General features: G+C 71.6%; 55 protein-coding genes (2 of these 55 cut by a window edge). 28 read left to right on the top strand and 27 right to left on the bottom strand.

What is annotated here, in order from left to right; genetic code table 11:
• The 3 genes from lpxK to groL form a co-directional block, all read left to right on the top strand.
• Positions 1 to 7, top strand: partial view of a tetraacyldisaccharide 4'-kinase gene (lpxK, locus tag GGD88_RS01750; protein ID WP_184431196.1) — the final stretch only. 989 nt of this gene lie to the left of the window's left edge; only the last 7 of its 996 coding nucleotides appear in the window; its start codon lies beyond the left edge, outside the window; the stop codon is at positions 5 to 7.
• A 325-nt stretch (positions 8 to 332) separates the two neighbouring features.
• Positions 333 to 620 (top strand): co-chaperone GroES, encoded by a 288-nt coding sequence (locus GGD88_RS01745; RefSeq protein WP_184431123.1) that lies wholly within the window; start codon positions 333 to 335, stop codon positions 618 to 620.
• A 68-nt stretch (positions 621 to 688) separates the two neighbouring features.
• Positions 689 to 2344: a chaperonin GroEL gene (gene groL / locus GGD88_RS01740; RefSeq protein ID WP_184431122.1), complete on the top strand. Its 1656-nt coding sequence runs from the start codon at positions 689 to 691 to the stop codon at positions 2342 to 2344.
• 373 nt (positions 2345 to 2717) lie between these two features.
• On the opposite strand, the gene dmeF is transcribed toward groL, so the two are convergent.
• Complete coding sequence (gene dmeF / locus GGD88_RS01735) at positions 2718 to 3725, bottom strand: CDF family Co(II)/Ni(II) efflux transporter DmeF (RefSeq protein ID WP_184431121.1); 1008 nt, start codon at positions 3723 to 3725, stop codon at positions 2718 to 2720.
• A gap of 122 nt (positions 3726 to 3847) precedes the next feature.
• On the opposite strand from dmeF, the gene GGD88_RS01730 reads away from it, so the two are divergent.
• On the top strand, positions 3848 to 4540 hold the full coding sequence (locus GGD88_RS01730; RefSeq protein WP_184431120.1) for a GDSL-type esterase/lipase family protein: 693 nt from the start codon (positions 3848 to 3850) through the stop codon (positions 4538 to 4540).
• Positions 4541 to 4555: 15 nt separating this feature from the next.
• Here GGD88_RS01730 and GGD88_RS01725 read toward each other — a convergent pair whose 3' ends face one another.
• Together GGD88_RS01725 and GGD88_RS01720 are read right to left on the bottom strand one after the other, a co-directional pair.
• Positions 4556 to 5266, bottom strand: a complete 711-nt coding sequence (locus GGD88_RS01725) for an orotate phosphoribosyltransferase (RefSeq protein WP_184431119.1) — start codon at positions 5264 to 5266, stop codon at positions 4556 to 4558.
• 91 nt (positions 5267 to 5357) lie between these two features.
• Positions 5358 to 6884 carry a class I SAM-dependent methyltransferase gene (locus GGD88_RS01720; protein ID WP_184431118.1) on the bottom strand — a complete coding sequence of 509 codons (1527 nt, stop codon included), beginning with the start codon at positions 6882 to 6884 and terminating at the stop codon, positions 5358 to 5360.
• Between the two features lie 274 nt (positions 6885 to 7158).
• On the opposite strand from GGD88_RS01720, the gene GGD88_RS01715 reads away from it, so the two are divergent.
• The 3 genes from GGD88_RS01715 to GGD88_RS01705 are packed head-to-tail and all read left to right on the top strand — an operon-like array spanning position 7159 to position 9221.
• Positions 7159 to 7944 (top strand): enoyl-CoA hydratase/isomerase family protein, encoded by a 786-nt coding sequence (locus tag GGD88_RS01715; RefSeq protein ID WP_184431117.1) that lies wholly within the window; start codon positions 7159 to 7161, stop codon positions 7942 to 7944.
• A 16-nt stretch (positions 7945 to 7960) separates the two neighbouring features.
• Positions 7961 to 8599: a class I SAM-dependent methyltransferase gene (locus GGD88_RS01710; protein ID WP_184431116.1), complete on the top strand. Its 639-nt coding sequence runs from the start codon at positions 7961 to 7963 to the stop codon at positions 8597 to 8599.
• The gene (locus GGD88_RS01705; protein WP_184431115.1) at positions 8544 to 9221 is read left to right on the top strand and encodes a YkgJ family cysteine cluster protein; all 678 of its coding nucleotides are present in this window, start codon (positions 8544 to 8546) and stop codon (positions 9219 to 9221) included. The genes GGD88_RS01710 and GGD88_RS01705 overlap by 56 nt, the downstream gene beginning before the upstream one ends.
• 252 nt (positions 9222 to 9473) lie before the next feature.
• Here the strand turns inward: GGD88_RS01705 and GGD88_RS01700 are convergent, their stop codons facing one another.
• The 6 genes from GGD88_RS01700 to dctP all read right to left on the bottom strand — a co-directional run bounded on the left by GGD88_RS01700 (position 9474) and on the right by dctP (position 18505).
• Positions 9474 to 14072, bottom strand: a complete 4599-nt coding sequence (locus tag GGD88_RS01700; protein ID WP_221236946.1) for a 2-oxoacid:acceptor oxidoreductase family protein — start codon at positions 14070 to 14072, stop codon at positions 9474 to 9476.
• 271 nt (positions 14073 to 14343) lie between these two features.
• Positions 14344 to 14835 (bottom strand): Lrp/AsnC family transcriptional regulator, encoded by a 492-nt coding sequence (locus GGD88_RS01695; RefSeq protein ID WP_184431113.1) that lies wholly within the window; start codon positions 14833 to 14835, stop codon positions 14344 to 14346.
• Between the two features lie 132 nt (positions 14836 to 14967).
• Complete coding sequence (locus GGD88_RS01690; protein ID WP_184431112.1) at positions 14968 to 15411, bottom strand: universal stress protein; 444 nt, start codon at positions 15409 to 15411, stop codon at positions 14968 to 14970.
• A 55-nt stretch (positions 15412 to 15466) separates the two neighbouring features.
• Positions 15467 to 16747 (bottom strand): TRAP transporter large permease, encoded by a 1281-nt coding sequence (locus GGD88_RS01685; RefSeq protein WP_184431111.1) that lies wholly within the window; start codon positions 16745 to 16747, stop codon positions 15467 to 15469.
• A gap of 15 nt (positions 16748 to 16762) precedes the next feature.
• Positions 16763 to 17368 carry a TRAP transporter small permease gene (locus GGD88_RS01680; RefSeq protein WP_184431110.1) on the bottom strand — a complete coding sequence of 202 codons (606 nt, stop codon included), beginning with the start codon at positions 17366 to 17368 and terminating at the stop codon, positions 16763 to 16765.
• A 102-nt stretch (positions 17369 to 17470) separates the two neighbouring features.
• The gene (gene dctP / locus GGD88_RS01675) at positions 17471 to 18505 is read right to left on the bottom strand and encodes a TRAP transporter substrate-binding protein DctP (RefSeq protein WP_184431109.1); all 1035 of its coding nucleotides are present in this window, start codon (positions 18503 to 18505) and stop codon (positions 17471 to 17473) included.
• A 574-nt stretch (positions 18506 to 19079) separates the two neighbouring features.
• On the opposite strand from dctP, the gene GGD88_RS01670 reads away from it, so the two are divergent.
• The 10 genes from GGD88_RS01670 to GGD88_RS01625 all read left to right on the top strand — a co-directional run bounded on the left by GGD88_RS01670 (position 19080) and on the right by GGD88_RS01625 (position 29178).
• Positions 19080 to 19880 carry an aspartate racemase/maleate isomerase family protein gene (locus GGD88_RS01670; protein ID WP_184431108.1) on the top strand — a complete coding sequence of 267 codons (801 nt, stop codon included), beginning with the start codon at positions 19080 to 19082 and terminating at the stop codon, positions 19878 to 19880.
• A complete protein-coding gene (gene eutB, locus GGD88_RS01665; protein ID WP_184431107.1) occupies positions 19880 to 20860 on the top strand; it encodes a hydroxyectoine utilization dehydratase EutB in 981 nt (326 codons plus the stop codon). The genes GGD88_RS01670 and eutB overlap by 1 nt, the downstream gene beginning before the upstream one ends.
• 403 nt (positions 20861 to 21263) lie before the next feature.
• Complete coding sequence (locus GGD88_RS01660) at positions 21264 to 21653, top strand: hypothetical protein (protein WP_184431106.1); 390 nt, start codon at positions 21264 to 21266, stop codon at positions 21651 to 21653.
• A 39-nt stretch (positions 21654 to 21692) separates the two neighbouring features.
• Positions 21693 to 22685 carry a cyclodeaminase gene (locus GGD88_RS01655; protein WP_184431105.1) on the top strand — a complete coding sequence of 331 codons (993 nt, stop codon included), beginning with the start codon at positions 21693 to 21695 and terminating at the stop codon, positions 22683 to 22685.
• A gap of 13 nt (positions 22686 to 22698) precedes the next feature.
• Complete coding sequence (gene doeA, locus GGD88_RS01650) at positions 22699 to 23892, top strand: ectoine hydrolase DoeA (protein WP_184431104.1); 1194 nt, start codon at positions 22699 to 22701, stop codon at positions 23890 to 23892.
• 6 nt (positions 23893 to 23898) lie between these two features.
• Complete coding sequence (gene doeB / locus GGD88_RS01645; protein ID WP_184431103.1) at positions 23899 to 24948, top strand: N(2)-acetyl-L-2,4-diaminobutanoate deacetylase DoeB; 1050 nt, start codon at positions 23899 to 23901, stop codon at positions 24946 to 24948.
• Between the two features lie 98 nt (positions 24949 to 25046).
• Entirely contained in the window at positions 25047 to 25475 is a 429-nt protein-coding gene (locus GGD88_RS01640; protein ID WP_184431102.1) for a GFA family protein, read from the top strand.
• A gap of 89 nt (positions 25476 to 25564) precedes the next feature.
• Positions 25565 to 26314, top strand: coding sequence for a Stf0 family sulfotransferase (locus GGD88_RS01635; protein ID WP_184431101.1), 750 nt, complete (start codon positions 25565 to 25567; stop codon positions 26312 to 26314).
• 17 nt (positions 26315 to 26331) lie between these two features.
• A complete protein-coding gene (locus GGD88_RS01630; RefSeq protein ID WP_184431100.1) occupies positions 26332 to 28368 on the top strand; it encodes a glycosyltransferase family 4 protein in 2037 nt (678 codons plus the stop codon).
• 3 nt (positions 28369 to 28371) lie between these two features.
• Positions 28372 to 29178, top strand: coding sequence for a sulfotransferase (locus GGD88_RS01625; protein ID WP_184431099.1), 807 nt, complete (start codon positions 28372 to 28374; stop codon positions 29176 to 29178).
• A 29-nt stretch (positions 29179 to 29207) separates the two neighbouring features.
• Here GGD88_RS01625 and GGD88_RS01620 read toward each other — a convergent pair whose 3' ends face one another.
• Genes GGD88_RS01620 through GGD88_RS01595 form a run of 6 tightly spaced genes read right to left on the bottom strand, consistent with a single transcriptional unit; the run spans position 29208 to position 36135 of the window.
• On the bottom strand, positions 29208 to 30839 hold the full coding sequence (locus GGD88_RS01620; RefSeq protein WP_184431098.1) for a sulfotransferase: 1632 nt from the start codon (positions 30837 to 30839) through the stop codon (positions 29208 to 29210).
• Positions 30836 to 31825: a glycoside hydrolase family protein gene (locus GGD88_RS01615; RefSeq protein ID WP_184431097.1), complete on the bottom strand. Its 990-nt coding sequence runs from the start codon at positions 31823 to 31825 to the stop codon at positions 30836 to 30838. Before GGD88_RS01615 ends, GGD88_RS01620 begins: the two co-directional genes overlap by 4 nt.
• Entirely contained in the window at positions 31825 to 32892 is a 1068-nt protein-coding gene (locus GGD88_RS01610) for a methyltransferase domain-containing protein (protein WP_184431096.1), read from the bottom strand. The genes GGD88_RS01615 and GGD88_RS01610 overlap by 1 nt, the downstream gene beginning before the upstream one ends.
• A 55-nt stretch (positions 32893 to 32947) precedes the next feature.
• On the bottom strand, positions 32948 to 33856 hold the full coding sequence (locus GGD88_RS01605) for a formyltransferase family protein (protein ID WP_221236945.1): 909 nt from the start codon (positions 33854 to 33856) through the stop codon (positions 32948 to 32950).
• Between the two features lie 9 nt (positions 33857 to 33865).
• Positions 33866 to 34537 carry a DapH/DapD/GlmU-related protein gene (locus GGD88_RS01600; protein ID WP_184431094.1) on the bottom strand — a complete coding sequence of 224 codons (672 nt, stop codon included), beginning with the start codon at positions 34535 to 34537 and terminating at the stop codon, positions 33866 to 33868.
• The gene (locus tag GGD88_RS01595; protein ID WP_184431093.1) at positions 34534 to 36135 is read right to left on the bottom strand and encodes an amino acid adenylation domain-containing protein; all 1602 of its coding nucleotides are present in this window, start codon (positions 36133 to 36135) and stop codon (positions 34534 to 34536) included. Before GGD88_RS01595 ends, GGD88_RS01600 begins: the two co-directional genes overlap by 4 nt.
• Positions 36136 to 36338: 203 nt before the next feature.
• On the opposite strand from GGD88_RS01595, the gene GGD88_RS01590 reads away from it, so the two are divergent.
• The 4 genes from GGD88_RS01590 to GGD88_RS01575 are packed head-to-tail and all read left to right on the top strand — an operon-like array spanning position 36339 to position 39173.
• Entirely contained in the window at positions 36339 to 36569 is a 231-nt protein-coding gene (locus tag GGD88_RS01590; protein ID WP_221236944.1) for an acyl carrier protein, read from the top strand.
• Positions 36566 to 37354 carry an SDR family NAD(P)-dependent oxidoreductase gene (locus GGD88_RS01585; RefSeq protein WP_184431092.1) on the top strand — a complete coding sequence of 263 codons (789 nt, stop codon included), beginning with the start codon at positions 36566 to 36568 and terminating at the stop codon, positions 37352 to 37354. The genes GGD88_RS01590 and GGD88_RS01585 overlap by 4 nt, the downstream gene beginning before the upstream one ends.
• Positions 37355 to 37380: 26 nt before the next feature.
• The gene (locus GGD88_RS01580) at positions 37381 to 38490 is read left to right on the top strand and encodes a class I SAM-dependent methyltransferase (RefSeq protein ID WP_184431091.1); all 1110 of its coding nucleotides are present in this window, start codon (positions 37381 to 37383) and stop codon (positions 38488 to 38490) included.
• Positions 38487 to 39173, top strand: a complete 687-nt coding sequence (locus GGD88_RS01575) for a WbqC family protein (RefSeq protein WP_184431090.1) — start codon at positions 38487 to 38489, stop codon at positions 39171 to 39173. The genes GGD88_RS01580 and GGD88_RS01575 overlap by 4 nt, the downstream gene beginning before the upstream one ends.
• An 8-nt stretch (positions 39174 to 39181) precedes the next feature.
• Here the strand turns inward: GGD88_RS01575 and GGD88_RS01570 are convergent, their stop codons facing one another.
• From GGD88_RS01570 to otnI, 7 genes are all read right to left on the bottom strand, one after another.
• Positions 39182 to 39769 carry a GNAT family N-acetyltransferase gene (locus GGD88_RS01570; protein ID WP_184431089.1) on the bottom strand — a complete coding sequence of 196 codons (588 nt, stop codon included), beginning with the start codon at positions 39767 to 39769 and terminating at the stop codon, positions 39182 to 39184.
• 21 nt (positions 39770 to 39790) lie between these two features.
• Positions 39791 to 40498: a YfbR-like 5'-deoxynucleotidase gene (locus GGD88_RS01565; RefSeq protein ID WP_184431088.1), complete on the bottom strand. Its 708-nt coding sequence runs from the start codon at positions 40496 to 40498 to the stop codon at positions 39791 to 39793.
• Between the two features lie 13 nt (positions 40499 to 40511).
• On the bottom strand, positions 40512 to 41846 hold the full coding sequence (locus GGD88_RS01560; protein ID WP_184431087.1) for an MFS transporter: 1335 nt from the start codon (positions 41844 to 41846) through the stop codon (positions 40512 to 40514).
• A 92-nt stretch (positions 41847 to 41938) separates the two neighbouring features.
• Positions 41939 to 42847 carry a type 1 glutamine amidotransferase gene (locus GGD88_RS01555; RefSeq protein ID WP_246423494.1) on the bottom strand — a complete coding sequence of 303 codons (909 nt, stop codon included), beginning with the start codon at positions 42845 to 42847 and terminating at the stop codon, positions 41939 to 41941.
• 91 nt (positions 42848 to 42938) lie between these two features.
• Positions 42939 to 43337 carry a DUF1491 family protein gene (locus GGD88_RS01550; protein ID WP_184431086.1) on the bottom strand — a complete coding sequence of 133 codons (399 nt, stop codon included), beginning with the start codon at positions 43335 to 43337 and terminating at the stop codon, positions 42939 to 42941.
• Between the two features lie 7 nt (positions 43338 to 43344).
• Complete coding sequence (locus tag GGD88_RS01545) at positions 43345 to 44337, bottom strand: Rpn family recombination-promoting nuclease/putative transposase (RefSeq protein WP_184431085.1); 993 nt, start codon at positions 44335 to 44337, stop codon at positions 43345 to 43347.
• Positions 44338 to 44438: 101 nt separating this feature from the next.
• Positions 44439 to 45224, bottom strand: a complete 786-nt coding sequence (otnI, locus tag GGD88_RS01540; RefSeq protein ID WP_184431084.1) for a 2-oxo-tetronate isomerase — start codon at positions 45222 to 45224, stop codon at positions 44439 to 44441.
• Between the two features lie 110 nt (positions 45225 to 45334).
• Between otnI and hemN the strand changes: the two genes are divergently transcribed.
• The 4 genes from hemN to GGD88_RS01520 all read left to right on the top strand — a co-directional run bounded on the left by hemN (position 45335) and on the right by GGD88_RS01520 (position 49779).
• Positions 45335 to 46687, top strand: coding sequence for an oxygen-independent coproporphyrinogen III oxidase (gene hemN, locus GGD88_RS01535; RefSeq protein WP_184431083.1), 1353 nt, complete (start codon positions 45335 to 45337; stop codon positions 46685 to 46687).
• 72 nt (positions 46688 to 46759) lie between these two features.
• Positions 46760 to 47467 carry a formyltransferase family protein gene (locus tag GGD88_RS01530; protein WP_184431082.1) on the top strand — a complete coding sequence of 236 codons (708 nt, stop codon included), beginning with the start codon at positions 46760 to 46762 and terminating at the stop codon, positions 47465 to 47467.
• 81 nt (positions 47468 to 47548) lie between these two features.
• Positions 47549 to 48490, top strand: coding sequence for a site-specific tyrosine recombinase XerD (locus tag GGD88_RS01525; protein WP_184431081.1), 942 nt, complete (start codon positions 47549 to 47551; stop codon positions 48488 to 48490).
• A complete protein-coding gene (locus GGD88_RS01520; protein WP_184431080.1) occupies positions 48487 to 49779 on the top strand; it encodes a serine hydrolase in 1293 nt (430 codons plus the stop codon). The genes GGD88_RS01525 and GGD88_RS01520 overlap by 4 nt, the downstream gene beginning before the upstream one ends.
• 5 nt (positions 49780 to 49784) lie before the next feature.
• On the opposite strand, the gene GGD88_RS01515 is transcribed toward GGD88_RS01520, so the two are convergent.
• Positions 49785 to 50216 (bottom strand): nucleoside deaminase, encoded by a 432-nt coding sequence (locus GGD88_RS01515; protein ID WP_184431190.1) that lies wholly within the window; start codon positions 50214 to 50216, stop codon positions 49785 to 49787.
• Between the two features lie 149 nt (positions 50217 to 50365).
• On the opposite strand from GGD88_RS01515, the gene GGD88_RS01510 reads away from it, so the two are divergent.
• The gene (locus tag GGD88_RS01510) at positions 50366 to 50902 is read left to right on the top strand and encodes a peroxiredoxin (RefSeq protein WP_184431079.1); all 537 of its coding nucleotides are present in this window, start codon (positions 50366 to 50368) and stop codon (positions 50900 to 50902) included.
• Between the two features lie 93 nt (positions 50903 to 50995).
• Here GGD88_RS01510 and GGD88_RS01505 read toward each other — a convergent pair whose 3' ends face one another.
• Positions 50996 to 51394 carry a hypothetical protein gene (locus tag GGD88_RS01505; RefSeq protein WP_184431078.1) on the bottom strand — a complete coding sequence of 133 codons (399 nt, stop codon included), beginning with the start codon at positions 51392 to 51394 and terminating at the stop codon, positions 50996 to 50998.
• A 302-nt stretch (positions 51395 to 51696) separates the two neighbouring features.
• Positions 51697 to 52116 carry an ACT domain-containing protein gene (locus tag GGD88_RS01500; protein ID WP_184431077.1) on the bottom strand — a complete coding sequence of 140 codons (420 nt, stop codon included), beginning with the start codon at positions 52114 to 52116 and terminating at the stop codon, positions 51697 to 51699.
• 426 nt (positions 52117 to 52542) lie between these two features.
• Here GGD88_RS01500 and GGD88_RS01495 point away from each other — a divergent pair, with 426 nt between their 5' ends.
• Both GGD88_RS01495 and GGD88_RS01490 read left to right on the top strand, forming a co-directional pair.
• Positions 52543 to 53856: a DEAD/DEAH box helicase gene (locus GGD88_RS01495; protein WP_184431076.1), complete on the top strand. Its 1314-nt coding sequence runs from the start codon at positions 52543 to 52545 to the stop codon at positions 53854 to 53856.
• A gap of 101 nt (positions 53857 to 53957) precedes the next feature.
• The gene (locus GGD88_RS01490; RefSeq protein ID WP_184431075.1) at positions 53958 to 54167 is read left to right on the top strand and encodes a cold-shock protein; all 210 of its coding nucleotides are present in this window, start codon (positions 53958 to 53960) and stop codon (positions 54165 to 54167) included.
• 167 nt (positions 54168 to 54334) lie between these two features.
• Here GGD88_RS01490 and GGD88_RS01485 read toward each other — a convergent pair whose 3' ends face one another.
• Together GGD88_RS01485 and GGD88_RS01480 are read right to left on the bottom strand one after the other, a co-directional pair.
• The gene (locus GGD88_RS01485; protein ID WP_184431074.1) at positions 54335 to 54790 is read right to left on the bottom strand and encodes a hydrogenase maturation protease; all 456 of its coding nucleotides are present in this window, start codon (positions 54788 to 54790) and stop codon (positions 54335 to 54337) included.
• Positions 54787 to 55001: the end of a Ni/Fe hydrogenase subunit alpha gene (locus GGD88_RS01480; RefSeq protein WP_184431073.1), read on the bottom strand. The gene runs 1117 nt beyond the window's last position; the window shows 215 of its 1332 coding nt (coding positions 1118-1332); its start codon lies beyond the right edge, outside the window; it ends in the stop codon at positions 54787 to 54789. The genes GGD88_RS01485 and GGD88_RS01480 overlap by 4 nt, the downstream gene beginning before the upstream one ends.

The following is a 55001-nucleotide window of genomic DNA, read 5'->3' as shown; positions in this document are numbered from 1 at the left end:
CGGATGACGCCGGTCCCACGCCGGAGCGTGGGACCGAGAGATGGGATCTCGCGCCCACGCGCCCGCGTGGGCGCCGGGGGTCCGGGCAATCTCGCGCCCACGCTCCCGCGTGGGCGCCGGGGGCCCCGTCCCCATTCCCACACTTTCCCGCACGCGATCCGCACGCGGACGCTTGACAGCCTGAAGGCCTCGCCCTATCTCGTTGGCACTCGCCGGGCAAGAGTGCTAACAGCCCTCAGAAACCGGCTCAGATCAACATGTTGGCCGTCCCTCGGGGCGGCCTTTCCATGATCAACCCCGATCAAGACGGCGTCGACCGACGGAGGAAGAGAATGAAGCTGCGTCCGCTGCACGACCGCGTGCTGGTGAAGCGTGTCGAGTCGGAAGAGAAGACCACCGGCGGCATCATCATCCCGGACACCGCCAAGGAAAAGCCCATGCAGGGCGAGGTTCTGGCCGTCGGCCCCGGTGCCCGCGGCGACGACGGCAAGGTCATCACCCCGGACGTGAAGCCGGGCGACCGTGTTCTGTTCGGCAAGTGGTCCGGCACCGAGGTCAAGATCGACGGCGAAGAGCTGCTGATCATGAAGGAAGCCGACATCATGGGCGTTCTGGAGTAGGGCGGCCGCCTGCTCGACCCCTTCCATCGACCCTTCCCGACCCGATTCGTTCGAGAGGATAGACAGACATGGCTGCCAAGGAAGTGCATTTCGGCATCGACGCCCGCAACCGCATGATGCGCGGCGTGGACGTGCTGGCCGACGCCGTCAAGGTGACGCTGGGCCCCAAGGGCCGCAACGTCGTGATCGAGAAGTCGTTCGGCGCCCCGCGCATCACCAAGGACGGTGTGACCGTCGCCAAGGAAATCGAGCTGTCCGACAAGTTCGAGAACATGGGCGCCCAGATGGTCAAGGAGGTCGCCTCCAAGACCGCCGATCTGGCCGGTGACGGCACCACCACCGCGACCGTGCTGGCCCAGGCCATCGTGCGCGAGGGCGCCAAGTCGGTGGCCGCCGGCATGAACCCGATGGACCTGAAGCGCGGCGTCGACACCGCCGTGGCCGCGGTCATCGAGGACATCAAGACCCGCTCCACCAAGCTGAAGAACAGCCAGGAGGTGGCGCAGGTCGGCACCATCTCGGCCAACGGCGAGGCCGAGATCGGCAAGATCATCGCCGACGCCATGGAGAAGGTCGGCAACGAGGGCGTCATCACGGTCGAGGAGGCCAAGGGCCTGGAGACCGAGCTGGACGTCGTCGAGGGCATGCAGTTCGATCGCGGCTACCTGTCGCCGTACTTCGTGACCAACACCGAGAAGATGCTCTGCGAGCTGGAGAACCCCTACATCCTCATCAACGAGGGCAAGCTCTCCAGCCTGCAGCCGCTGCTGCCGGTCCTCGAGGCCGTCGTGCAGTCCGGCAAGCCGCTGCTGATCATCGCCGAGGACGTCGAGGGCGAGGCCCTGGCCACCCTGGTGGTCAACAAGCTGCGCGGCGGCCTGAAGGTCTCCGCCGTCAAGGCGCCCGGCTTCGGTGACCGCCGCAAGGCCATGCTGCAGGACATCGCCATCCTGACCGGCGGCCAGGTGATCTCCGAAGAGGTCGGCATCAAGCTGGAGAACGTCACGATCGACATGCTGGGCACCGCCAAGACGGTGACCCTGACCAAGGAAGAGACCACGATCGTCGACGGCGCCGGCGCCAAGGAAGACATCGAGGCGCGCTGCAACGTCATCCGCAGCCAGATCGAGGAGACCACCAGCGACTACGACCGCGAGAAGCTCCAGGAGCGTCTGGCGAAGCTGGCCGGCGGTGTCGCCGTGATCAAGGTCGGTGGTGCCACCGAGGTCGAGGTGAAGGAGAAGAAGGACCGCGTCGACGACGCCCTGCACGCCACCCGCGCGGCGGTCGAGGAAGGCATCGTGCCGGGCGGCGGCGTCGCCCTGCTGTACGCCTCGCGCGTGCTGGCCGACCTGAAGGGCGCCAACCCGGACCAGCAGGCCGGCATCGACATCGTGCGCCGCGCCCTGCAGTGGCCGGTGCGTCAGATCGCCGAGAACGCCGGTGCCGACGGGGCCGTCGTGGCCGGCAAGCTGATGGAGCAGGACAACCCGCACCAGGGCTTCGATGCCCAGAACGGCGTCTACACCGACATGATCAAGGCCGGCATCATCGACCCGACCAAGGTCGTGCGCGCCGCGCTGCAGGACGCCGCCTCGATCGCGGGCCTGCTGGTGACGACCGAGGCCATGGTCGCCGACGTGCCGGAGAAGAAGGACGGCGGCGCCGGTGGCGGTGCCCCCGACATGGGCGGCATGGGCGGCATGGGCGGCATGGGCTTCTAAGCCCGCCTGCGCAGGCAGCCTGAGTCTCCGACCGAAGGGGCCGCGTCCGCGAGGGCGCGGCCCTTTTCGCGAGGGCGGGTCTCCTTCCAACGGTCGCATCAGCCGGGGCGCCCCTCACCCGCGGGGTCAACCACCGGCCGCTGGAGCGCCCGCCGCGATCCCGACCGATGAATGGGATCACCCTGTGCGTCGACCGGCCGGGCGACGCGGCCCGGTACTGCGTCTTGGTGCTGCCCTTCGACAGGTGGGGCCGGCGTGGAGACGCCGCGGAGGCGATGGAGCAGACGAGTCCGTGTCGCCGCCACCAAGATGGGACGGCGCTCCGGTCTGACGTCGCCGGGACGGTTCAAGGTCCGACCCAATGTCCGACGGATCAGCGGTGCGCGCTGGCTGCGTCCCGATCCCCGAGGTCCAGCGGCAGGCAGGGCGCGCCGGGGCCGGGGTGGACCTCGACGGTCACATGCACCAGGTCGGGCTGGTAGGCCAGCAGCGCCTTGTAGTGGGACGGTGGCCGGGGTGTATGGGTGACCACGGTCGCGATCACCGCCCAGGCGCCCGGCCCGACCGACCAGACGTGCAGTTCGGCGACGCGATTGTCGGCGTCGGCCTCCAGGGCGCTGCGGATGGCGTCAGCGCGTGCCGGGTCGAAGGCCCCGTCGAGCAGCAGTCGCCCGCTGTCGCGCGCCAGCCCCCAGGCCCAGCGGCCGATGACAGCGGCGCCGACCAGCCCCATCAGCGCATCCATCCACACCCAGCCCAGCAGCTTGCCCGCCAGCAGCGCGGCGATGGCCAGAACCGAGGTCAGGGCGTCCGCCAGCACATGGAAATAGGCGGCGCGCAGGTTGTGGTCGTGATGGTGCCCATGGTCGTGATCGTGATCGTGATGATGCGCGTGCGCATGCCCATGGCCGTGCGACACGCCGGCGCCATGCAGCAAGCGGGCGCTGACCAGGTTGACGACCAGGCCGATGACCGCCACCAACATCGCCTGGTCGAAGGCGATGGGCAGCGGGTTGGCGAGGCGGGTGGCCGATTCCCAGGCCATCAGCACCGCCACCAGCCCGAGCGCGATCGCGCTGGTGTAGCCGCCCAGCACCCCCACCTTGCCAGTCCCGAAGGTGAAGCGCGCATCGTCGGCATGGCGGCGCGCGTAGGCGTAGGCCGCCAGGGTGATCCCCAGGGCGCCGACGTGGCTGGCCATGTGCCAGCCGTCGGCCAGCAGGGCCATGGAGTTGAACAGCAGGCCGGCGGTGATCTCGACCACCATGGTGATCGCGGCCAGGACGATGACCCAGCGCGTGCGCTGTTCGCCCGCCCCGGTATCCGCCACTTGCCGCAGCGCAGCGTCCTGGCGGTATTCGTGGAGATGATGGATATGCATGCGCGAATGATAGCCATTCTTGGGACGCGGGACAGAGCAAAACCGACGGCGGGCGGCTGGCCGCCGCACCGGTCGTCGGGCTACCCTGGACATCCCGCCCCTTCCGACCCGGATGGCCCGCCATGCGCACGATCCTCGTCTTCGGTGATTCCAACGCCTGGGGCTGGGTGCCGGCCGACGAACGCCGGCCCCTGGAGCGATTCGCGCCCGGGGTGCCGTGGCCGGAGGCGCTGGCGGCGCGGCTGGGGACGGGAACGCGGGTGCTGGTCGATGCCGTGCCGGCGCGCACGACCGACCTGGACGACGCGGTCTCGGCCGAGGTCTTCGCCCCCCTGGCGCCGCGCGACTTCAACGGCCGCGCCCGGCTGCCGGCGGCGCTGGTCACGGCCGGGCCGGTCGATCTGGTCGTCCTGGCGCTGGGCACCAACGACCTGAAGACACGCTTCGCCCGCACGCCCGAGGCCATCGCCGACGCCGTCGTGGGTCTGGCGGACACCGTGCACGACGCGGCACCGGCGCGCGCCTGGCCGGCCCCGCCCGTGCTGATCCTGGCGCCACCGCCACTGGGCCCCCTCGCACCCTGGACCGCGGACAGCTTCGGCGGCCGCCAGGCGGTCTCCGAGGCCACGGGTCCGGCCGTCGTCGCGTCGGCGGCGGCCCACGGGCTGCCCGTGGTCGAGGCCGGCGCGGTGCTCGGCGCGGCCCACGGCGTCGACGGCGTGCACTACACGGCCGCCGACCACACCGCCCTCGCCGACGCCCTGCACGCGCCGGTGCGCGCGCTGCTGGAACCACCCGGCGGCCGCCCGGCCTGATCCGATCGGGCGGTGTTACGCCTCCGCGCCGCGGCCGCCGTGGGCGGCGGACCAGCCCACCGGATCGTGCAGGAACGCCCGCACCCCCTCGATGGCGGCGGCGGGGAATGCGCCCTGGCGTTCCGCCTCCTCCAGCACGTCCCACCAAGTGGCGAGGAAGTGCAGGGTCAGCCCGGCGTCCTCCAGGGTCTTCAGGGCCCCCGGAAAGACCCCGTAGAAGAACACCACGAAGGCATGCGATACCTCGGTGCCGGCGTCGCGCAGGGCGTTGCAGAACACCAGCTTGGAGCCGCCGTCGGTGGCCAGATCCTCGACCAGCAGCACCCGCGCCCCTTCGGCCACGCTGCCCTCGATCTGGGCCATGCGGCCGAATCCCTTCGGCTTCTTGCGCACGTACAGCATCGGCAGGTCGAGCGCGTCGGCCAGCCAGGCGGCGTAAGGAATGCCGGCGGTCTCGCCGCCGGCGACGGCGTCGAACACCTCGAAACCGGCGTCGCGTTCCAGGGTGTCCTGGGCCAGCGCAATCAGCCGCCGGCGCGCGCGCGGGAAGGCGATCAGCCGCCGGCAGTCGATGTAGACCGGGCTGGCCCAGCCGGCGGTCAGCCGGTAGGGCGCCTCGGGACGGAAGTTGACCGCCCCCAGTTCCAGCAGAATGCGGGCGACCAGCCGGCCGGCGTCCTTGTGGCGAGCCTGGCGGTCGGGGAGGGCGAGGGTGTCGGGGCTCATGGGGCGGCGCACTCCGGAGGGTCGGGATCGGGCGCCCTGTTTACCGGCTCCGGCGGGCCGCCGGCAATGCCCGCCGCCGCCGCCCGGGCCGTCACAGAAGGCCCAGGTGGCGCCACACCGGCGCCTGCTCACCATAGAGGGCGGCCGCCCGCTCCGCCACGTGACGCTCGGCCTCGGCCGGATCGTCGATGGTCTTGCCGTCGTGGACCACCGGGCGGCCCGCGGCCTGCAACCGCGCCCGCAGGCGCCCGGCCAGGTCGCTCGCGTCGGCCACGTCCTCGCGGGAGAGGATATCCAGCGCGGCCAGGTCGAGGTCGCTGGCCGGAAGGCCGGAGCCGATCAGCGGCGCCGCCATGTTGACGATCGGCACCCCGGTCAGGACATGGTCGGCCAGCACGCGGTTCAGGCGCCGGGCCGGGGCCGGGTCGATGCCCGGCACCACCGGCTGGATCCAGTCGCGGCCGACCATGACGGCGCAGGCGGAGACGACCATGCCGAGGCTGATGCCGGTGCGGTCCGCGATCTCGCCCAGGCTGGCCGGTCCGTCGGCGAGCACGTCGGCGATGGGGTCGTAGAGCACGGCGCGCGCGGTGGTGTCCTCGCCGCCTTCGGGCGTCTTGGGTCCGCCCATGGTGGCGCGCGGCACGACGGGCGCGACCTTGAGGGTGCGCAAGGCGCGGTGCTGCGCGGCAGACGTCAACGGCCGCGGCCCCTTGACGTAGATGTCGGCGCGGAAGAAGCGGTCGACCGCGAAGTCGTGCACCAGTTCGCGCAGCACCGGGTCCTCGATGCCGCGCAGGGCGTCGCGGGCGCCCTCGGGCAGGGCCGACTGGGTCACGGTGCGGTCGACGTCGGCGGCGCACAGGTAGCTCAGCTTGGCCCCGGCCAGCGCGTCGGCCACGTCGGTCACATAGACCGGCGCCCACCCGGTGTGCATGTACTCGTGCACCAGATAGCGGATGTTGCGGGTGGCGGCCGTCCGGATGTGCTGGGCCACGCGGGGGTTGCGGGTGAAGTACTCCAGCTTGCGGTCAAGCAGGTCCTCGATGAAGGTCATGGCGCCCAGCACCTGGGTGCCGCTGGCGCCGGGGTGGCGGCGGGCGTGTTCGATCAACAGCCGCTGGAACGGCATGATCGGCGCCCAGCCGGGCAGACAGTTGTAGCTGATGTAGACCAGGCCGCCCGGGTTCAGCCGCCGGTCGATGAAACGGACGATGGCGCGCCGGTTGTCCTCGTTCACCCAGGTGTACACCCCGTGCAGGGCGATGATGTCGAAGCGGGGCACGGCGTCGTCGGGCAGCGCCGCGGCCTGCTCGAAACTGTCCTCGCGGAAGCTGACGTTGGGCAGCCCGGCCTCCTCGGCGAGGGCGCGGGCGCTCGCCACGTGACCGGGCAGGAAGTCGAACCCCATGACCTCGGCATGGGGGTGCGTGGCGGCCAGGATCAGCGGCCCCAGCCCCTGGCCGCAGCCCAGTTCGGCGTAGCGGAAGGGCTTGGCCGGGTCGGGCGCCTGCTGTCTGCGCATCAGGGCCGCGAACGCCATGTGGGCCGGCGCCATCTTGCGAAAGAAGGTGATGGCATAGGTGACGTCGGTCTTGTAGCCGTCCGACCAGTCCATGGGGCCTCCTGCGCGACCGGGGGCGGAGCGGGGCTCGACCCGCTCGGCCCGACCATACACCGTCCATCGGGCGGGCCGCCAGATCGGCCCCAGGGCGCGCCCCCCTGCGGGCGCACCGGCCCGCGTGCCGGATTTCCGCTTCGTCCCCGCGCCTGCGAACGGCTATAAGGAAGCGCCGTCGGGGACCGGCGCCCCGGGCCGTCCGACCGCCCGGCCTGCGGCCCGGACGATCCGGCCAGAACCTTCCATCCAGGACCTGCATAGGGGGAGTCGCATGCAACCGGACGCCATCCTCACCAGCCGGGACGACGCCGGCCTCGTCGCCACCGTGACGCTGAACAAGCCGGACAAGCTGAATGCGCTCGATCTGCCGATGTGGCAGGGGCTGGCGGAGGCGTTCGAGACCCTGGCCGAGGACGATGCCCTGCGCTGCGTGGTGCTGCAGGGGGCCGGCAAGGCGTTCGCCGCCGGGGCCGACATTGGCGAGTTCGACACCGTGCGCGCGACCGCCCAGCAGGCCAAGGACTACGATGTCATCATGCGCCGCGCCCTGCGCGCCGTGCGCGAATGCCCCGCCCCGGTGGTGGCCCGCATCGACGGCGCCTGTGTCGGCGGCGGGCTGGAACTGGCCTGCCAGGCTGACCTGCGGGTGGCGACGACGCGCTCCCGCTTCGGCGTGCCGATCTCGCGCATTTCCGTGGTGATGGCCTATCCGGAGATCGAGGCCATTCAGCGCCTGATCGGCGCCGCCCGCACCGCCGAGATCCTGCTGGAGGGCAAGATCCACGACGCCGCCTGGGCCCATCAGGTGGGCCTGCTGAACTACGCGGTCGAGCCCGAGGCACTCGACGAGACCGTGGCGGGCGTGGTCGACCGCATCGGCCAGGGGGCGCCGCTGGCCGCGCGCTGGCACAAGCGGTTCGTGCAGCGCCTGGTCACGCCGCACCCGGTGTCCGACAGCGAACTGGACGAGTGCTACGACTTCCTGTCGACCGAGGACTACGTGGAGGGCGTGGCCGCCTTCAAGGCCAAGCGCAAGGCCAGCTTCCGCGCCCGCTAGCGGGCCCGGCGCCACCATGGCCGTCGGGGGAGCCGATCTGGGGGACGTGGGCGGTGTCGCGCTGCTGACGGCGGTGCTGATCGCGGTGGCGCTGGTGGTGGCCTGGACCGTGCGACTGGGCGCGCCGCCCTGGCCGTCGGCGCCGCGGGCGCGCCGGGCGCTGCTGGCGGCGGCGCCGCCGGCGGCGGAGATTCGCGGCGATATCCTCGAACTGGGGTGCGGCTGGGGTGGTCTGGCGCTGGCCCTGGCGGCACGCTACCCGGAGCGGCGCGTCATCGCGGTCGAGCTGTCGCCCGTCCCCTGGGCCGTGGCGCGGCTGCGGGCGCGGGCCGCGCGGGTCGAAAACCTGGAGGTCCGCCGCGCCGACCTGCACCGGGTCGACCTGTCGCGGGCGGGTCTGGTCGTCTGCTACCTGCACCGCGCCGCCATGACGCGGCTGGCGGACCGCCTGGAGCGGGAGGCGCCGGCCGGCGTCTGGGTGGTGTCCAACACCTTCGGGCTGGGAACCTGGCGGCCGTTGGCGCGCCACCCCGTCGGCGATCTGTACGGGACCGAGGTTCTGCTCTACCGTCAGGACTCCCAAGCGGAGTCCCGCCGCCATGACCATCCAGGACCGTACGCCGCTGGAACGCCAGATCGTCGAAGCGGTTCATGACGCCGCCGCCGAGTCGCTGGCGTCCCGCCCTACCCCGGCCGGGCTGGCGACCCTGCTGGAGCAGCTCTGGGACATCGCCGAGGACCTGGCGCGCCGCAACCAGGAAGCCGCCCCGCCACCGCAGCCGATCGCCTGTCGCGCCGGCTGTTCCATCTGCTGTCATGCCCGCTGGATTCTGGTGACCGCGCCGGAGGTGCTGGTGCTGGCCGATGCGGTGCGCGCGCGGCCGGATGCGGGAGACGTGCGCACGCGGGCCGACGCCGCCGCGCTGGCGCCCGCCATCGAGGTGACGCGCCCGCCCTGCGCGCTGCTGGACGGCGCCGGGCTGTGCTCGGTCTACGCGGTCCGGCCGCTCAAATGCCGCGGCCACACCTCCATGGATCTGGCCGCCTGCGAGGCCACCCTGGCCACCGACCCGACCGGCAGCGTTCCGGTCTATTACCCGCGCCAGGCGATCTACAACGCCATGCAGGCCGGGCTTCTGGCCGGCGCGGTCACGGCCCGCTACCGCCAGGAGCGGCTGGAGCTGCGCGGGGCGCTGGCCCGCGCCCTGGCGATCCCCGACGCCACCGCGCGCTGGCTGGCCGGCACGGACGTGTTCCACGGCATCCGCATGCCGTGACGCCATCCCCGGTGTCCCCCGCCGCATCTGGGGCGGGCCGTGCGCGCAACCGAACCCCTTCAGCGGGTCCGGTGGCGCGCGCTCTCCCCTCCGCGGTGGACCTGCGCGGTGGACCTAGAGCCGATTGTTCGAAAGCGGAACCGCAGATGCGGTCCGGTTTCGAACGTGAATCGGCTCTACATTATTGATTTTAGAGCCGATTCACGCGCCAAAATGGGATCGCGGCACGATTCCATTGTGGCGCGATCTGCTCTAAGCGGTGGCCAGCGTCTCCGCCGCCTCCGCCGCGCGCGCCGTCAGGGCCTCGATCTCCGCGCGGTGGGCCTCCTGCAGCCGCGCGAGGTCCAACCCGGCCAGCGATTGCAACAGGCGCCAGTGCCGGCGCCGCTCCTCGACCAGGCGCACGATCGGGGCCGAGACCGGCAGGCGCACCAGCGTCCCCGCCTGCACCGCCCAGGTGAAGGGCGTCTTGCCGGCCCGCTCCGCCTCCGGCAGGTCGATGAAGGCGTGCACCGGCACCCCCTCCACGGCATCGGCCAGCGGCCGGGCCGAGACCTGGCGGCGGAAGCGGCCCTCCTCGCGGGCGAAGTCGGCCGGGGTCAACGGCACCTCCCGTGTCCGCGCCTGGCCGTCGGCGTCGGTATAGGACAGGGTGTGGGTGGTCCAGTCCCGCTGCACATCCGGGTTGCCGTCCAGCGACAGGCGCTCGGCCATCGACTCACCGGCCTCCGGATCGTGCACGAACACGGGACACACCCGGCTGCGCACCGCGAGGCGCGCGTGCTCGGTCGCCACCGCGTCACCGATGCCCTGTTCGCCCTGGCACGGGGTGTAGATGTCGATCACCGCCGGCGACGATGTGTGGGTCAGCGCCGCCAGCACAGACTTCAGGAAGTGCGCCGGCAGCCCGATGGCGGTCTGCACCACCATCACCCGGGGGTGGACGGTGGCGATCAGGGCCAGTTCCTTGCGGCCGTCCTCCTTGCCGGCGTGGGCGGCACCGACGCGGGCGAGGTCGGAGTCCTGCGCCGTCAGGCTGGCGGTGGACGCCTGGCCGCCGGTGTTGGAGTAGGCCCCGGTGTTCAGCACCACCACCTTGATCGGCGTGCGGGTCGACAGGATGCGCGACAGCGCGCCGAAGCCGATGTCGTAGGTGGCGCCGTCGCCGCCGACGCTGAACACCGTCGGCAGGCGGGCGCGCTCGGTGTCGGTGAAGGCGTCCCACGAGAAGTGGCGGAAAAAGCCGTCATGGGTGGCCGGATCGTAGGCATCGGCCAGTTCCAGCGCGGCGATGCGCTCGGCCTTGTAGGCGGCGGCGGCATCGGCGGCGGCGCCCTCGAACAGGCCCTTGGCGACCGCCGGGGTGTCCTGGAACAGGCTGTTGACCCACGGGTCGCGGTACTGAGTGAAGGGGAAGGTGGACGAGTAGACGCTGGAACAGCCGGTGGCGTTGGCGACCATGTTGGCGGCCGGGCCGTTGCCGGTGGGGCCGGACTCCAGGCGGAACAGGGTGGCCTCCAGCGTGCGCGCGGCGGCCGCGATGCGGTCTCGCCGCGCGGTGTCGGTGACCGTCTCGCGCTTCGCCGCCAGGTCGTCCAGCAGGCCCTCCAGCTCGGCGACATAGGCCGCGCGGCCCTTCTGGTGCAGGGCGTGGCTGGCGGCGATCACCTGGCGGATGGCGGTGGCCTCGCCGCAGCCCCGGCAGGCGCCGTGACCGCCGGTGGTGGAGTAGTAGACGTCGCGGTCCAGCATCATGCGCTTGGCCTGGGGTGCGCTCTGGGCCTCGGTGAAGCGGGCCGGCGTGTTGGGAAGCCGGGACCAGGTCTCGAAGCGGTCGCGCAGCGTCTCCAGCAGGGCGTCGTCCTGGTCCTGCGGCACCAGGGCGTCGGTGGCGCAGACGGTGACGCACTCCAGGCAGCCGCTGCACTTCCACGGATCCAGCGCCACCGCATAGAGGCCGCCGCTGCCGGCGGCCTTGCGCTCGAACTGGCCGTAGAACACCGGCGTCTTGGCGACCGGATAGGCGGCCAGGGCCTCGGTCACCGCGGCCACCGCGCCGTCCAGGCCGCTGTCAGCCGGCAGCACACCGGCCGCGGCGTCGGCGAAGGCGGTGTGCAACGGAACATGTTTCTGGCGCGCGGCGGCGAAGACCTCGCGGATGCCGCCGCACAGGGCGTCGGTGTGCTGGGCCAGCGCGGCCGTCTCGGGCGCCGCCGGGTCGAGCGCCTCCAGGGCGCGGGCCAGCAGGTCCTCGATCCCGTGGATGGTCGCCGGCATGGCGGCGTCGGGGCACACAAGGGTGCAGTCCAGGCAGCCGGTGCACTTGTCGGCATCGAACACCGGCACCTGGCGGCGGAACAGGCCCTTGTCCTTCATGGCGCCGCTGCCCGGGGGCATGAACAGGCCGGCGCCGGGCAGCACCGGGGCCTCGCCGATGGTGCCGTCGCGGAACGGCTGGCCGACGATGGCGTCGAAGTAGTCGGGATCGAACAGGGCGCTGGGGGCCCGGCCCACCTCCAGGCCGCAGGGCAGCGCCGACAGGGCGACGGTGCGCGGATCGCGGGCCTCGTTGCCCTGCTCGGCGTCGAGGAACGCGGGCGTCTCGTACGGCACCGCGAGGGTGGCGGTGGCGCCGTCGCGGATCACCGCCATGTTGCCCTCGACCACGGCGTCGCCCTTGGCGCCGAATTTCTTGACGATCTGCTCGCGCACCCGGGCCATCAGCGTGGCCTCGTCGGTGCCGTGCAGCACCCGGGCCTCGTGACCGCACAGGGCGCCGATGAAGGCGATGCCCATCATGCGGGTCTCAAGCTCGGCCGAGGGCGCGTGCCGGCGCGCCACGGCGAAGGCGTCGACGATATAGACGTTCAGCTTCTTGGCGCGGATATCGCGGCGGGCCACGGCGGGCAGGTCGCGCCAGACCTCCAGCGGCGCCCGGTTGGACTGGAGAATGAAGGTGCCGCCCTCGACCAGGCCCCGGAGCGGGTTGGTGTGGGCGAACACCTTGTGGTCCGGTGACAGGACGATCTCGACGTCCTCCAACTCGGCGTTGGTGATCTTCACCGGGTCCGGGCTGAGGGTGATGTAGAAATTGGTCGGCGCCCCGCTCTTCTCCGAGCCGTACTTGGGGGCCGACTTGGAATACAGGCCCAGCACCCCGGACAGAATGTCGGTCAGCAGCTTGCCGGTGGCCACGGTGCCATAGCCGCCCACCGAGTGGAAGCGGATGCGGAACGCCGCGTCCGGCAGCAGATGCGGGTTCGGCCCGGTCTGCAACGCCATCAGCGCGGTCTCGGGGTAGGCGGCCTTCAGACGGGCCTGGGCGTCGGCCAGGCCGGCCGGCGGCGCCGCCGAGAAGAACTGCGAGCCCAGGTAGACCAGCGGCGCCCGCTCGGCCCGGTCCATGGCATCGAACGCCGCCACCAGGTGGCGCGGCTGCAAGTCGTGTCCGCCCAGGCCGAAGATCGCGGTGGTCAGGCGCGGCGGCTCGGCCAGCGCCGGGATGCCGGCATGCGCGGCGCCGGCGGCGTTCTCGCGCGCCTTGGCCAGGGCGCGGGAGACCAGCCCGGTGAGCGCGGTGACGTCGGAGCGTTCCAGCACCGTGACCGCGCGCTTGCCGGCCAGCGCCTCGGCGATCTCGGCTTCGGGGAAGGGGTGCAGCAGCTTGACCGACAGGCAGCCCACCGCGCGGCCCTGGGCGCGCAGGTGATCCACCACCGCCTCCACGTCCTGCGTCACGGAGCCCAGACCGATCAGCACGGTCTCGGCGTCGTCGCAGCGGTAGGGCATGACCGGGGTGTAGACCCGCCCGGTCATCGCGCCGTAGGCCGCCATGGCGGCACGGGCCAGGCGCGGCACGTCGGCGGCGAAGTGGGTGAAGTGGTCGACCGCGCCGGCCTGGAAGTCCGGCTGGTTCTGCACCGGGCCGGTCAGGCCGGGGTTGTCGACATCCACCAGGGCCGGCACGCGCTGGCGGGTGTCCTTCTCCCAGGCGTTGCGCCACAGCCGGCCCCAGCGCCCGTGCAGCGACTCCGGCAGGTGGGCCAGCGTCGGCGCCAGCAGGGCGGTCTCGGCGTCGCTCTCGATGGCGTCCGCGTTATCGGCAAGGTAGGCGTCCAGCGCGGCCCGCCCGTCCGCGGTCAGCGCGTCGGCATGGCGGTCCAGCCACGCCCGGAGCTGGAACACCCGGCCCTTGGCGCCGAACAGCAGCGCCTGTGCCACGGTCGGGCACGGCATGCGGCCGGCCGGGTCGCCCAGGTAGTCGCGCAGCAGGTCGGGTTCGGGGAGGGTCGCCTCGCTCATCATGTGGCTGGTGGCGAAGCCATCCATGGCATTGGCGACCGGGATCAGCGAGTCGGCCGCGATCCGGTAGGCGATGGCGGCGAGGTCGGCGGCCTCCTGCGGGGTGGAGCCGAACAGGATGGTGTAGCCCGACGGCAGCAGCGCGTAGACGTCGTCGTGGCCTGCCATCACGTTCAGCGAGTGGCGGGAGACCACCCGGGCCGCGATGTGCAGCACGAAGCCGCCGACCTTCTTGCCGACCGTGACGTAGTGCGACTCCAGGCCGTACAGGATGCCCTGGCTGGAGGACGCATTGGAGATGTACTTGCCGCCGGTGAGCGCCGCGCCGAGCGCGCCCGACTGGGCCGAGTGCTCGCCCTCGGGCTCGAAGAAGAACGGGTGGTGGCCCCAGACGTTGCAGCCGCCCTTGGCGCGGAACTCCTCGTACAGTTCCGAAATCTCGGTGGAGGGCGTGATGGGATACCCGATGACGCCGCCGCAGACGTGCGACATCACGTGGGCAACGGCGCCATTGCCGTTGATGACAGCGGGACTCCCTGGGTACGACATGCCCATCTTCCTCCAATCTTTGGGTCTCTCGGGGCGGGCTGTCGACCGACGATTCGAGGCCATGTCAGCGGATCTGCGCCGGGGCGGCGACGCTGGGGCATGGACGGGACCGCCCGCCGGGACGGCGGGGACGCTCCGAGTTTCGCCGAGTATGCCGTGTCCTCCCGCGCGACGAAAGCCACAGTCCCGGATTCCCCTGAAGGGCTTATCCCCCTGGGGCAGGTCGGCCCATGAAGCACGGCACGAACGGCCGGGACGGCGCCGAAACGGCTCAGGGCGGCTCGGCAAGCCGGGTCACGGGCGGGGGCGTGCGCTTGACGGGCTTGGTGACGACATACGTGAAGTAGCGCCGGATGCCGAGGCCGGCGTCCAGCAGGCGGTCCATGATGCGTTGGTAGTCCTCCAGGTCCCGCGCCAGAACCCGCAGCACATAGTCGATACCGCCGCCCAGGGCGTCGCATTCATATATCTCGGGGAACGCCGCGATGCCGCGCTCGAAGCGGGCGAAGTCCTCGGTCTGGTGGCTCTCCAACTCCATCGTCACCACCACCTGGGCCAGCGGCGCGAAGGGCTTGAGGGCGATGCGGGCCTCGTAGCCCTCGATGACACCCGCATCCTCCAGTTGACGCAGGCGCTCCCAGCAGGGCGTCGAGGACAGGTGCACGCGGCGCGCCAACTCCGACTTCGAGATGCGGCCCTCGCGCTGCAGGATGGCGATGATGCGCAGGTCCCGCTCATCCAGTTTCACGCCGTTGGTCTTCATCCGCCTCGCCGTCTCCCCACCCTGGCACGGGGCGGCCCTCGGCCGCGCCCGCCCCAGGAATATGGGCGCGAACCGATGCGGGAGACAATATGGATGAACAGGGGCGCCGGCGGCCGCTCGGGCTGGCGCCCGCTACTTCACCAGGATGCAGGTGACCGGGGACAGGCCCGAGACCTTGTGCGAGACGGAGCCGAGCAGGAAGTCGCCGATGTCGCCGGAGCCGCGCGCGCCCATGACGATGACGTCGCAGCCATGCTCCTCGGCGAAGGAGACGATGGCACGCGCCGGCTGACCGCGCTTGGCATAGGCTTCGACCTCGCGCGCCCCGGCCTCGTGGGCGTAGGCCTTGGCCTTGGCGACGATCTCCTTGGCGTAGTCCGTCAGCGCCTCGTCCGGGGTGGACGGATGCAGCGGCCGCACCATGGACAGCGAGCCCTCCATCGGGCTGTGGTGGCGGTAGACGCACAGCAGCATGATCCGGGCGTCGTCGAACCGCCGCGACAGGTCGACGGCGAAGTCGATGGCCTTGATGGCCTGATCGGAGCCGTCGACCGGCACCAGCAGGGTGCGGAACATGGCGAGAGCCTCCTTCTGAAGCGGGGGCCGCCGCGCCGACCGCGCGTCGACGGCCTCAGTTCCCGAACGCCAACTGGGGCAGGAACAGCGCGATCTGTGGGAACGCGATCAAGGCCGCGCTCACCCCCAGCAGGATGACCACGAACGGCGGCGTGCCCCGGATGACGTCCATGTAGGGGCGCTTGAAGATGGCGATGGCCGTGAAAATGTCGCACCCGAACGGGGGCGTGGCCGAGCCGATCGCGACCTGCAAGGTGATGATCACCCCGACCAGCACCGGGTCGATGCCGGCGCTCTCGACGATCGGCGCGAAGATCGGCACCAGCACCAGAATGACCACAATCGGGTCGACGAACATGCAGCCGACGAAGAACGCGATCGAAATGGCGATCAGCACCACCACGGCCGTCGCTTCGTCCAGCCCCAGCCCGCCCAGGAGCTGCTGTGGAATCTGGTTGAACGAGATGGCCCAGGAGAAGGCGTTGCCGGCGCCCACCAGAATGAACACCACCGCGGTGATCAGGCCGGTGGACTTGGCGATCTCGTACAGGTCGCGCGTCTTCAGCGACCGGAAGATGATGAATTCGAGGACGAAGGCATAGGCCACACAGACCGCCGCCGCCTCGGTCGGGCTGAAGATGCCGCCGTAGATGCCGCCCACCACGATCACCGGGAAGCCCAGCGGCCAGGCCGCCTCGCGGGTCGCCGTCAGACGGTCCTTCCAGCTCGCCTTGTCCAGCGTCGGGATGTCGTGGCGCCAAGCATGGAACACGCAGTAGCTCGCGAACAGCGCCAGGATCAACAGCCCCGGTCCGATGCCGGCCACGAACAGCTCAGCGATCGAGGTCCCGGAGATGACGCCGTAGATGATCATCGCGATCGACGGCGGGATCAGCATGGCGATGTCGGAGGCATTGACGATCAGCGCCAGTGTGAAGCTGTCCTTGTAGCCGGCCTCCAGCATGCGCGGCCGCAGGGGGCTGCCGATGGCCACCACGGTGGCCTGGGTCGAGCCCGAAACGGCCCCGAACAGGGCACAACTCGTCGCCGCCGTCACCCCCAGGCCGCCACGCATGTGGCCGACATAGCGCATGACCATGTCGATCAGGCGGTCGGCCGAATGGCCCTTGGTGATGATGTCGGCCGCCAGGATGAACATCGGCACCGCCACCAGCGCCGCCGGACGGATGCCGCCCAGCATCTGCTGGACCATGATCTCCGGCGGGACCGGCATGTAGAGGAAGAAGGCGACGAAGCTACCGGCGATCAGCGGGATCATCATGGGGAAGCCCAGCAGCAGCAGGACCACCATGACGGATATCATGACCGTGGCCATGGACGGCGTCCTCCGTCAGACCTTCGTTTCGGTTTCGTCGTAGCTGTCGATGACCGACGCCGAGATGTAGACGTCCGGCCGCGTCAGGTTGGCCACCGCGGTCAGCAGGTACTGAATGCCGGTGATGACGAAGCCGATCGGCACCCACAGGAAGGTGACGAAGACCGGGATGCGCAGCGAGGGCGCGATGCGCCCGGTCTCGTAGACCGACAGCACGTAGCCGTAGGCGTACCAGGCCAGCACGAACATGACCCCGGCGGTGACCAGGCAGATCACCACCATCAGGCCCTTGCGCAGGCCGTCGGGCAGGGCGTCATAGATCGCCGACATGCGGATGTGCCGCCCCATGCGGGCGGCGTAGCCGAGGCCGACGAAGGTGATGAGAACCACCAGGAAGCGGTTCAGTTCCTCGACGAAGAACAGACTCTCGCCCAGGACGAAGCGGCCGATCACGTTGGCCACCGAGACGGCGGCCATGATGGTCACGCCCAGCGCCAGCACCACCGCCTCGAAGCGGGCGATGCCGCCGTCGATCCAGGCCAACGGTCGCAGCACCCCGGAGAACGGGGCCTTGTCCCGCGGCGGCCCGCCCGGATCCGCCCCCCCTTCGGTGTCCGTCATGCGGCGCCCCCTTGCTATTCGGTTCCGCCGGCGCGCCCCGGCCCGCGGGCTCGCGGACCGGGACGGCCGTCCGGGTGAGAGGTGTGGCGGGCGGGACGGCCCTCAGTTCCCCTCGACGCGCGCCTTGGACTCCGCGATATCCTCCTGGAAGCCCTCGAGCACGGCCTGGGCATCGCCGCCGACCTCCTCGACGAAGGCGTCCTTGACCTGCTCCGCCGCCTCGCGGAACGGCTCGCGCTGTTCGTCGGTCAGCACGGTCACGGTCATGGACGGCTTGGCCTCCAGGATCTTCTCCTCGGAGCGCTCGGTCAGCCCGCGCTGGTACTCCATGATGTGATCGTAGGCCACGTTGGCGGCCTCGGCGACCAGCGCCTGCTCGTCCTCGGACAGACCGTCGAAGAAGGTCTTGTTGGCGACCACGGCGGTGGTGAAGTTGTTATGCCCGGCGTAGGTGATGTGGTCGGTCACCTCGTACATCTTCGTCGACTCGACGAAGAACATCGGGTTTTCCTGGCCCTGGATGATGTTGGTCTGCAAGGCGCCGTAGACCTCACCCCACGGCAGCGGGGTCGGCGTCGCGCCGAACGCCTCGTAGGTCTCGATCAGCATCGGCGAGGTCATGACGCGGAACTTGACGCCGTCCAGATCCGCCGGACCGGTTACCGGCTCCTTGGTGGTCATGACCACCTCACCCTCGGGGTACATGTCCACCAGGTGCAGGCTCTTGTCCTCGTACTTGGCGGCCAGCATCTCGTTGATGGTGTCCGAGGTCTGGTAGAAGTCGGCCAGAACGTCGTGATCCTCCGGCAGCACGTACGGCAGCAGGAACACCTGCAACTCCGGAATCAGGCTGCCTGTGAAGCCCGGCGAGGCGGTCGCGAACTGGATCGCCCCCATCTGGGCCAGCTCGGTGGTGTCGTTGGACTCGCCCAGGGTGCCGAAGGGGAAGATCTCGATGCTGTGGTCGGAGTTGGCCTCGATGTGCTCCTTGAACTTGGTGGCGTAGACGCCCTGCACCTCGTCGATGGCCTCTTCCAGCGAGTACTTCCACGTGGCGGCCAGCGCGCCGGAGGCCGCGGTCATGGCGACCGTCGAAACCACGGCGGCGCCGACGATGGATGCGAAACGATGGGTCATGGTGCTCTCCCTGTCCGTTGAGCGGTCCGTTGAGGGGTCGTGCAGCGGCGGCCGGACCCGCAGGCCCGACAGGACCGGACGGCACACGGGCCGGGTGCGGCGACCGTTCCGCCGCGCCCGACCGTCGCCCTGGGGTATGCGTTCATCGCACAGGAGATCGGCGCCCAGGTCAACAGCGGGCCGGGCCCGTCGGAATGCGCCCCCGACGCCGGGCCGGCCCGGCGCGGTGGGCGGCCGCCTCGGCCCCGTCGGGCCGGCCGGGGCGCCGGGGCGGGGGCTGGGAGCGGCCGCCGCCCTGCGGTCGAACCCGCTGTTCTGCGACCGTTTTCCCGAACCGGGCGACAGCGGCGGTGGCCGCCCCCCGCGCGTCGGAGCGGCACGCCGGGGTGCGAGGCCGGTGCGCCGCGGTCCCGGCCGGACCTAGAAAGTCTGTCTGTGACGGCGCGTGAAAACAGAAAGATCATCGCCACCCCGCACGATCTTTGGCGGATTTTTCGAACGCCGGGCATTGAACGGCGACTGGCCCGGGCCGCAAGATGCGACTTGGACGGAGTCGGACCGATGGAGGGTGGCCATGGCATTTCGGGTTTCGGATCTGGGGCCGCCGGCCACGTCACCGGCCTTCGTCGCGCCCTCGGCCCTGCGCCGCATCGGCCTGGTGGCGCTGGAGACCGACCTGACGCTGGAGCCGGATTTCGCCCGCCTGACCCACGGCCTGGGCGTGACGGTGTTCGCCAGCCGCGTCCCCTATGACAACCCCGATACGCCGGACGGGCTGGCGGCCCTCGAAGGCCACCTGACGGCGGCCGCCGGCCGGCTCGTGCCCGGCGCCGCCTTCGACGTCGTGCACTTCGGCTGCACCTCGGCGTCGGCGGTGATCGGCGACGACGGCGTGGCCCGCGCGGTGCGCGCCGCCAAGCCGGGGGCCGCCGTGACCAACCCGATGACCGCCGCCGATGCCGCCCTGCGCGCGCTCGGCGTGCGGCGGCTATCCCTCCTCACGCCCTACCTGCCGGCCATCAGTCAGCCGGTGGCGGACCGCTTCGAGTCCGCCGGCTATACCCTGGACGGGCTGACCTGCTGGGGTATCCGCGACGACCGCGACATGGCGCGGCTCGACGGCGACGTGATCGTGCGCGAGGCCGTCGCCGCCACCGCGCCGACCGCCGACGCCCTGTTCATCTCCTGCACCGCCGTGCCCAGCGCCGCGGTCGCGGCCCGCATCGAGGCCGCCATCGGCCGCCCGGTGGTGACCAGCAACCAGGCCGCCGCCTGGCTGGCCCTGCGGCTGTGCGGCGTCACCGCCGACGTCCCGGACGGCGGCCGCCTGTTCGCCTGCCCGCTTACCCCCGACTGGCAGCGCGGGGCCGCCTGATGCCGATCGAACCCGGCGCCATCCTGGCCGCGCGCGACCGCCTGCGGGGCCGCGTCCGCCGCACACCTCTGGGCGAATCCCGGAGCCTGACAGACCGCCTCGGCGTGCCCGTCCGCCTCAAGCTGGAGCACCACCAGGTCACCGGCAGCTTCAAGGTGCGCGGCGCCACCAACGCCGTGCTGGCGCTCACCGACCCCCAGAAGGCCCGCGGCATCGTCGGCGTCTCGACCGGCAACCACGGCCGCGGCCTGGCCTACGCCGCCCAGGCGGCCGGCGTGCGCTGCGTCATCTGCATGTCGTCGCTGGTGCCGCAGAACAAGATCGACGGCATCCGCGCCCTGGGCGCCGAGGTCCGCATCGTCGGCGACAGCCAGGACGAGGCGCAGGAGGAGGTCGACCGCCTGGTGGCCGACGACGGCCTCACCATGCTGCCGCCCTTCGACCAGCCGGACATCATCGCCGGCCAGGGCACGGTGGGCCTGGAGCTGGTCGAGGACCTGCCGGATCTGGAAACCGTGCTGGTACCCCTGTCCGGCGGCGGCCTGATCGCGGGCGTTGCGCTGGCGGTCAAGACCGCGCGCCCGGACGCCCGCATCGTGGGCGTCAGCATGGAACGCGGCGCCGCCATGATCGAAAGCCTGCGGGCCGGCCGACCGGTGTTCGTGCAGGAGGTGGCCACGCTGGCGGACTCGCTGGGGGGCGGCATCGGCCTGGACAACCGGCACACCTTCGCCATGGTGCGCGACCTGGTCGACGAGACCGTGACCCTGACCGAGGACGAGATCGCCGACGGCATCCGCCATGCCTACTGGCAGGACATCGAGATCGTCGAAGGATCCGGGGCGGTCGGCCTCGGCGCGCTGCTGGCGGACAAGGTCCGCCCCACCGGCCCCACCATCGTCCTGCTCAGCGGGCGCAACATCGACATGACGCTGCATCATCGGGTAGTCTCGTCCAACATGACTCCTCAATTGGGCTAAACGGAGCGTCACGCAATGACCCTGCCGCCTTGGGACGACAGTGGGTTAAGCAATGACGAGGCAATAGAATTCTGGCGTGAGTTCCGGAACCACAAAGGGTGCCATATTTGCGGAGACGACAGCGACCCGGTTTTCTTGCTTCCAAACAACTACAATAAAGAGCGATACTGGAGTCCCGAAAATCAAACATTTCTAACGCTGGGTGAGGTTATTTATGTTTGCCGAAACTGTGGTGTTCTGACCACAGTCCTGCGATCCCGCATTGTTGACTGGTCGAAGCGGAGGCGCGGCGATGGAGAATAAAGACTCCTTGCCAGGCTGGATGACGGTCCATGATGGGGGGCTTGCAGATGAACGCCAACCGCCGCGACGCGGCGGCGGCAGCGGTGGAGGAGACGGTGGCATGACGGACCTGACGCGCCGGGTCGCGGCGCTGGAGGCGACTCTACGCCGTCTCGAACCGCTGATCGTGCGCATCGACGAACAGCTTCGAGTCACCCTGCCCTCACTCGCGACCAAGGCGGAGCTTCAGGCATTTCGCACGGAAGCCCAGACCGAGACCAAGGACGTTCGGATCGACCTGAAAGCCGAGGTCCAGGACCTGCGCACCGAATGGCGGGCGACGGTGCCGGCGCTGGCTTCAAAGGCCGACGTCCAGGAGGCAAAGGCCGACCTTGGCGCCAGACTGGCCGAGAAACCGGGCCGCGCCTTTATCGTCACCACCGTCTTTGCGGCGATCGGCCTGTGCGTTGCTGCCGTCGCCGCCACCGTTACGACCCTCCAATACATGTAACCGTTGTCCTGACGGCAGACCACACCGAGGATCCCGCCCATGCCCACCGTGCGGATCGTGACCGAAGCCGAGCTGCGCGCCGTCGTTCCGCTCGACGGCGAGGCCGTGGCCTGCGTCGAGCAGGCGTTCGTCGCCCTGGCCGGCGGCGGTGTCGTGATGCCGCCGATCCTGCGCCTGGACATCGTCGAGGCCCATGGCGAGGTGGACGTCAAGACCGCCTATGTGCCGGGCCTCGACAGCTTCGCCATCAAGATCAGCCCCGGGTTCTTCGACAACCCGAAGCTCGGCCTGCCCAGCGTCAACGGCCTGATGACCCTGTTCAGCGCCAGGACCGGCCTTCTGGAGGCGGTACTGCTGGACAACGGCTTCCTCACCGACGTCCGCACCGCCGCGGCCGGCGCCGTCGCCGCCAAGCACCTGGCGCGCACCGACGCCCGCCGGGTCGCCGTGATCGGGGCCGGCGTGCAGGCCCGTCTGCAACTGGATGCGCTGACCCTGGTGCGCCCGATCGAGTCCGCCACCGTCTGGGCGCGCGACGCCGACAAGGCGGCGGCCTACGCGGCGGAGATGACGGCGCGCCGGGGCCTGCCCGTGACCGCGGCCGCCAGCGTGGCCGAGGCGGTGGCCGACGCCGACATCGTGGTGCTGACCACGCCGGCGACCGCGCCGCTGCTGATGGCCGACCACCTGACGGCCGGCCAGCACGTCACCGCCATGGGCTCGGACGCCGAGCACAAGAACGAACTGGACCCGGCTGCCATCCGGCGCGCCGATCTCTACGTCGCCGACAGCCTGTCCCAGACCCGCCGGCTGGGCGAGCTGCACCACGCCATCGCCGCCGGCCTGGTGGGCGCCGACGAGGCGTTCCCCGAGCTGGGGGCGGTGGTGACCGGCGCCGCGACCGGACGCACCGATCCGGCGCAGATCACCATCGCCGACCTGACCGGGACCGGCGTCCAGGACACCGCCATCGCCACCCTGGCCCTGGCCCGCGCCGACCGGTCCGGCGCCGGCAGCGCGTTCGAGAGCTAGGACCACACCGCCCATGAGCCCCGTCAGCCCCGTCGCCCCGGCCCGCTTCTCGCGCGAGGAATACGCCCGGCGCCTCACCAAGACCCGGCAAGCCATGGCGGCCGCCGGCCTTGACCTGCTGATCGTCACCGACCCGTCGAACATGAATTGGCTGACCGGCTACGATGGCTGGTCGTTCTACGTCCATCAGGGCGTCGTGCTGCCGATCGACGAGGACCCGCTGTGGTTCGGGCGCGGCCAGGACGCCAACGGCGCCCGGCTGACGTCGTGGCTGCCGGAGGCGCGCATCGTCGCCTACCCCGACCACTATGTGCAGTCGACCGAGCGCCACCCCAAGCAGGTCCTGGCCGGCTTGCTGCGCGACCAAGGCTGGGGCACCCGGCGCATCGGCGTCGAGATGGACAACTACTATTTCTCCGCCGCCGCCTATCACACGCTCTTGCGGGAACTGCCGGATGCCCGGTTCCAGGACGCCACCGGGCTGGTGAACTGGCAGCGGGCGGTGAAGTCGGACACCGAGCTCACCTACATGCGCCGCGCCGCCCGCATCGTCGATGCCATGCACGCCCGCATCCGCGACGTCATCGAGCCGGGCATGCGCAAGAACGACCTGGTGGCAGAGATCTACGACGCCGCCCTGCGCGGCACCGCCGAGTTCGGCGGCGACTATGCCGCCATCGTCCCCCTGGTGGCCTCCGGCGTCGAGGCCTCGGCGCCGCACTTGACCTGGACCGACCAGCCACTCCGGCCCAACGAAGGGACCTTCTTCGAAATCGCCGGCTGCTACCGGCGCTACCACTGCCCGCTGTCGCGCACCGTCTATCTGGGCCGGCCGCCGCAACACTTCCTCGATGCCGAAAAGGCCGTGCAGGAAGGGATGGAAGCCGGACTGGAAAAGGCGTATGCCGGCAATACCTGCGAGGATGTCGCCAACGCCTTCTTCGCCGTGCTGCGCCGACACGGCATCGAGAAGGACAACCGCACCGGCTACCCCATCGGCATCAGCTATCCGCCGGACTGGGGCGAGCGCACGATGAGCCTGCGGCCCGGCGACCGCACCGTGCTGGAACCCAACATGACCTTCCATTTCATGACCGGCCTGTGGATGGACACCTGGGGCTTCGAGATCACCGAGAGCATCGTGATCGGTGAGCGCGGCCCCGAGATCCTCGCCGACACGCCGCGGGAACTGGTGGTGAAAGACTGACCGTCCATGTCGCTGATGTACGAGAAACCGTCTTCGATCGTGCCCACCGTCGACTTCGATGCCGACGGATTGCAGCACGGATTCCTGCGCCTGCCCTACAGCCGCGACGACAGCGCCTGGGGCAACCTGATGATCCCGATCTGCGTGGCCAAGAACGGCCACAGCCCCACCGTCCTGCTGACCGGCGCCAATCATGGCGACGAGTACGAGGGGCCGCTGGCCATCCTGGAACTGGCCCGGACCCTGGACTGGCGCACCATCAACGGCCGCATCATCATGCTGCCGTTCATGAACTACCCGGCGTTCCGGGCTGGCCGGCGCACCTCCCCCATCGACGGCGGCAATCTCAACCGCCTGTTCCCGGGCGCCGCCGACGGCACCGTGACGCAGAAGATCGCGGACTACATCCAGCGCTACCTGCTGCCCATGTCGGATCTGGTGCTGGACATCCACGCCGGCGGCTCGACGCTGGACTTCCTGCCGTTCGCGGCCTCGCACGTGCTGCCGGACAAGACCCAGGAGGCACGCTGCGAGGAGGCGGCGGCCGCCTTCAACGCCCCCTACACCGCCAAGATGCTGGAGATCGACGCCGCCGGTCTGTTCGACACCGCCGCCGAGGAAGCCGGCAAGACCTTCGTCAGCACCGAGCTGCGCGGCGGCGGCACCTCCAGCGCGGCCAGCACCCGCATGGCCCGCAAGGGCGTGCGCAACGTGCTGATCCATGCCGGCATCCTGGAGGGCGACATGGAGATCGAGCCCTCGCTGAACCTCGACATGCCGTCCATGGACTGCTTCACCTTCGCCGATACCGACGGCATGCTGGAAATGTGCGTCGACCTGGGCGAGACGGTCCGGGCCGGCGACAAGCTGGCCCGGCTGTGGCCCATGGACCGCACCGGCGCGGCCCCGGTCGAGTACTTCGCCAAGCTGGACGGCATGTTGATCGGGCGCCACTTCCCGGGCGTCGCCAAGACCGGCGACTCGCTGGCCGTGCTCGGCGCGGTCGAGGAGGGGCTGCCGCCCGGCCGCTTCCGCCCGCCGGTCGGCGCGCCGTAGGAGGGGTGTCCCGGCCCGCTGTCGTCCGCGCGGCCCCATGCCCGGAAAGGGCGGCCTCGGCCGCGCAACGGGAGAGTGGGAGAGTGGGAGAGACCACCATGACCGAGCCCAACGTGCGAACCGGCGGGTGCCTGTGCGGCGCCGTGCGGTTCTCCGTGCCCCTCGACGCGTTGCACTTCTCGGCCTGCCATTGCGCCATGTGCCGGCGCTGGGGCGGCGGCCCAATGCTGGCGGTCGACGCGACGGCGCCGGTGACCTGGCAGGGCGAGGACGCCATCGGCCGCTACCGCTCCTCGGAGCGGGCCGAACGCTGCTTCTGCAAGCATTGCGGCACAAGCCTGTTCTACTACTCGATCAAGAAGGGCCAGACGGTCCTCAATCTGGGCGCCTTCGACGACCAGGACGACTTCACCATGGAGTCCCAGATCTTTATCGACGAGAAGCCGCCCGGCTACAGCTTCGCCAACGAGACCCCGACCCTGACCGCCGCAGACGTCTATGCCCTCTACGCGGCGGACCCGTCCTGAGGCGGCGCGGACCGGACGCGCCGCCGCCTCCGTTAACCGCCGGGTAAGCGGACCCGCCCCAGACTGACGCGCACTCGCGGGAGAGGGGCATGGATCGCGCGCTGCCGCCGGAAGATTTCGTCAACGCCGCCTTCGACGCCGCGGCGGACACCCCACCGTCGGACCTGCTGGTGATCCTCAGCACGCCGCGCAGTGGCAGCACGCTGCTCTGCGACCTGCTCTATCGCGCCGGCGTGTGCGTGGCGCACGAGTACTTTCAGCCGTTCCAGTATCTGCCGGCGCTGGCCGCGCGCTGGGGCGCGCACCGCGACGGCCGCGTTGACCTGCCCGCCTACGCCGCCGCGCTGCGCCGGCATCGCACCGGCCCCGGCGGATGGCTGGGCGTCAACCTGCACGGCCACCACCTCCCGGTGTTCCTGCGGATCGAGGAGGCCTTCGCCGACCTGCGGCCGCACTATGTCCTGTTGCGCCGACGCGATACCGTGGCCCAGGCCGTCTCCTACCACATCGCGCGCACCACCGGCGCCTGGAGTGCCCACTTCGAAGCCACCGCGCCCGCCTCCTACAGCTTTGAGGGCATCGACACGGCCCTGCGCAACATCGTGCAGTGGACCACATGGGCCGAGGCGTTCCTCAAGGCCCGCACGGCCGATGCCCGCACGGTCTGGTACGAGGACCTGGTGGCCGACCCCGCCGCCGTGCTGCGCTCGCTGCCCGGCGTGCCGGCGGATGCCCCGGTCGCCACCGACCTGCGCGCGCAAGCGCCCGACGGCCCCAACACCGCCTTCGCCGCCCGCTACGGCGCCGACAAGATGCGCGCCCTGTGCGCCGACCGCTGATGCCCGGAGAGCCCCCCATGCCGAGCGGCCCGACCCGCAGCCACCTGGTCTTCTGGCCCGACGTCACGCACGTCAATCCGTACCAGAGACTGCTGGCCGAGAGCCTGCCGGACGGTTGGACCGCCGCCGCCGGCCGCATCGACGCCGCGCTGGAGCAGGCCACGGCGGCGGGCGCCCCCCGCGTGGTGTTCCACCAGCACTGGACCACGCCGGTGACGGTGGGCGCGGAAACCGAGGCCGCCGCGGCGGCGGCCTGTGCCGCGCACCTGGATAAACTGCGGCGGTTGCGCGACGCCGGCGGCGCGGTGCTGTGGACCGTGCACAACGTGCTGTCGCACGAACACACCTTTCCCGCCGTCGAGGCCGCGCTGCACCAGGACCTTGCCGCCCTGGCCACGGCCGTGCACGTGCATTCGCCGCACGCCCTGGCGCGCATGGCGCCGCATTACACCGTGCCGGCCGACACGGTCGTGGTGGCGCCGCACCCGAGCTACATCGGCGCCTATCCGGACACCGTGACACGCGAGGAGGCCCGCACCACGCTGGGGGTGGCGGCCCACGAGACGCTGTTCGTGTTCGTCGGCATGATCCGGCCCTACAAGGGGCTCGACGACCTGTTGCTGGCGTTCGCCCGCCTGCGCGCCACCGAACCGGACGCCCATCTGATCCTGGCCGGGTCCGTGTCGCCCCCCTATACGGCGGAGGAGGTCGCCGCCCTGGCGCGCAAGGTGCCGGGGGTGCGCGCCGCCCTCGGCCGGGTGCCGGACGGCCAGCTTCAGACCCTCTACAAGGCCGCCGACTTCGCCGTCCTGCCCTACAAGGACATTCTCACCTCGGGCTCGGCGCTGGCGGCGATGTCCTTCGCCTGCCCCGTGATCGGCCCGGCGCTGCCGGCGCTCACCGACTACGTCGCGGACGGCGCCGGCGCCCTGCTGTATCGGCCCGGCAGCCCGGGCGGGCTGCTGACCGCGCTGCGGCGCGCCATGCTGGAGGACGCCGACCGGCGCGCCGGCCACCGCAGCGCCGCGCTGGAGGCGGTGCGGCCGCACACCTGGTCCGGCCTGGCCCGCACCCTCGTCGACGCACTGGAGAGCCGACGCGACCGGCCGGCGGGCGCCGCGCCGCTGGCCGACGGCGGCGGCGTGCTGCGGCGACATGCCGCCAGCGTCGTGGAGCAGGGGCCGGGCGCCGGTCTGGCGGCGGTCCTGACCGCCAGCGGCGCCGGACCGGCCCCGGCGGCGCCTCGTCTGCGGCTGGCGCACATCGTCAATCTGTACCGCAAGGGCGACGGCCTGGACGCGGTGCAGCGCCACACCGTCGCGGCGATGCGGGCGGCGCGGGCCGCCACGCCGGCCGGAATCGCGGTGCACCCGGTGGCGGTGCCGATGGCCGGCGAGACCGACCTCGTGCCGGAGGGCTTCACGGCCGCCGCGCCCCTGGCGCGGACCGCCCGGGACCTCCCGACCCTGGAGACCGACCGGCCGCTGCCGCTGCTGTTCGACGTGCTGGCCCACGGCATCGCCGCGGCCGAAGCGGCCGGCGCCGAGGCCATCGTGCTGACCAACGCCGACATCTGTCCGCTGCCGCATTTTTACACCCTGGCGGCGGAGCTTCTGGGCAGCGGGGTGGACGCCGTCACCCTGAACCGCCGCACCGTACCGCAGCCGCCGCCGGGGCTGGACACCCCCGGCCTGCTGGCGAGCGAGTACGGCCAGACGCACCCCGGCTTCGACTGCTTCATCTTCCGCCGCGCGCTCTACGAACGGTTCGTCGCCAGCGACTCCGTGTTGGGCGCCGGGATGGTGATGCGCGCGCTGCTGTTCAACCTGGCCGCGGTGGCGGCGCGCTTCGTCATGCTGACCACGGCGCACGCGACCTACCATTTGGGCGACGACCAGCCGTGGAAGAGCCCGGCGTTCGCGGCCCTGGAGGCCCACAACGTCGAGGCCGCGCTGAGCGTCGGTCGGCACTGGCTGGACGATCCGGACCGCGGCGCCGTGTTCCGGGCCTTCTGCCGCTGCCGGCCGGACCCCGTGACCCGGCGGCTGGTCTGAGCGATGACGCCGGCGCCCGCTCTCACCGCCCCGCGCCTGCTGTGCCACCTCGCGCGCACCGGCGGGACGCTGATCGCCCGCATCCTGGGGAGCATGGAATCTGTGGTGCTGCTGAGCGAGGTGCACCCGCGCGCCGGCCCCGGCCCGGTGCTGGCACAGGCGCAGGCCTGGCACGGACTCGTGGACGACACGGACGCGTCGGCGGTGAACCGGCTGGCCGGCCTGCCCCCGGCCGAGGCGTTCCGGGAGGCGGTGGCGCTGGTGCAAGCGCGGGCGGCGGCGCGCGGGCGCGTCCTGGTGCTGCGGGACTGGACGCACCTGGACTTCCACGGCGTCCCCAAGCTGACGGACCCGGCCTACCGCCTCACGACCGCCGCCGTGCTGGCCCCGCGCTGGACCGTGCCCCTGGTGGTGACCGTGCGCCACCCCATCGACCAGTGGCAGAGCGCCATGACCCGGCGCGGGCTCAGCCGCACCCTGACGCTGGACCACTACCTGGACGGCCTGGCCCGCTTCGCCCGCCTGGTGGCGCCACTCGGCGTGATGCGCTACGAGGATCTGGTCGCCGATCCCCACCCCTGGGTCGAGACCCTGTGCCGGCGCCTGGCGGTGCCCTGCGATCCAGCCTGGCCGCAGCGCTGGGCGGCCAACCGGCGGGTGACCGGCGACCTGGACCAGCCCTCGCGCGGCGGCGGGCTGGCGGTGATCGAGGCCCCCGAGCGCCGCCCGCTGGACCCGGAGACGCGGCACCGCTTCGACACCAGCCCGCTGTATCACGAGGTCTGCGCCCTGTTCGGCTACGCGGCGTAGGCGGACCAGCGACCGACCGATCGGCCGCGTCAGAACAGCCCGATGCCCTGGCGCGCCATGTCGTGGCGCAGCCGGGTCCAGCGTCGGGTGAGTGCGACCTGTCGGTTCACGAGGGCATTGACGATCGGTCCCACGTCCCGCTGCGGCTGCACCTGCTTCAGGCGGGCGGTGTCGTCCAGCATGGCCAGCACATTGCCGACCATGTTGGCGTGCCAGCGCTCTTCAGCGATGGCCTTCTGCAAGGGGTCGTCGCCGGTGCGCGCAGCGGCCTTCAGCGTCATCATCGCGGCATGCTGGCGCCAGAACACCAGCGGGCGCCGTATGTAGGCGTTGCCCCCCTCTGGATCGAGCAGGGCGGCGCGGAACGGGGCGATGACGTCGAGATTGCGGATCGTCTCCGGAAACGGGCCGAAGACGTCGATGATTCGGCGCGCGTAGCTCTGCCCGGCCCCAAAACAGGTGGCGATGGACCCTGCCTTCAGGAACTCGGCCAGCGTCGGCGCCGCGACGGCGGCGTCCGGCGCCTGTCGCAGGCCCTGGAAGGCGCCGCGTTCGTCGATCAGATTGGCGTTCGCACTCACGACCAGCGCCCCGGTGCGCAGATGGGTTTCGACCGCCGTCAGCAGACGATCGGGGGTCTGGACATCATCGTCGCAGCAGATGACGTAATAGTCGGCCGGATAGGACCGGAGCATCAGGTTGGTCTGTCCGGCACAGAGGTTCTCGTCGCTGCGATGAAGCTGCCACGGGAACGGCCGCGCCGTCTCGTTCAGGTAGTTCTTTGCGACATCACAACTGTTGTCGGGAGAAGCATCGTCGTAGATGACCACGCGCACATTGTCCGGGTGCGGGTAGTCCATCGCGAAGACACTGTCGAGGGCCTCGCGGACGAACGGTTCGTGGCGGTACAGGCCCATGTAAACCACCACCTTGACGTCGGCCATGGTCTTGGGTGCCACCGGCGTGGCGGCCGTCGTTGCGGGCGCGGGCGGTGGCTGCGACGCCGATCCGCGCGCCCGGTTGATCGGGTTGACCACGGCGCCGACGTTGCGCCTCGGGAACGGGCGGTCCGGGATCGGCCGATCAAGGAAGGGGCACAGGACTTCCCATCCCTGGCCCGCGGTCACGTCGATCTCCAGGACGTCCGCGCCGACGTCCCGGAGGAACTGCCGCAGCCGCGCCGTGTGCGCGACGTACGTCTCATACAGCTTGGATCGCGCCTCCGCGAGGCTATGAATCCCGAAGAACGTGTTCAAATAGAAGACATGGCCATAGGAGCCTCGGTCATAGACGGTGTCCAGGCACGTCTCCGGATCGGGGTCGAACGCAAGGTCCATGGCGAGCACAGACTTGACCCAGGCTGCGGGGTCGCGCGTATTGAGGATGAACTTGGCGTCCGGGAAAGCCGCGTGCAAAGACCGGTACAGATCCGTCCCGCCCCACGGCGCATCGAAAAAGGCGTCGTAGTTGCGAGCGAAGCGGATGCATTCGTCGGCGTGGCCGCTCAGGGCCTGGGCAATCAGGTAGTTGGTGTGGTTGTTGTTCCAGTGCCCCTTGCAGACCCTGTAGCCCAACTGCTCCAGTGCCGTTTCGAGGGTCGTCGTGCCCGTCTTCATGAAGCCGACGCCGAACACCTTCCGGCGGGGAATCGCGCCCGTCATGTCACCTGCCTTTTCATCCCACCAAGGGTTCCGGGGGACGGATCCTCTCCCTCGACCATCTCCGCGACGCCGAAGCCGTCGCGCCCGAAGTAGTTTCCGCAATAGAACAGCCAAGTGTGGGCGCCGTCTTCCAGGATGTTGGGGTAGCCCACCATCTCGGAATCCCAGCCCGCCGCCGAGACGTCGAGCCCCGCCTGGGCATCGTCGCGCGACCAGGTCGCCAGGTCCGCCGAGCAGGCGTACCCCATCCGGTAGCCCCGCGCGGCGTTGCGGAAGTCGAGCCCCGGGCGATACGAGAACCATATGTGGTAGAGGCCGCCGCGGTGGATCACCGCCTGCCCGGCCTGGCACTCGTCAGCGAACACCGTCGGTAGGATGGGCACGCCCTCCCGCCGCCAAGCGATCCCGTCGTCCGAGGTCGCGTGCATGACCTGATAGATCGCTTCCGGACGGCCACCGTCGCTCACCCAGCGAAGGCCGCCCAGGTACCACATGTGCCAGCGGTCCTCGAAGCGACGGACGGCGGGCCCCTGGTGCAGGAACGGCTCACGTGGGGTCGGTCCCATGATCGGACCGCGGCCGTAGCGCCGGAAGGAGCGCCCGCCATCGGTGCTGATGGCGAGCCCGATGGCCCGGTTGAAGGGGACCGACACCATGCGGGTCCAGCCCACGTAGTAGAGCCAGACCTCGCCCCCCCGCCACATGGCGGTGATGGGATGCTGTCCGAACTCGTCAAAGCTGCCCGTCTCGCCCAGATTGAGGACGGGTCCGTCGTGAACGTCGACAACACGCGTGGGCTTCGACCGGTCGAGGTCCACGAAGGCGACGCGCGCCACCGGAAGGCCCTCCACCCGGGCGCGCGGGCGGCAACCCAGGAACACGCGGATGCGGTCCCCGACCGCCAACGGCGTCGGCGTCTGGGCATAGCTGTGCATCCAGGACCGGGGGTCGGGCACAAAGACCCGCCCAAGCTTGCGCCAGCGCATCACCCGGCTCCCGGCCCGGTCGGGGCCTCGTCCCCGGCGACCGGCCCGGCATCCCCGTCACCGGACAGGTCGGCCTCGGCCGCCGAACGCACGACGCGGTCGAGCCAGGCATGCAGGCTTTCGCCGCGCGCCGCGGCGGCGCGCTCGTACAGGGCCTTGGCCTGCGGGGTGACCCCCTCCAGGCGGCCGTAGTAGCGGGTGTTGAAGGTCCCGCCGCGATAGCCGGGCAGGTCCAGGTCGAAGTTCCCGACCGGCTCCCCCTCGCCCACGTCGTAGTCGATCACGTAATGAACATTGCCGAGCAGCCACTGGACGCGCACGTTTCGGGCGCATACTGGCAGATCTGTCAAAGGGACCGGATCAGCGAACATCGGGTTGTTGTTGATGAGGATGCGGCCGTACGTGGTATCCCGCAGCCAGGGCGGCACGTTCTTCTCGCAGAACAGGACCCGCCCGCCGGGCCGCACGACGCGCCCCATCTCGGCCAGGGCGCGCCGCAGATCGGGGAAATGCCCGACGCCGGTGAAGCAGAACAGGGCGTCGAACGCGTCGTCGGCGAACGGCAGGGCGGCGGCGTTGCCAACGCACAGATCCACGGGCACCGGGGCGTCCCGCAGGCGATCGGCCGCGTGGCGCAGCATGTCCGGGGACAGATCGAGAAGCCAGAGATGGCCGTGCGCGCCCAGCCGGCGCAGCAGGCGTTCGGAATCCCGCCCTGTTCCCGCCGAGAGTTCGAGGACGCGGTCTCCGGGCCTGACCCCGAGACGGTCCACCAGAGTCTCGCGGAACCCGTCCTCGGTATCCCCGTAAAGATCGAACGTCACATGAACAGTCTCATCATAGCTGTCGGCGATCCCGCGGTAGTAGCCACGGGCGAACCGGGCTGTTCCGAACAGGGTTTCATCGGGCGCCAGGTCGGGCACCCCGTCCCGGATCGCATAGCGCCGCATCGTCCCCACCAGCTCGCCCTCGACAAGGACGCCATCGACGATGGTGGCGCCCTCGGCGACCGTGAGCGGCCGACCGTCCTGCGGGTCCCGCAACCATTCCAGGGCCGAACTGCGCATGCTAGCCTCGCTCCTTCCACCGTCCCCCGGTCCGGGGCCTAAGACTCCGCCGCGGTCATACCCGCACCCCGGGCGCCAGGTCGGCCGTGTCGCCTTCCAGCCCATCCAGCCTCAGGAAAGCATCGGCCCGCCGCACCAGCACCCCCGGACCATAGCGCAGCACGACCGTGCGGTCGCTGCAGGCGGCGAAGGTGCGTGTCAGGAACCCGTTGCGCACAACGGCACAGCGGCGCACCACCACGGTGGCCTCACCCACGCGCAGCCGCGCACCCTGGGCCGCATTGCTGAAGGCCGCCACGCGGCGGGCGATCGCCTCCGGTGCCTCGGCAAAGTCGAGCCACAGGTCCGCCTCGCGCCGCATGTAGGACCGAATGTCGCCGACATGGCTCGCCGCCAGCGCCGGGTCCGGCGCGAACCCGCGTGCCAAGGCGCGCTCGAACACGGCCACCTCGGCCCGGAACGAAAGGTGGTACAAAAGGTCGGCGTCGAATGCCGGATCGTAGGGGATCACCTCGCGCGCGATCAGGGGGCCGGTGTCGATGCCTGCATCCATGACGTGGCAACTGGCGCCCGAATCACGCCCGAACAGCAGCGCCCCGGGCACCGGGTCGACACCCGGCAGGTCCGGCAGCGGCGAGGGATGCACGTTGACGAAGGTCCGCGCCGGATCGTCGATCACCCCGGCGGGCAGAATGAATGGGCAGCCGTTCGAGACCAGGACATCGAAGTCGCGCCGCGCCAGCAGGTCGAGCAACGCGGCCTTGCGCCGCACCGTTCGGAACGCCTGCCCCGACGCCTCCAAGGCCCTGTGAAAATACGACCCCTCGACGGCGATGGGCGGACACAGGGTGAGTCCGAGCGCAATCATGCGGTCATACACGAACCCGCGATTGCCCACGCACAGGAAGCGGGTGGCGCTATCCGGGGCGCGCGCCGCGCTCGGGGCTTGTATCTCGCCCGTCACCCCGCCCCCCTACGCCAGCCGGGTCATGCGCAGGAAGCGCGGGGTGTCGAGCCGGAAGCGGTCGGTCCCGGGCTCCAGGTAGACGCCGTCCGGCGCGGCGTCCTTGAGCAGGCGGGCGCCGGCGCCGACGACGCAGCCGTCGCCCACCGTCACCCGATGACCGATCACGCAGCCCAGACCCAGGAAGCAGCGGGCGCCGATGGTGCTGGCGCCGCTGATGACGCTGTTGGAGGTCACCCAGCAGAACGGCCCCACGCTCGCATGGTGGCCCACGGTGGCGCCCGAGAACACGAACGTGCCCTCGGCCACCGAGGCATAGGGCTGCAACCCCGCGCCGTCCAGCACGACGACGTTCCCGCCCACCGTCACCGTGGGATCGGCGCCGGCCCCGCCCACATGACTGGCAAGTTCATAGCCCTTGGCGCGGGCATCGGCGCAGCGCGCGGCGCGCAGGGCGTTCAGGTCGTGGTAGCCCACGGCCACCAGCATCCGGGCGCGGTCCGGCGGCACGTGGGTCTCGATCTCCTCGAACGGCCACACCGGCCGGCCGCGATGCTCCGGCGCCGTCAGCACCGCCCGATCCACGGTATGGGCCACCACCCGGTCACGGCCGGCGCGGGCGATGGTGGCGGCCACCACATCGGCCACCATGCCGGTGCCGAACAGCACGATATCGGTCATCCCGCGTTCTCCTCGGGGGCGGCGGTCGGGGCGACGCCGGCGGCGTCGGGCAGGAACAGCGCCCGCACGTCGGGCCGGCTGATCTTGCCGTTGCGGTTCTTGGGCAGGTGCTCCAGCACCCGCACCCGGTCGGGCACCATGTACGGCGGCAGGCGCGCACGCAGCGCGGCCACCACCCCGGCCTCCGCGAGCCCCGGCTCGCCGCTGACCGCGGCCACGATGTGGCCCCAGGCGGCGCGGGTGCGGACGTAGGCGGCGGCGGCCTCGCGCACGCCGGCGACGGCGTACAGCGCGGCGTCCACCTCCTCCAGCTCGATACGGTAGCCCATGTGCTTGATCTGGTTGTCCGCGCGGCCGCGGAACCACAACCGGCCGTCGGCGTCCGCCCGCACCAGGTCTCCCGTCCGGTAGATCGTCTCGGGATAGCGGTCGTGGAGTGGATTGGGCACGAAGGCGGCGGCGGTGCGCGCCGGGTCGCGCCAGTAGCCCAGGCCCACCTGGGGGCCGCGCAGGCACAGCTCGCCGGTCTCGCCGGGGGCCACCGGCCGGTCGCCGTCCAGGATCAGGGGCTCGAAATTGGGCGCCAGCCGCCCCAGGGTCGCCAGCCCGGTCCCGTCCGAGAAGTCGGCCGGGCCGATCGCATGGGCCGAGCAGATGCAGGTGCACTCGGTCGGGCCGTAGACGTTGACCAGTCGGGCGTGACCGCCGAGGAGGTCGTACAGTTTGCGCAGTTCCGGTTTCGGGTAACCCTCGCCGCCGAAGATCACCAGCCGCAGGGCGGCGAGGTCTCCCGGCGCGATCGCCCGCAGGGTGGTCAGCATCATCAGCATCGACGGCACGGAGAACCACACCGTGCAGCCCGCCGCGCCCACCGCCTTGACCAGGGCGCGCGCCTCGGCGGTCTCGTCGCGCGTGAACGGATGCAGGCAGGCGCCCGTGAGCAGGCTGGCGTAGACGTCGAAGACCGCGTTGTCGAAGTACAGCGGATTGACGTTGGTCAGGCGGTCGTCCGGGGTCAGGGCGAAGGTCTCGGCCGCCCAGGCGGCCAGGTTCAACAGGGCGGCGTGGGGGATCACCGCGCCCTTCGGAAAGCCGGTCGAGCCGGAGGTGAACATCAGGTAGGCCGGCGTCGTCCCCGTCGGCGTCGCCCGGTCCGCCGGCAGCGGCGGCGCGGCGGCGGCCATCCCGGCGACATCGGGACCAAGAATGACGATGCCGAGGTCGCGGGCCGCCACCGCCAGATCGGGCTCGGGAGCGGCGTCGACCAGCAGCACGCGCGGCCGGCAGCGGTCCAGGATGCGGGCCAGCCGCACCGCCGGACTGGTGCGGTCGAGATTGACATAGGGTGCCCCCAGGTGCAGGGCGCCCAGCATGGCCGCATAGGCCGCCGGACTCTTCTCCAGCAGCAGCGCCACCGCGTCGTCGCGCCGCACGCCGTGATGGTGCAGCAGGGCCGCCACCTGCCCGCTCAGGGCGGCGAGGTCCCCATAGCGCAGGACGCGGCCGTCGCTGAACGCCAGCGCGGGCCGCGCCGGCGCCGCTGCCGCCACGGCCGCGAACCGCTGCCCGACTGAGTGAATGTAGGGGAAGGCCGTCATCGGGGGATACCGCTCCACACGCCGCCCGCGAGGGGAGTCTCATCCCTAGCAGGCGGGGCTTACCAGCGCGTTAAGCGCCCGCCGCAACGCCCGGGGGACGGCGGCTTGACCCCCCGCGGGCGGCCCCATACGATCCGCCGCATGTCGCACCGTCGCCGCGGGGCTCGGCTGTCACGAGCCCCCGGCCCGTTCAGGACCCGCGCATGCCCACTCTGCGCTCCGTGATGTCCCAGGTCCTGCGCCTGCCCGTCGACGCCATCGACGACGACGCGTCGATGCGCACCCTACCGCAGTGGGACTCGCTCAAGCACATGGACCTGATCGTTTCCCTGGAGGAGGCGTACGGCCTGACCCTGGACGGCGACGAGATCGCCGCCATGACCAGCTACGGCGCCATCGCCGCGGTGCTGCGGCGCAAGGGTGTCACCCCGTGACGACCCCGCCCCCCACCGTGGCCCCCGCCGTGCCCCCCCCTCTGGAGGGCCGCCGTGCCCTGGTCACCGGCGGCGCCCAGGGGCTGGGCCGCGCCATCGTCGACCGGCTGACCGCCGCCGGGGCCGCGCTTGCCGTGCTCGACCGCGACACCGCCGGCCTGGAGGCCGTGCGGGCGGACCACCCGGCGGTCGTCACCGTCCCCGTCGACTTGACCGACGCCGACGCCGCCGACGCCGCCGTGGGCACTGCCTTCGACGCCCTGGACGGCCTCGATATCCTGGTCAACAACGCCGGCCTGATCCGCAACGCCCCCCTGGTGGACCTGCTGCGCCGCACCACGCGGGCGGAGCGGCTGGCGCTCTGGGACACCGTGATTGCCACCAATCTGACGGCCGTGCATGCCGTCACAATGAGCGTCGCCGAGCGCATGGCCCGCAGGCGTCTGAAGGGCGTGATCGTCTCCATCGGCTCCATCTGCGCGCGCGGCAACCCGGGCCAGAGCGCCTACGCGGCGGCCAAGGCCGGGATCGAGGCGCTCACCGCCACCTGGGCGCGGGAGCTGGGACCGCTCGGCATCCGCGCCGTCTGCGTCGCGCCGGGCTTTGCCGACACCCCCTCGACTCACGCCGCCCTGACCGGGGCGCGGGTGGCCGAGGTGGCCGGCGAAGTGCCTCTGCGCCGCCTGGGCACGGCCGATGAGGTGGCGCTCGCGGTGCAGCAGGCGATCGAGAACGGCTACATCAACGGCACCGTGCTGCGGGTGGACGGCGGCCTGGTGATGTGAGCCCGGCACGCGGGAGGGCCGACGCGATGGCTGGCACCCTGGTGTTTCCCTCCACCGTCCCGGCGGCGCGCGCCTATGCCCGGGACGCGGCGGCGCGCGGGGAGCGAGTGGTGGGCGCGGCCTCGCTGCCGAAAGACGAGACCGCCGCCGCCTTTCCGCTCTGGGAGCGGCTGCCCTCGGTCCATGACGTCGGCTTCGCCGCCGCGGTGCGCGAGCTGGCGGCGCGGCACGACCTGACCCACGTGTTCGCGCCGGTCACGGTGGTGCATGCGGCGCTGTCGCGCCTGATCGCGGCGGGGGCGGTGCCGCTGACTCTGGTCAACCCGCACCCGATCGCGGCCCAGAACGCCGCGGTGGGCGACGACCTGGCCCGCGCCGCCGCCCTGCACCCCCTCCTCGCGACGCTGTGCGACGGGGCCGACGGGGGCGCGCTACCGGACCGGCGGACCCTGGCGGCCATGCTGCGCACCGCCGGCCACATCTACGGCGAGAGCCACGAGGTCAAGCTCGCCGCCATGTTCGCCCTGACCGCGACCGCCCCGCCGGGCGATCTGGTGGAGATCGGCACCCTGATGGGCAAGTCGGCCAGCGCCCTGGTGCTGGCGGCGCATCTCTCGGGCCACAGCACTGTTCTCACGGTCGATCCCTGGACGCACGACACCGCCCTGCAACACGACAGTCCGGCCCTCCTGCGCGACATCTGCATCCTGTGGGACTACGACCGACTGGCGGACGGGTACTATCTGAACATGCGGCCGCTGGCGGGCGGGCGGCTCAATCACCTGCGCCTGCCGTCGACGGAGGCGTTCGCGGTCTATGAGCGGAGCCCGCGCATCGAGACACCCCTGTTCGGCGCCACGGACTACGCGGGCCGCATCGCCCTGCTGCACATCGACGCCAACCACGACCTCGCGGCCGTGCGCAAGGACTGGGCGCTGTGGGGCCGCCGCCTGATGCCGGGCGGCTGGGTCGTGTTCGACGACTACACCTGGCTGCACGGCGCGGGCCCGCGCCGCGTCGGCGACGCGCTGCTGGCGGGCGCGGCCGACCCGGCGCCGCCCTGGGACCGCGCCCTGGTCTGCGGCGGGGCGCTGTTCGTGCGCCGGGCCGCAGCGGCGGAGCCCCCGGCCCCGTGACCACGGTCGCGATCATGCAGCCGTATTTCGTACCCTATGCCGGCTACTTCCGGCTGCTTGCGGCCGCCGACCTGTTCGTGATCTACGACTGCGTGCAGTTCCCGCGCCGCGGCTGGGTCCACCGCAACCGGTTGCGCACGCACGCCGGGACGCTGGACTGGCTGACCCTGCCGCTGGAGCGCCCGCCGTGGCAGGCCCGCCTCGACAGCATCCGGCTCGCCGCCGACGCCCCCGAGCGCCTGCGGGCCGCCCTGCGCGCGTTCGCGCTGATGCACACCGAGGCCGGCGCCGCCCTGGCCGAAGACTTGTTGCTGTCGGGGACCGCGGGCCGGCCGCTGATGCGCGACTACCTGGAGACCCAGCTCGGGCGCACCGCCGCGCGCCTGGGCCTGACCACGCCCGTGGTGCGCTCCAGTACCCTGGCGCTGCCTGAACCGCTGCGCGGTCCGGACCGCATCCTCGCCGTCTGCGCCCGCCTGGGGGCGACCCACTACGTCAACGCGCCCGGGGGCGCCGGCCTGTACGACCCGGCGGCCTTCGCTGCCTTCGGTGTCGCGCTGCGCGTCCTGCCCCCGTGGACCGGGGCCTATGACAGCATCCTGCAACGCCTAGCCGACGCGCCAGCAGAGCAGGTGGCGGCCGAGATCCGCGCCCAGAGCGGGCCAGCGGGGGCCGCGCCGTAACCGCGCCTTTACAGCGGCTTGCCCCAGAAGGCCATGGGCTTGCGGCTCTCCGTCTCCTCGTCCAGATCGCGCCACGAGAAGGTACACCGCACGCGCGGCAGCGGGGCATAGCCACGCCGCCGCCAGAAGGCGTCCAGCGGTTCGTAGTCGGCGGGCTTGCGCGGGTGGTCCGCCGGCCGCACCACGGCACAGAACACCGCCAGGGTGAACCCCTGGGCGCGGGCATGGGCCTCGCGGGCCTCGAAGAAGCGCACGCCGATGCCCTGGCCCCGATAGGCCGGCAGCAGCACAGACTCGCCGAAGTAGAACGTCCCGGCCACGTCGATCCCGGCCGCCGCCACGGCCTCGCGGAGCTCGGCCGGCTCCCCGGCCAGCGGCACGCCGGTCGCCGCGCCCACCACGCGGTCGCCGTCCAGGGCGGCCACCAGCACCCCGCCCGGGGTCTCGGCGTAGGTGCGCAGGTAGCCTTGCTCGTAGGCCTCGTCGCCGTCGTAGAGGTACGGGAAGTCCCGGAACACGGCGATGCGCAGCCGCGCCAGATTGGGCAGCGCGGCGTCCAGGTCCGGGCCGGTCAGGGCACGCAGGGTCACGGTCATGGGGCCTCCTTCCTCCCTCCCCTATCGTCGCTCCAGCCGGAAGCGCGCGTCGATGGCCTCGAAGGTCTCCAGGAACAGGCACTCGGCGGCCCGCGAGGGCATCGGGGTCAGGGTCAGATGAGGCCACGGCTTCTCAGGGATGCCCAGGACGCCCTTCACCTCGTGCGGGGCAAAGCCGGCGAGCTGCACCGCCTCGGTCGCGCCGGCGATGTGGTCGGCGCGCTTGACCAGCGCCTTGCGGGCCACGTCGAGCCGGTGCGGCAACCCGAAGCGCAGGTGCACGGCCACCATCAGGCGGTCCTCGACCTCCCGGAAGACGTCGCCGACCACGGCCTTCAGCGGCGTAATCAGATCGTGGGTGACATACTCCGAGGCGTCGTGCAGCAGCGCCGCCAGTTCCAGTTCGCTATCGCGCCGGGGCGCGATCAGACGCCGGGTGATGTCCGCCACCACCACCGAATGCTGCGCCACCGACCAGGCGTGATCGCCCGTGGTCTGGCCGTTCCAGCGCGTGTTACGCGCCAGGCCGAGGGCGATGTCCCCGATCTCGATGTCCAGCGGCGACGGCTGGAGCAGGTTCAGGCGCCGTCCGGACAGCATGCGCTGCCAGGTGCGCGGCGCATGCGCCGCCAGCCGGGCGTGAGTCTCGGGCGGTGTCGGCGGCGGCGGCGCCGGTTGCGCGGCCCGGCGGCCGGTGCCGGGTCGGGGGCGCGGACGGGGACGGTCCATGATGCCCCCCGCCTCAAGCCGCCTGGTCGGCGGCCGCCGGCGTCTCGGGCTCGTTGGCCGGCGGCGGCGGCGCGTCGAAGTCGAAGCAGAGCTGGCCGTCCTCGTCCTCGGTGGGCAGCATGGTATAGGCCACCGCGGTCGTCCGCGGCATGACCTGCAACGGCGCCTGCTCCTCCATCGGCACCGACTCGCGCATCTGCATGCGGACCAGGGTGAAGGCGGCCATCGCCACCCCGACCACGGTGACCAGCAAGAACAGCCCGGACGGCCCGACCCCGTCCATCAGCACCGAGGCCACGATCGGCCCCACCACCGCGCCCAGGCTGTAGGCCAGCAGCAGGCCGCCGCTCGCCGGCACCATGTCCTGCGGGTCGATCCAGTCGTTGGCCAGCGCGATCGCCAGCGGGTAGAGGGTGCTCGACAGGGCGCCGAACAGCGCCGCCAGCGCCAGCAGGGCGGCCAGCCATTCCGCGCGGTTGAGGTCCATGGGGGCGAAGCCCAGCGCCACCAGCCCCGCGCTCACCGCCGCCATGGCGAGGCAGGCGACGATGATGACCGGGCGGCGGTCGAAGCGATCGGAGATCCAGCCCAGCGGCCATTGCAGCACCAGCCCGCCCAGGATCACCGCCGACATGAACGCGGCCGTGCCCGACAGGTCGAGGCCGATCTGGCGCGCGAACAGCGGCCCCACGCCGTAGAAGGCCCCCATCGCCAGACCCGAGGCCAGGCTGCCCATCACGCCGGTGGGCGAGATGCGGAACAGCTTGGCCAGCCCGAAACGGCGCGGCGTCGGCAGCGCCGGCCCCGGCACCTTGGTCAGCGCCACCGGCACCAGCGCCAGCGACAGCAGGATGGAGACCAGGGCGAACAGGACGTAACCCGTGGTCTCGCCCACCTGAAGCAGGAACTGCGACACGCCTTGCGACAGATAGGTGGCGATCATGTACATCGACAGGATGGTGCCACGCGTTTCCCGCGTGGCGCGCTCGTTCAGCCAGCTTTCGGTACACATCAGCAGGCCGGCCATGCAGAAGCCGGCCACCACCCGCAACAGGCCCCACACGATGGGATCGGTGAAAAAGGCGTGCGCGAGCGCCGCCGCCGAGAAGGTGGACGCCAGGGCCGCGAAGGCGCGGATGTGCCCGACCCGGTGGATGACGTGGATGGCCAGCGCCGAGCCCAGCAACAGGCCCAGGAAGTAGCCCGCCATGACCACGCCACTGACGGTCGAGGGCAGGTCGGCCGCGGCCAGATTGACGCCAAGGAGCGTGCCGAGCAGGCCGTGCCCGACAAACATGATGGACACGCCCATCAGCAGGGACGCGACGGAACGGAACGAGAGCCACATGACGGCATGCTCCGGGGCGCGGGCACGGCCGGCCCGCGCGACGAGGGAAAGGAAAAGAAGGACGCGGCCGGGTCTGCCCGGGCGGCGCGTGGTCAGGCGGATCGGCCGCGATGCTCTGGCAGCACCTGATGCTTGATCCAGTTGCGCACCTCGGTCAACCGGGTGTCGGCATCCAGCACATCGCCGTCCACACCAAGGCGCCAGGCCAGATCACGCCGCCTCGGCGCGGCGGCCAGGGCTTCGGCCTCGGCCGTGAAGCGGTCCACCGCATCCCGATCCGCGAACAGGCCGTCGGCGATCAGGCCGTCCTGGTAGCGGGCGATCAAGCGCGCGATCTCGTGAAGATCGAATTCCGGATGATACTGCACGCCCCAGAACACGCCGTTGCCGTGCCGGACCTCCGCCGCCTGGATCGGGCTCATGGCGTTCCCCGACAGGGTGACGAGCCCCGGGGGCGCGACCGTCACCTCGTCGGTGTGGATGGCCACGGCGTCGAATGTCGGCGGCCGACCGCGGTAGAGGGGATGGGCGCGGCCTGCCTCGGTCAGCGTGAGCTTGCGGGCAAGGCCGACCTCGCGGCCGCGCGGGTTGGGGGCCACCGTGCCGCCGGCGATTACCGCGGCCACCTGCAGGGCCCAGCAACTCCCGAAGTACGGCCGGCCGGTCTCGAAGACGGTCTGCGACAGGGCGAGCTGGCGGGTGACCTCCGGCGTCATGTCGTAGAGGTTCAGGGCGGACCCGGTGCAGGCGACGGCGTCGATCTGGTCCCAGTCCAGGCCCTCGGGCAGCGCCTCGGCGCCGGGATCGCCGGCGTAGACGGTCTCGCAGCGCGACCCGGGCGGCGCCAGCGCGAGCAGGACGCGGGTGTAGATGGCGCAGGCCACGGTACCGCCCGCCTCCTCGACCGCGCGTCGCATCGCGGCCGGGTTGCCTTCCACCACCAGAAAACGCACCGGCGGCCCATCCAGGGGACGGACCGCCGCCAGGGGATCGTCTGTCATCACGTCTGCCAAGCACCTGAGCGCACGGCTCGGCCACACCCTGTGGCCACCGCTCGAACCGGGCGGACGATGCCTGAGCCGCGCGGGGCGATCAAGCGCGCCGTGCGCGGAACAGGGCTTCCGCCGCCGCGCGACTCGGGTCCAGCGCGGCGGGCGCGTCCAGAACCGGCTCGGGGAGCGGAAAGCCCGGCGCCGCCGGCTCCAGCTCCAGCACCCACAGGTCGGGGTCGCGGGCCACGGCCCGCGCCACGGCCGCCTCCGCGGCGGCCTCGTCCGGGAAGCCGGGTCGGCCCAGACGCAGCCACGCCGCGGTGCCGTCCGGCGCGGTCGCCGGCGCGTACAGGTCGACGACGCCGGCCGGGTCGCGGAGCTTGAGCAGCAGATCGCCCGCGGTCTCGTCACCGCGGCGCAGCACGGCGCCGAATCCGCCCCCGGTTTCGACCAGGCGCAGGATGGCGCGCGCGCGCAGGCCGGCGGTCAGACGGGCCATCCGCGGCTCACCCCGTCGCCGGCGGATCGAACACGTCGTCCAGATGCGCCGCCGTGGCCGCGCGCGGCACCAGGGCATCCACCTCGGCCGGTGTCAGCCCGGCCAGGCGGCGCCGGAGGCCCGCGTCCAGCGGCCCGAAGCGCGCCTCGAGAACCGCCAAGAGAACGGCGATACGGCCCTCCTGGCGACCCTCCTGGCGACCCTGGGCGAACCCCGTCTCGCGCCCCTGGGCGATCCACTCCTGTGCGGCCAGAGAAACCATGGCCTCCTCCCGCTGCGGTTTGGCCAGCGCCGCCACGCGGTGCCAGTCGCGTGGCGTCAGGCTGCCGATCATGGCCACGATATACCGCACCACCTGAGCCTCCAACAGGGACTCGTCGGGGAGCGCCGCGACGATCTCCACCAGCCGTTCCAGCCTGGCCGGTTCCCCGGTTCCGAGACGCAGGGCCATCAGCACGGCGCGGATGTGCGGCACCGCTGACAGCGCCTCCGGCGGCAGACGGCCGAGGTCGCGAACGGTGTAGCGGAAGTCCTGGACCAGAGGTCGCAGGGCGTCGTCCAGGTCGAGGCAGTCGATGACGGCGGTCGGCACGCGCCACGGGGGGCGGCCATGGTACAGCACCAGAGGCAGAATCGGCGGCAGGCGCCCGATCTGATCCGGATGGGACCGGAGATGACGTTCCCAAATCCGCACCATGTAGCGCAAAAGCTGCAGGGGTGTCGCCCGGTCCGGCGCGCTCTTGTGCTCGATCAGGACGTAGAGCAAGGCCGGCCGGCCTCCTCTCAGGGCCACACCGAACAGTCGATCGCTGGTACTGAGGCGCAGGTGCGGGTCCACGAAGCTGCCATCGAGCAGGACCGGCGGTGTCCCGGAGAGGCGCGCGGCGATCTCCGGCGGCAGGTGCTCGCGCAGCAGCGTTGCGGCGTCGCCGGCATTCGACAGCAACGCCCGCACCAAGGTGTCGTGCGGATTGTCGGGGGGAGAGCCGGCGGCGGACATAAGAACAATAGGTGCTATTGCCAGAGAACAGCAACCATATCAGCACGCCGCCGAGGCGGCGACAAGCGTTGCGCCCGCGCCTACGCGCGGCGACCCGCCCGCTACCCGCCGATTCCCCAGTCGTTCGCCCAGCGCAGGCCCGTGAGTGTGCCGGCGCGCGGCCGGTACTCGCACCCGACCCAGCCATCATAGCCGTGAGCATCCAGCAGTCCGAACAGGTAGCGCCAGTTCACTTCGCCCCGGGCGTCGGGCTCGTGACGGCCGGGCACCCCGGCGATCTGGATGTGCCCGATGCGGTCCAGGGCGTCCTCCAGCGTGTCGGTCAGGGCGCCGCGCTCCATCTGGGCATGGTAGATATCGTACTGCAATCCCAGGTTCGGGTGATCGAGGGTCTCGATCACCCGCAGCGCGTCCTCCGGCCGGGTCAGGAAGTAGCCCGGCATGTCGACCGGGTTGATCGGCTCGATCAGCACCCGGACGCCATGGTCGCGGGCCATGTCGGCGGCAGCGGCGAGGTTGTCCAGGTAGGTGTCCAGCGCCGGCGCCCAGTCCTCCTCCGCCACCACGCCGGCCATGACATGCAGGCACGGACAGTCCATCATGTCGGCGTAGTCCAGCGCCAGCTCGACGCCGTCGCGGAACTCCGAGTCGCGCCCCGGCAGCGCCGCCAGGCCGCGCTCGCCGGCCGCCCAGTCGCCCGGCGGCGCGTTGAACAGGACCATCGTCAGCGCGTTCATGGCCGCCAGGTCGGCCAGGTGTTCCGCGGCGTACTGGTAGGGAAACTGGCACTCGACGCCGCGGAAGCCGGCCCCGGCCGCGGCGGCGAAGCGGTCGGGAAAGGGGACCTCGGTGAACAGCATCGACAGGTTGGCGGCGAAGCGGGGCATGTGGGGCGGACGCTCCCTGTTGACCGGCGCGACAATCCGGAAAATATAGGTATTCTGCGCCCCCGGGCGCGGTACAGTAGGGCCCATCGGGACAGCATGGACGGACCATCATGACCATACAGGACCTCGCCGCGAAGTACGATCTGCGCCTGCCGCGGTACACCTCCTACCCCACGGCCCCGCATTTCTCGCCCGAGGTCGGCCCCGAGACCTACGCCGGTTGGCTGCGCGACCTGGACCCGGCCACCCCGCTGTCGCTCTACACCCACATCGCCTACTGCGAGGAGATGTGCTGGTTCTGCGGCTGCCACACCAAGATCACCAAGCGGTACGACCCGATCGCCGATTACCTGAAGGCCGTGCTGGCCGAGATCGACCTGGTGGCGGAGACGCTGCCGGCGCGCATGGGCTTCAAGTTCATGCACTTCGGCGGCGGCAGCCCCACCATCCTGTCGGCGGACGACTTCACCCGCCTGATCCGGCATCTGAAGGACCGCTTCGTTCTGCTCGACGGCGCCGAGATCGCGGTGGAGATGGACCCGCGCACCGCCACCGAGGACTACGTGCAGGCGATGGCCGAGGTGGGCGTCACCCGCGCCAGCATCGGCGTGCAGGACTTCGAGGAGAAGGTTCAGGAGGCGGTCCACCGCGTCCAGCCCTACGACATGGTGGCCCAGGTCATCGACTGGCTGCGCAAGCACGGCATCACCGACATCAACATGGACCTGATGTACGGCCTGCCCTACCAGACCACCGCCAGCATCGAACACACCATCGACCGCGCCCTGGCCCTGAAGCCGCGCCGGGTGTCGTACTTCGGGTATGCGCATGTGCCGTGGATGCGCACCCACATGAAGATGATCCCGGAGGACGCGCTGCCCAGCGTGCCCGAACGCTGGAGCCAGTACATCAACGGCTCCAAGCGCTTCGCCCACAACGGGTACGTTACCGTCGGCCTGGACCACTTCGCCGCCCCCGACGACGAACTGGCACTGGCGCTGAACAAGCAGGCCCTGCACCGCAACTTCCAGGGCTACACCACCGATACCGCACCGGCGCTGATCGCCTTCGGCGCCTCCGGCATCGGGTCGCTGCCGCAGGGCTACGTCGGCAATCAAGGTGAGATCGGCGCCTACAAGCGCACGGTGCGCGCCGGCATCCTGCCGATCACCCGCGGCCTCGCGATCAGCCACGAGGACAAGCTGCGGCGCGCCATCATCGAACGCCTGATGTGCGACATGGGCGTGGACCTGGAGACGGTGGCGGCCGAGTACGGCGCCAAGGCGTCGGACTTCCAGCGCGAACTGGACCAGCTCGCCGACCTGGAGAGCGACGGCGTGGTGATCCGCGACGGCGGCCGCCTGCGGGTGACCGAGCTGGGCCGGCCGCTGGTGCGCGCCGTGGCCGCCAAGTTCGACCAGTACCTGAACGTGGGCGAGAAGCGGCACAGTCAGGCGGTGTAGGAACCGAACCGACGGCGTCCGGACGCGATCCGCGCTATCATGGGACCGGCGCGGACCGGAAAAGGACGCCCCATGACATCGCCCCCCACCCTCCTCCTTCTGGCGCCGCCGGAGGAGCAGGCCGAGGCGGCCGCGCCCCTGCGCGCGGCCGACCCGGCGCTGACCATCGTGCCGGTGTGCGACCGGGCGGCGCTGCGTGATGCGGTCACGGCGCATCCGGACGCCCGCCTTCTCTCCGTGTGCTCGCCGATCATCGTCCCGGCCGACGTGCTGGCCGCGCTGGCCGGCCCGGCCTACAACCTGCACCCGGGGCCGGCGGCCTATCCCGGGCTGTTCCCGGCCGTGTTCGCCCTGTACGACGGGGCCAGCACCTTCGGCGTGACCCTGCACGAGATGACGTCCGAGGTCGACGCCGGCCCCATCGTGGGCGCCAACGAGATCGACCTGCCCCCCGACCTCGACCGGCTGGCCCTGGAAACCCTGAGCCGTCGCCTGGCCCGTCACCTGCTGGGCACGATGGCCCCGGCGCTGGCCGATCTGTCGCGCCCGCTGCCGCCCATCGGCGCCGCCTGGGGCGGCCCGGCTCGGCGCCGGGCCGACTTCGACGCCCTGTGCCGCCTGCCCCCCGACATCCCCGAGGCCGAGTTCCGCCGCCGCCTGCGCGCCGTCGGCGAGGGACCGCACCATGCGTTGCGCCTGCCCGCGTTCGGGCGCTGGTTCCGCCTGGAGCCGGAGCACCCCGACGCCCCGGTGGTGCGCGGCGGCCGCCCCGTGGGGTGACGCGGTGGCCCGCGCCCCTGGACAGGCCGCGCCGGATGGGGTTTCGTGGAGCGGGCAGACACGACAGGGGGGCGGCCCGGAATGTCGCGACACGTCGAGACCTTCCTGGAGATGATGGCGGTCGACCGCGGCGCGTCGCCCCACACCCTGGACGCCTACCGGCGCGACCTGGAGGCCCTGGCCGTCTTCCTGGGGGCGAGGCCGCTGGCGCGCGCCACCACCGACGACCTGCGCGGGTTTCTGCAAGACCAGGCGGCGCGCGGCATGGCGCCGCGCACGGCAGCCCGGCGGCGCGCCACCCTGCGCCAGTTCTACGCCTTCCTGGCCGCCGAGGGCCGGCGCGCCGACAACCCGGCCGACGTGCTCGATGCGCCGCGGCGCGACCGCGCCCTCCCCAGAATGCTGGAAGAGGCCGAGGTGGAGCGCCTGCTGGCCGCCGCCCGGGCCTGGGACGGGCCGCGCGGCCTGCGCGCCAGTGCGCTGCTGGAGTTGGTCTATGCCGCCGGGCTGCGGGTCTCGGAACTGGTCGGTCTGCCGCTGGCGGCGGTAGCGCGCGACCCGGCGATGCTGCTGGTGCGCGGCAAGGGCGACAAGGAACGCGTCGTGCCCATCGGCGAGCCGGCCCGCGACGCCGTGCGGGCCTATCTGCCGGTGCGCGAGACGTTCCTGGCGCCCACGGGCCGCGCCCGCGCCGCCGGTCAGCGCTTCCTGTTCCCGTCGCGCGCCGCCGCCGGCCACCTGACCCGCGACGGCTTCGCCAAGATGCTGAGCGAGTTGGCGGTGCGGGCCGGGCTGCCGCCGTCGCGGCTGTCGCCGCATGTGCTGCGTCACTCCTTCGCCACCCACCTGCTGGCCCGCGGCGCCGACCTGCGCGGCGTCCAGGCCATGCTGGGGCACGCCGACATCTCGACCACCCAGATCTACACCCATGTGCTGGACGCGCGCCTGCGCGCCCTCGTGACCGACCACCATCCGCTCGCCGCCACCCCGGCGCCGACGGACGGCGGCGGGGAGGTCCCGTGAGTCCCGCGCTCCCGCGGGGCCGGCGCCCCGCGCGGGGGCTGGCGGTGCTGCTGCTGGGGCTGCTGGCGGTGCTGGCACTGTTGGCGGCCGGGCCGCCGGCGCGCGCCTTCGAAGACCGCACCAGCTCTGTGGTGGTCGACGCCGCCAGCGGCGTCGTCCTGGACGCGCACAAGCCCAACCACCTGCGCTACCCGGCCTCGCTGACCAAGATGATGACGGTCCTGATGCTGTTCCGGGCGCTGGACGCCGGGACCGTCACGCCCGACACGCCGGTGCCGATCTCCGCCACGGCGGCGGCGGCCAATCCGGTCAAGCTGGGCCTGGCGCCGGGGGACAGCCTGACGGTGGCGGAGGCCATCCCGGCCCTGATCGCGCGCTCGGCCAACGACGTGGCGGTCGCGGTGGCGGAACTGCTGGGCGGCACCGAACCCCTGTTCGCTCACGAAATGACCCGGGTGGCGCGCGCGGATCTGGGCCTGACCCGCACCACCTTCCGCAACGCCTCCGGCCTGCCTGACGACGCCCACGTGACGACGGCCCGCGACATGGCCCGGCTGGCCGTCGCGCTGTGGCGCGACCACCGCGACCGCTTCGACGCCTTCGCGGTGGACCCCTTCGCCTTCCGGGGACGGTCCCTGCGCAGCTACAACCCGCTGCTGCGCGCGTACGACGGGGCCGACGGCCTCAAGACCGGCTTCACCTGCGCCGCCGGCTACAACCTGGCGGGCACAGCGATGCGCGACGGCCGGCGGGTGATCGCGGTGGTGATGGGGGCGGCCTCGGGCGCCGACTGCCTGGCCACCATCGAACGGCTGATGGACGCCGGCTTCGCCCGCCTCTCCTACGTCGAGACGGCGACGCAACGTAGCGGCCCGGCGGCCGACGGCACGCCGCCGCCGGTGGTCGCCCCGCCCGGCGGCCCCCTGCGGCTGGCCCACCTGACCACGCCCCGGCCGCTGCGGGGGCTGCCGGCGCCGGACGTCGAGGGCTGCGGCGGCCTCTACACCGGCGGCTGGGCGGTCACCCTTGGCAGCTTCCGCAGCCGCGGTCAGGCCCGCAGCCTGGCCACCCGGGCCGCCCGGGTCTATGGCGGCAAGCCGCTGACGGCACCGGTCGGCAGCGGCGGGCTGGTGCGCCATCACGCCTTCGTGGCCGCTCTCTCCCCCGGCCAGGCGCGCTCCATCTGCCGCCAGCGCCGGGGGCGCGGCGACTATTGCCTGGTGCGCAGCCCCAAGATGATGTGGGCCGCCATGGAGGCGGTGCAGCGCCTGCGCCGGTCGATGCGGTAACCGATCTACCGCCGATCGCGGAAGAAGGCGCGCAGCAGGTCCGCCGCCGCGCTCTCCCGCACACCGCCGACGACCGCCGGCCGATGGTGGCAGGTGGCGCGCTCGAACACCCGGGCGCCGTGCTCGACCCCGCCGCCCTTGGGGTCGTAGGCGCCGAACACCAGCCGGTCCACCCGCGCCAGCGCGGCCGCCTGCGCGCACATGGCGCAGGGTTCCAGGGTGACCACGAGGGTGCAGCCGACCAGCCGGGGGGTGCCCAGCCGGGCCGCCGCCGCCCGCAACGCCAGGATCTCGGCATGCGCCGTCGGGTCGGCGTCGGCCTCCACGCGGTTGCCGGCCGCCGCCAGGACCGCGCCCGCCGGATCCAGCACCAGGGCGCCGACGGGGACGTCGCCCCGGGCCGCCGCCGCCCGGGCCTCGGCCAAGGCCAGCGCCATGGCGTCGCCCGGCGAGCGCCCGACGCTGCGTTTCAAGAGACTCAAGCGATCAATCCGTTCGGTTTGTTTTGCTTTACCTGGCGCCGCAGAGCCGTCAGGGTGTGGCGCATCTCGCACCTGCACAACACCATCACGAAAGAGAGGGTTTCATGCGCGTTCCCCACACCGTCTTCAAGACCCGCGTCCGCAACGAGGCCCTGGGCGGCCCGAATCCGTTCGAGTGGAAGGACCTCAGCACGGCCGAGCTGTTCGGCGGCCGCAAGGTGGTGGTGTTTGCGCTGCCCGGCGCCTTCACGCCGACCTGCTCGACCAGCCACCTGCCCCGCTATGAGGAGCTGTACGAAGAGTATCAGGCGCTCGGCGTCGATGCGGTGGTCTGTCTGTCGGTCAACGACGCCTTCGTCATGTACCAGTGGGGCAAGAGCCAGGGCGCCGACAAGGTGTTCCTGCTGCCGGACGGCAACGGCGAGTTCTCGCGCAAGATGGGCATGCTGGTGGACAAGTCCAACCTGGGCTTCGGTATGCGCTCGTGGCGCTATTCCATGTATGTGGAAGACGGTGAGATCAAGAAGATGTTCGTCGAGCCGGGCTATGACGACAACTGCCCGACCGACCCCTTCGAGGTCTCCGATGCCGACACCATGCTGACGTGGTTGCGCGGACGCGCCGCCCAGGCTGCGGCCTGACACCGGGCTCTCCCGCCCCGGCGCGCGAGACCGAGCCGCTGGGGCCGCCCCGGCGGCTCGGGCCAACCAGTTACGCACCGGTGCGCCGGCCGCTCACTCCAGCAGGTCGCGCATCCAGCGTTCGAGGGCCGACGGCGCCGCGCCGCCGGCCGCCGGAGCCAGGTCGGCCAACTCCGACGGCGACAGGGCCTCGACGTCGACGGCGGCCATCTGGGTCTCGCCGGCCCCATCACCGGTGCCGCCGATGACGCCGCCCAGATACGGCAGGGCCAGCACCAGCGCCGCCACAGCGGCGACGCCGCCGAGCAGGCCCCGGCTGAGCCCGGGCCGCCGGTCCCGCCGCTCCGCGGCCACGATGGCGCGGGCGAACGCCTCGGTCTCGGAGTAGGCACGCTCCAACTCCGCGCGCGTCGGCTCGGTCGACCCGGCCGCGCCGCCAACGCCACCCCGGCGTAGCGGGGCCCGACGACCGAAAGCAGGCTTCCTCGTCATGACAGACCCCTCTGACTTCGGCGCAAAGCCGCCTCAAATACCCTACAATTTCAACATACGCCGGGCCGGCGAGGGGTCAAGACTCGCCACGGCTGGTGGCGCCCTCCCAACTTCGACACCTTTATGAAGAACTTTCGGTAACGACTTGGTCCGCTTTATCGTTCCGGCCTCAAAGCCGGTCGCCCAAGCACCGCGTTTTCGGAGCCGCCGGAACCGGAGCGATCGCGCGACCCGACCCGTGCACGCCCCCTGTCAGGCCCCGCAGCGGTGCCGCGGGGTCGAGTCGGTCTGCCCCATTCGCATCAGACCCCCGCATGCAGCACGGTATGAGCGTGCTCCAGCGCCGCCACCGCGCGGCCGAGATCACCCTCGCGCACCAGGATCAGGTCGGTATCGAACGTGGACAGTGCGAACAGGCTGACCTCCGCGGCCGCCAGGCGGGACGCCAGATCGGCCAGAATCCCGATCAGCGCGAAGTCCAACGGCCCCACGACCCGCAGCGCCCGCCACCCCGGCACCACCTCCAGCGCCGAATCCTCGGCCGCCGCCACGGGAACCCGCGTCTCGGCGCACACGATCGACAGTTCGTCGCCGCACCGCGTCACCGAGACCAGCCGGTCGGTCAGGTCCACCCAGTCGGGCAGCGGCCGCCAGCCGGGCAGCCGGCATACCGCCAGGCGTTCGGCCAGCACATGCAGGGTCAGGGCGGGGGAGCAGCGCATGACGGTCTCCTGGTCGATCTCCTGGTCGATCTCCGGGGGCGATCTCCGGGGCTATCTCCGGGCTGCCCCCGGGGCGTGGCGGCCCCGGTGATGGTGGCCCGCCCGATCGCTCCCCGCAACGGGTGCACGCAGAAAGCAGTTGCCAGCGGTCCGGATCTGTGGTCTCTAGGCGGTCAGGAGGGCCGCATGGTCCCGCGCGTGGAAGGCACCTTGCTTCAGGGAAGGGGAGTGCCGGCGGGGGGCGGTCCCGGCGACCATCCGTGTCGGACTATCCGTGACGGTCGGGGCCACGACAGGGGTGCACAGGCACCCGCCCACCGGCGACGGGTCCGCGCGCGCGCCACCGAAAGAGACTGCTGCCGTGTAGCCCCCGGCCTCCGCTTCGCGCGGCCCCGGACGCGGTCGACGGCCCACGAAAGTTCCCATTTGACTCAGTTTTCCGATCTCGGCCTCGCCGAGCCCGTGCTGCGCGCCATCGCGACGCAAGGCTACACCCATCCCACGCCCATCCAGGCCCGCGTCATCCCCACCGTCCTGGACGGTCGCGATGTCGTCGGCATCGCCCAGACCGGCACCGGCAAGACCGCCGCCTTCGTGCTGCCACTGCTGCACCGGCTGGCCACCGAGCCCCGGCGGGCGCCGGCCCGTGGCTGTCGGGCGCTGATCCTGGTGCCGACCCGCGAACTGGCCGCCCAGGTGGCGGACAGCATCCGCGACCACGGCCGCTTTGTGCGCCACACCACCGCGCTGGTCATCGGCGGCGCCCGTCCGGGACCGCAGGTGCGCGCCCTGGCGCCCGGCGTCGACATCCTGGTCGCCACCCCGGGCCGGCTGCTCGACCATCTCGGCGCCGGCGCCGTGCGCCTCGACGCCGCCGAGACGGTGGTGCTGGACGAGGCCGACCAGATGCTGGACCTCGGCTTCCTGCCGGCCATCCGCCGGCTGATGGCGGCGGTGCCGAAGCAGCGGCGCACGCTGCTGCTGTCTGCGACCATGCCGAAGGCGATCCGGACGCTGGCCAACGACTTCCTGACCGACCCGGTGGAGGTCGCCGTGGCCCCCGCCGCCCGGCCGATCGAGACCATCGACCAGTCGGTGCGGCACGTCGACGGCCCCGCCAAGCGCGGCGTGCTGATCGACCTGCTGGGCTGCCCCACGGTCGAGCGCGCCATCGTCTTCACCCGCACCAAGCGCGGCGCCGACCGCGTCAACCGCCACCTCCAGGAGGCCGGCCTGTCCGCCGCGGCCATCCACGGCAACAAGAGCCAGTCCCAGCGGGAACGCGCCCTCACCGCGTTTCGCGCCGGCGGGGTCACGGTGCTGGTGGCGACCGACATCGCGGCCCGGGGCATCGACGTCGACGGGGTCAGCCACGTCATCAACTACGAGCTGCCCAACGTGCCCGAGGCCTACGTGCACCGCATCGGGCGGACCGCCCGCGCCGGCCGCAGCGGGGTCGCCATCTCGCTGTGCGACCCGGCGGAGCGCAGCCTGCTGCGCGATATCGAGCGCCTGATCGGCCGCACCCTCGACCCGGACGGCGCCGCCAACGCGGGTGTCGAGACGAGGACCGAGACGATGGCCGAAACGACGGCCGAGGCATCGCGCCGGGGTCGGGCCGCCGGGCCCGCGTCGCGCGCGGCGGCGCCCCGCGACCCGGCCGAGCGACGCCCGCCGCGTCGGCGCAGCCGGTCCCGGTCACGCGCCCGTCCGGCCGCCGCGGCCGCCGCCGGCGCCTGAGTCCTTCACCGCCCGGACGGCCCCCGCCGCGCGCGGCGGCGTCCGGGCTCCGCCTTCACCCCAAGACAGTCCTTCATCCACGAAGAAAAGGAGAGACCGACATGAACACGGGTTCGGTCAAGTGGTTCAACAGCACCAAGGGTTACGGGTTCATCGCGCCGGACGAGGGCGGTCCCGACGTCTTCGTGCACATCAGCGCGGTCGAGCGCGCCGGTCTGGCGCACCTCAGCGACGGCCAGCGCGTCAGCTACGAGATCGAGGTGGACCGCCGTCGCGGCAAGTCCTCGGCCGTGAACCTGCGCGTCGCCTAGCGCGAATCGACGCGATCACTCCGACCCACGGCGTGGTTCCGAGTGATCGCGATCCGCGCAACGTGTAGATACCGGCCGACGGAGAGGTCCGCCCTTCCGTCGGCCGGTATTCGTTCGAGCCGATTGTTCGAAATCGGGACCGCGGCACGATTCCATTTTGGCGCGATCTACCCTAGTCCCGCCAGGATCTCCGTCACGACCGCCTCGGCCGCCTCCCCCACCGGCGGTGACAGCCCCCGTCCTGCGTCGAAGGCCGCCCCCTCGACGCCGATGAAGCGGATCGCCGGCGGCAATCGCCCCAGCACGCGCGCCAGCTCCACCGCCTGCGGCAGACCGACGGCATGCGTCGAACACGGCGCGACGTCCGCCGGCAACGGCTCGCGCGCCAGATCGTAGCGGACGATGTGCCCGGGCGCCGCCCCCGAGGCCACCGCGTCGACCAGCACGACGCGCGCCGCGCCCTCCCAACAGGCCATCAGCCCCAGGGGCTCGCCGTCGTGGTCGATGCAGGCCACGCCCGCCGGCACACGCCCGGCGAGCGCCGCCGCCACGACGCAGCCGACGGCGTCGTCGCCGCGATCGCGGTTGCCCACCCCCACGATCAGCGTGCCCCGCCCGGTCATCCGCGGTCGACCTCCAGGCGCAGGAAATGCGTCGCGCAGGAGATGCACGGGTCGTAATTGCGGATGGCCTGTTCGGCCAGGTCCCGCACGGCGTCGTCGGGCCGGTCCAGGCACGTCGGAAGCAGGCGGCGCAGGTCGTCCTCGATCCGGGTCTGATTCTGCGACGTCGGCGGCACGATGGTGCAGTCCGTGATGAGGCCGTCGTCGTCGA

The organism is Roseospira goensis, assembly GCF_014197795.1.
Taxonomy (GTDB): domain Bacteria; phylum Pseudomonadota; class Alphaproteobacteria; order Rhodospirillales; family Rhodospirillaceae; genus Rhodospira; species Rhodospira goensis.
Note: the sequence above shows the minus strand (reverse complement) of the source record. Positions and strands in the feature narration are given on the sequence as shown.

What these genes read in the sequence shown, in the direction of transcription:
- eutB (WP_184431107.1), top strand. Translation starts at nt 19,880, where the DNA reads ATGCCGATCGAACCCGGCGCCATCCTGGCCGCGCGCGACCGCCTGCGG.
- GGD88_RS01595 (WP_184431093.1), bottom strand. Translation starts at nt 36,135, where the DNA reads ATGACGGCCTTCCCCTACATTCACTCAGTCGGGCAGCGGTTCGCGGCC.
- dctP (WP_184431109.1), bottom strand. Translation starts at nt 18,505, where the DNA reads ATGACCCATCGTTTCGCATCCATCGTCGGCGCCGCCGTGGTTTCGACG.
- GGD88_RS01705 (WP_184431115.1), top strand. Translation starts at nt 8,544, where the DNA reads ATGACCATCCAGGACCGTACGCCGCTGGAACGCCAGATCGTCGAAGCG.
- GGD88_RS01630 (WP_184431100.1), top strand. Translation starts at nt 26,332, where the DNA reads ATGCCGAGCGGCCCGACCCGCAGCCACCTGGTCTTCTGGCCCGACGTC.
- GGD88_RS01590 (WP_221236944.1), top strand. Translation starts at nt 36,339, where the DNA reads ATGCCCACTCTGCGCTCCGTGATGTCCCAGGTCCTGCGCCTGCCCGTC.
- GGD88_RS01500 (WP_184431077.1), bottom strand. Translation starts at nt 52,116, where the DNA reads ATGCGCTGCTCCCCCGCCCTGACCCTGCATGTGCTGGCCGAACGCCTG.
- GGD88_RS01710 (WP_184431116.1), top strand. Translation starts at nt 7,961, where the DNA reads ATGGCCGTCGGGGGAGCCGATCTGGGGGACGTGGGCGGTGTCGCGCTG.
- GGD88_RS01635 (WP_184431101.1), top strand. Translation starts at nt 25,565, where the DNA reads ATGGATCGCGCGCTGCCGCCGGAAGATTTCGTCAACGCCGCCTTCGAC.
- GGD88_RS01730 (WP_184431120.1), top strand. Translation starts at nt 3,848, where the DNA reads ATGCGCACGATCCTCGTCTTCGGTGATTCCAACGCCTGGGGCTGGGTG.
- dmeF (WP_184431121.1), bottom strand. Translation starts at nt 3,725, where the DNA reads ATGCATATCCATCATCTCCACGAATACCGCCAGGACGCTGCGCTGCGG.
- GGD88_RS01745 (WP_184431123.1), top strand. Translation starts at nt 333, where the DNA reads ATGAAGCTGCGTCCGCTGCACGACCGCGTGCTGGTGAAGCGTGTCGAG.
- GGD88_RS01530 (WP_184431082.1), top strand. Translation starts at nt 46,760, where the DNA reads ATGACATCGCCCCCCACCCTCCTCCTTCTGGCGCCGCCGGAGGAGCAG.
- GGD88_RS01620 (WP_184431098.1), bottom strand. Translation starts at nt 30,839, where the DNA reads ATGACGGGCGCGATTCCCCGCCGGAAGGTGTTCGGCGTCGGCTTCATG.
- GGD88_RS01615 (WP_184431097.1), bottom strand. Translation starts at nt 31,825, where the DNA reads ATGCGCTGGCGCAAGCTTGGGCGGGTCTTTGTGCCCGACCCCCGGTCC.
- GGD88_RS01485 (WP_184431074.1), bottom strand. Translation starts at nt 54,790, where the DNA reads ATGACCGGGCGGGGCACGCTGATCGTGGGGGTGGGCAACCGCGATCGC.
- GGD88_RS01505 (WP_184431078.1), bottom strand. Translation starts at nt 51,394, where the DNA reads ATGACGAGGAAGCCTGCTTTCGGTCGTCGGGCCCCGCTACGCCGGGGT.
- GGD88_RS01600 (WP_184431094.1), bottom strand. Translation starts at nt 34,537, where the DNA reads ATGACCGATATCGTGCTGTTCGGCACCGGCATGGTGGCCGATGTGGTG.
- doeB (WP_184431103.1), top strand. Translation starts at nt 23,899, where the DNA reads ATGTCGCTGATGTACGAGAAACCGTCTTCGATCGTGCCCACCGTCGAC.
- GGD88_RS01610 (WP_184431096.1), bottom strand. Translation starts at nt 32,892, where the DNA reads ATGCGCAGTTCGGCCCTGGAATGGTTGCGGGACCCGCAGGACGGTCGG.
- GGD88_RS01490 (WP_184431075.1), top strand. Translation starts at nt 53,958, where the DNA reads ATGAACACGGGTTCGGTCAAGTGGTTCAACAGCACCAAGGGTTACGGG.
- GGD88_RS01545 (WP_184431085.1), bottom strand. Translation starts at nt 44,337, where the DNA reads ATGTCCGCCGCCGGCTCTCCCCCCGACAATCCGCACGACACCTTGGTG.
- GGD88_RS01580 (WP_184431091.1), top strand. Translation starts at nt 37,381, where the DNA reads ATGGCTGGCACCCTGGTGTTTCCCTCCACCGTCCCGGCGGCGCGCGCC.
- GGD88_RS01560 (WP_184431087.1), bottom strand. Translation starts at nt 41,846, where the DNA reads ATGTGGCTCTCGTTCCGTTCCGTCGCGTCCCTGCTGATGGGCGTGTCC.
- GGD88_RS01555 (WP_246423494.1), bottom strand. Translation starts at nt 42,847, where the DNA reads ATGACAGACGATCCCCTGGCGGCGGTCCGTCCCCTGGATGGGCCGCCG.
- GGD88_RS01700 (WP_221236946.1), bottom strand. Translation starts at nt 14,072, where the DNA reads ATGTCGTACCCAGGGAGTCCCGCTGTCATCAACGGCAATGGCGCCGTT.
- hemN (WP_184431083.1), top strand. Translation starts at nt 45,335, where the DNA reads ATGACCATACAGGACCTCGCCGCGAAGTACGATCTGCGCCTGCCGCGG.
- GGD88_RS01565 (WP_184431088.1), bottom strand. Translation starts at nt 40,498, where the DNA reads ATGGACCGTCCCCGTCCGCGCCCCCGACCCGGCACCGGCCGCCGGGCC.
- GGD88_RS01670 (WP_184431108.1), top strand. Translation starts at nt 19,080, where the DNA reads ATGGCATTTCGGGTTTCGGATCTGGGGCCGCCGGCCACGTCACCGGCC.
- GGD88_RS01685 (WP_184431111.1), bottom strand. Translation starts at nt 16,747, where the DNA reads ATGGCCACGGTCATGATATCCGTCATGGTGGTCCTGCTGCTGCTGGGC.
- GGD88_RS01640 (WP_184431102.1), top strand. Translation starts at nt 25,047, where the DNA reads ATGACCGAGCCCAACGTGCGAACCGGCGGGTGCCTGTGCGGCGCCGTG.
- GGD88_RS01720 (WP_184431118.1), bottom strand. Translation starts at nt 6,884, where the DNA reads ATGGACTGGTCGGACGGCTACAAGACCGACGTCACCTATGCCATCACC.
- GGD88_RS01510 (WP_184431079.1), top strand. Translation starts at nt 50,366, where the DNA reads ATGCGCGTTCCCCACACCGTCTTCAAGACCCGCGTCCGCAACGAGGCC.
- GGD88_RS01660 (WP_184431106.1), top strand. Translation starts at nt 21,264, where the DNA reads ATGACGGACCTGACGCGCCGGGTCGCGGCGCTGGAGGCGACTCTACGC.
- GGD88_RS01715 (WP_184431117.1), top strand. Translation starts at nt 7,159, where the DNA reads ATGCAACCGGACGCCATCCTCACCAGCCGGGACGACGCCGGCCTCGTC.
- GGD88_RS01725 (WP_184431119.1), bottom strand. Translation starts at nt 5,266, where the DNA reads ATGAGCCCCGACACCCTCGCCCTCCCCGACCGCCAGGCTCGCCACAAG.
- doeA (WP_184431104.1), top strand. Translation starts at nt 22,699, where the DNA reads ATGAGCCCCGTCAGCCCCGTCGCCCCGGCCCGCTTCTCGCGCGAGGAA.
- GGD88_RS01695 (WP_184431113.1), bottom strand. Translation starts at nt 14,835, where the DNA reads ATGAAGACCAACGGCGTGAAACTGGATGAGCGGGACCTGCGCATCATC.
- GGD88_RS01690 (WP_184431112.1), bottom strand. Translation starts at nt 15,411, where the DNA reads ATGTTCCGCACCCTGCTGGTGCCGGTCGACGGCTCCGATCAGGCCATC.
- GGD88_RS01515 (WP_184431190.1), bottom strand. Translation starts at nt 50,216, where the DNA reads ATGGCGCTGGCCTTGGCCGAGGCCCGGGCGGCGGCGGCCCGGGGCGAC.
- GGD88_RS01680 (WP_184431110.1), bottom strand. Translation starts at nt 17,368, where the DNA reads ATGACGGACACCGAAGGGGGGGCGGATCCGGGCGGGCCGCCGCGGGAC.
- GGD88_RS01655 (WP_184431105.1), top strand. Translation starts at nt 21,693, where the DNA reads ATGCCCACCGTGCGGATCGTGACCGAAGCCGAGCTGCGCGCCGTCGTT.
- GGD88_RS01525 (WP_184431081.1), top strand. Translation starts at nt 47,549, where the DNA reads ATGTCGCGACACGTCGAGACCTTCCTGGAGATGATGGCGGTCGACCGC.
- otnI (WP_184431084.1), bottom strand. Translation starts at nt 45,224, where the DNA reads ATGCCCCGCTTCGCCGCCAACCTGTCGATGCTGTTCACCGAGGTCCCC.
- GGD88_RS01625 (WP_184431099.1), top strand. Translation starts at nt 28,372, where the DNA reads ATGACGCCGGCGCCCGCTCTCACCGCCCCGCGCCTGCTGTGCCACCTC.
- GGD88_RS01550 (WP_184431086.1), bottom strand. Translation starts at nt 43,337, where the DNA reads ATGGCCCGTCTGACCGCCGGCCTGCGCGCGCGCGCCATCCTGCGCCTG.
- GGD88_RS01570 (WP_184431089.1), bottom strand. Translation starts at nt 39,769, where the DNA reads ATGACCGTGACCCTGCGTGCCCTGACCGGCCCGGACCTGGACGCCGCG.
- groL (WP_184431122.1), top strand. Translation starts at nt 689, where the DNA reads ATGGCTGCCAAGGAAGTGCATTTCGGCATCGACGCCCGCAACCGCATG.